This is a genomic window from Pseudomaricurvus albidus, assembly GCF_018863235.1.
GTDB classification, from domain to species: Bacteria; Pseudomonadota; Gammaproteobacteria; order Pseudomonadales; family Cellvibrionaceae; genus Pseudomaricurvus; species Pseudomaricurvus albidus.
Genome location: NZ_JAHKRS010000001.1, coordinates 115,343 through 173,013 on the forward strand (window position 1 = coordinate 115,343; position 57,671 = coordinate 173,013).

Genomic DNA, 57,671 nt, shown 5'->3' on the forward strand with positions numbered 1-57,671 from the left:
TGCTATTGAAGGGAATCCGTGCCGTTCTGAACGGGGAGCTGTGGATTCCTAGGCACCTGTGCCACGATTTCATCAATCGTCGACGACACCAGCCCAGTCAGCCGCTGATTATCAGCTTACCCACCAAACTGACTCGCAGGGAGCGACAAGTGCTGGAAGGTATTTACGCGGGCAAAAGTAACCTCGCTCTGGCGTGTCAACTGAAACTCAGTGAACACACCGTCAAAAGCCACCTCTACAGCGCCTATAAAAAAATCGGAGTCACATCGCGGCTGAAAGCCAGTAACTGGCTGAGAGACCATTACAGTTTACTGGACAAGCTGTCTTCGCGATAAACACAAGACGAGAAGAAGACATCGTACCCCGCCGGCCTGGCAAAACCGGCCCGGCGGGATTGAAAAAGGAAGTAGTGTACAGAGTCTCAGCGGCTCTCACTGACATGGTGACGGGGCATCGCCTTCTCGGGCAGTAGGCGCTGCTGAACCAGCCAGGCCCGCACCAGACCAGTCAGCCCCTGACGCCAGCTGCGCACCTGATAACCGAAATTATCCCGGCAGCGACGCACAGTCAGAGCGGCACTGTCCGGCTCACCCTGAGCCTCAAGCGCCTCTTCAGACAAGGCTTCCACCTGCCATTCGCGCTTCAACTGGTGTTCTTTTTCCAGAATATCGGCAACAACTTCGGCAAACTCCGCCGATGAACATGGGTCACCGGAGGCAAGATGAAACACTCCCCAGTTTTCTGCACCACAGAAAACCTGATGTGTCATGGCCAACAACACCCGACCAACCTCCTGGGAGCTCAGAGGCGCGCCACGACGCTGATGAGTCACCTCCAGCACAGGCCCCTCGGTTGTGAGGGCCCGAAGCAAGCGTACAAATACTGACTCACCCAGAATATCCAGCACCCAGCTGACACGCAGGCAGATGTAACGCTGATTGTCCTCGAATGCTCTTTCGGCCTTCAGGAAAGCCCTGCCCGCCGGACTGATGGGATGAGGCTTGTCGGTTTCATCATAGGTCGACTTATTCTCGCCACCAAAAACACGATAACTCGACAGATGCAGCACAATGCAATCCAGCGACCGGGCGACCTGCGCCAGAGACTCCGCCGCACTGACCAGAGTTTGCTGCTGATCCCGATCCGGGGTTTCAAACCAACCGGCGGTATTGATGATGATATCGACATGATGGTCGAGCAGGTACTGCTCAATAGCGTCGGTGTTATCCCATTGCAGGCTGCCCGCAGGGGGAGCCAATACAGCATAGGCGCTGTTTTGGAAAACACTGTAAATTGCACGCCCCACAGGGGAAAACGCATCGGTGATGAGAACTTTATTGGCCACTAAAACCGGAAAATCCTGTTGGGGTTACCACATAACAGGCTGCCGTACCGTGGTATGCATATACCGACGCACAACAGCCTCCTCTTGCCTCTATATTCTACGTCCGCGCTTGCGCTACGGATTAGAACGGAATGTCGTCATCGAAGTTATCAAACCCGGCAGCCGGTTGCGGTGGCTGTTGCGGCGCCGGTGGTGCCTGGCGAGGTTGCGCCTGTGGCTGACGAGGCTGCTGCATTGGCTGCCCCTGAGGTTGTCCCTGCGGCATACCCTGAGGCGGCATACCCTGTTGGGGCGCCATACCACCCTGCTGCGGAGCGGGTTGCTGATAGGACTGCTGAGGCGCCGGCTGGGCGTAGTTGTCGTAACCACCGCCCTGACTCATGCCTGCCGAGTCGCCACGGCTGTCGAGCATCTGCATTTCACTGGCCACGATTTCCGTGGTGTAGCGATCCTGTCCGTCCTGTCCCTGCCACTTACGGGTACGCAGAGAACCTTCCACATACACCTTGGAACCTTTGCGCAGGTACTCGCCGGCAATCTCGGCCAGACGGTTGAAAAACACCACCCGGTGCCACTCGGTACGCTCTTGCGGCTGACCGGTTTGCTTGTCTTTCCACTGCTCTGACGTAGCAACACTGATATTGGTCACGGCATTGCCACTGGGCATGTATTTCATTTCCGGATCCTGGCCGATATTTCCAACCAGAATTACTTTGTTGATGCCACGGGCCATAACCATTTTCTCCTAAAATCTTTCACTTGAGCTCGACGATGTGAGTATTCTCTTCACTCGACCGCGAACCTTCTAAACACTCATCGTGAGTCTGCCTTGCATGCTGAGGCTGTCGTTCGCCTGTCCCTCACCGGTGTTTCAGCAACAATGACTTTTCTCACACTTACCCACTCTGTACCTTTCCTGACACTCTGCACCTTTCCTGAATAGCCACATCAGATCCCTGATGTTGAAGAGGAATTCTTGGCAGGATAACCAATTTGGGGGAGGTGGGGCAAAGGCTTGAGCTTACACCAGCTCAGGCGGAACAACCAGCCCCGAAAAAAGCATGAGCTGTGCGCCTAGCCCTGAATTTCAGCAATACTGTCCCGCTGAAAAACACTGGGGTCCACCTTCAGATAGGCAGTCTTCTCTTCTTCGATCAGCACCACTTCCACCACTCCCGGAAGCGCAGCCAGCTGTTGGCTGGCAGTGGCAAACTGAGCCTCGTCCAGAGTAACCTGAACACCGGACAAGTAGCGCGGCGAACGCATGGTGAGCGCCGCCAGCAACCAGAGCAGAACCATGAACCCACACACTTCAAACACTGCCACAGTGCCGTGCTGCTGCAGGACCCAACCGCCGACCAAACCACCAGCAAAGGCACCCAGAAACTGGCAAGTGGCGTAAATACCCGCCGCAGTCCCCTTGGCGCCCGCCGGAGCCAGTTTACTCATCAGCGAAGGCAAAGTGGCCTCCAGCAAATTGAAAGCCATGAAAAAGAAAAACAGCCCCACCATAAAACCAATACGCTGGTACTGCTCTACCGCCATCACCCCCATCATGAGTCCGAGCAATATTACCGCCCCGAGAAAAACAGGTTTCACTTTGCGGCGTTTCTCCGCCACGACAATAAACGGCACCATGGCCACAAACGCCAAGACCAGCAGCGGCAGATACACCATCCAGTGCTGTTCACGGGGGATCGACAACTGACTTTCCAGAATCGACGGCATCACCAGAAAAGCGGCCATCAGCACGAAATGAAGCGTGAAAATGCCCCAGTTCAGACGAATCAGCTCAGAATTTCTAAGGGTTGATTTCAACAGTGACGGGACCGTCCCCGCGTCCCGGTGTCGCACACCACTGATGACAGGTGTCGGCACCCAGCGCATAAGCACCCACAGCCCCATGACAGCCAGCCCCACCGTAAACCAGAACATCAGCGACAAACCACCCCAGCCGGCCAGCACTGGCCCCAAGACCAGAGCCACAGAAAAAGACAAGCCAATGGACGCGCCAATACTGGCCATGGCCTTGGTGCGGCTCTCATCACTGGTCAAATCCGCCACCATCGCCATGATGGCACTGGCAATGGCTCCCCCACCCTGCAGGCAGCGCCCCAAAATCAGTCCGTACACCGACTCGGCTGACGCGGCCACCGCAGATCCGATGGCAAAAATGATCAACCCCATTGCGATCACCGGCTTGCGGCCGATACGGTCAGACAGCATGCCGAACGGTATCTGCAACATCGCCTGGGTAAAACCGTAACCTCCCAGCGCCAATCCCAGCAACAGGGGCGTGCTGCCCGCGTACTCAGTGCCGTACAGAGACAGCACCGGCAACACCATAAACAGCCCCATCATTCGGAAGGCGTACAAACTGGCCAGCGAAGCCACTGTGCGTCGTTCAAAAGATGCTGATGTAGAGGTCACACTGTCTCCCGTAATTCAGTGAAGGTGCCAGGACGGCAAAAAAAGAAGGGATTTTACCGGATATCGTCCGGCAGGCACATGAATGATTTACATTGCCAGTGTGAGACCCGGGTCTGATTAGAATACTCCTGCCGACACACTTGCCCCGCCATAAAGCTGTTGAGCTATACAGCCTTGAAGCAAGCCCGTAAGATAAACCTCACTGACTACCAGTTACTCTTTGGTCATTTATGAACGATTCCCCCCACATTCCCTTCGCCACCCTGATGGCGGATATACACCGGATGTTCAGCACTTCGCTTTACCGCCAGCTTAAAGCCGACGGCATCAATCTGAGTCGTTCCCAGTGGCGAATTCTGACCCATCTGCGGACACAGGACGGACTCACACAATCGGAACTGGCCGAGCGGTTACTGATCGAGAAGGCTCCGGCGGGAACACTGATCGACAAACTGGAGGCCGCCGGTCTGGTGGAGCGCCGACCCGACCCCAATGACCGACGGGCAAACCGGGTATTTATTACCGTGAAAAGCGAACCACTGCTGCCCCTGATCGAACAGACCGTCACGGAATTAAAAATGCAGTGCATGGCAGGCATCAGCGAGGAAGAGCAACACCAGCTGAACCAAACCCTCACCCGCATTCACCTGAACCTTCAGGCCATTCGCAATCCGAGCGCGACCACCGAGGAAACCGGCTAGCACGCGCAACATTCAGTGGCCAGCCTTTGGTCCTGCTGAAAACACGCGCTCGGCGTGAATCAGAATATTCCTCGGCGTTAAGCTGCGATCACAAAACGTCTGCAAGCTGACCCTGGCGCCACTCTCCTCCAGAAACAACACTCGGTCCAGAACCAGCCAGACTTCCAGTGGACGCCGGAACAGATGCGCCACCAACTCCATTCGCTGAACCAGCTTCAGTCTCTGGCGTCCTTTTTCCAGCCAGACCGATTGGTCGCCCATATCCGGCCACACGAACTGGTGGTGCTCTGCCACCGTGCGACAAAAGTCGGCAAATGAACCACTCAGGTAACGACGGGGTAAAGTGGGCACCGGCAGGTATTGATCCACACCGCGCACCTGTCGCTGCCACTCGTCAAAGGACAAACGCCATAACACATCCTGTTCGCGGCGGCGGCGCTCTCCCCGACCTGCCGTAACCGTCTCCTGCAGCGGCAAGCTGAGATCCGCACGATCCAATTGCAGCGCCGAAGCTTTAGCCTGCCGGGACATGGGGTGGTAGCCGTCGTCCTTTATCAGGTGATAACAACAGGGAGACACCGTCAGATTCTCCGCAGCACTACCGGCCCAGTGACGCATCAGCGTGACATGCAGATCGCCGCAGGCGTGCAACGCCACCGCCTGACCATGTTCCGGCAACCAGTCACCGGCCGAGGTATCAAACGCATCCCCGCACACAAAGCGCTGCGCCAGTCCCAGCTTGCCAGACAATGCGTCCCCAGCCTCACACAGTGCCTGCTGCCACTCCAGACTGGTGACCTGGCAGTTGTCCACTGACGCCAACAATCGACCCAGATGCCCCTTGCCGGAACACCACTCCAGCAGAGGCTTTGATGACTCGGGTCGCGCCGCCACAAACCGGCAGGCCTGCTGCCATTTGCGACCGGGCACCGACACATCCAGCCGGGCAGGAATGTCCAGCGCCCTGAGTGGAGCGTCCGGCAATCGACTGAGCTCCAGCAACCTGTCACCGTCCGGCAACCAGGGCTTCAGCCAGGCCGCCAACGCCTGCGAACTGGCATCCAGTGCAGACAGCTCATCGTCACCCAGAGCCAGCAGTGCAGCCACCAGATCAGGGTGAGAATCACACCATGGCATGGCCCGCTGATGAAAGGGGCGGAACTGCCACCAGCTGCGGTTTTTCACCAGCAGATGATCCAGCTCGGCAAACCGGGATGGGTAGCTCATTGCATCAACCACACAAGGTATTCAGACCAATCTTAAACAAAAAAACCCGGCACTGGGCCGGGCTTTTTCTACTGCGCCTTGATTGAGAATCAGAGACTCAGCACTTTTTCACCGCGGGAAATACCGGATACACCAGAGCGTACCACCTCCAGAATTGCCGCGTCGCCAACCGACTGGACAAAGGCATCCAGCTTGTCGCTGGCACCGGTAATCTGAATGGTATACACCGTGCTGGTCACATCAATGATCTGACCGCGGAAGATATCCACACAGCGTTTGATCTCTGCCCGCTGGGCACCGGAGGCCTTGACCTTGATCAGCATCAGCTCGCGCTCAATGTGCTGACCTTCGGTCAGATCTACCAATTTAACCACATCAATCAGCTTGTTGAGGTTTTTGGTAATCTGTTCGATCTTGTGATCGTCGCCAACGGTGGTGACGGTCAGACGGGACAAGGTCTCGTCTTCGGTAGGAGCCACAGTCAGAGTTTCAATGTTGTAACCACGCTGGGAAAACAAACCAACCACTCTCGACAAGGCGCCTGGCTCATTTTCCATGAGTACAGAAATAATACGTCTCATCTTAAGTCCGCTCCGTCTTGCTTAACCACATATCGCGCATGGAACCGCCCGGGGCGACCAGCATCGGATACACGTGTTCTGAAGGATCCACGTAGATATCCATAAACACCACGCGATCTTTCAGAGCGAAACACTCTTCCATCTTTTCACGCAGCTCTTCTTTCTTGTTCACACGGATACCGACGTGACCATAGGCTTCCATCAATTTGACGAAGTCTGGCAGGGAATCCTCGTAGTGAATCTCGGAGTAACGGCTGTCGTACACCATATCCTGCCACTGCTTAACCATGCCCAGAGCCTGGTTGTTCAGGCAGATGATCTTAACGGGCAAACCGTACTGGGTCAGGGTCGACAACTCCTGAATACACATCTGGATGGAGCCTTCACCGGTGACACAGACAATGTCCTTGTCACGGAATGCGAAAGCCGCACCCATAGCCGCTGGCAAACCAAAGCCCATGGTGCCCAGACCACCGGAGTTGATCCACTGACGCGGACTCTTGAACGGGTAGTACTGAGCCGCAAACATCTGGTGCTGACCCACATCGGAAGCCACAATGGCGTCACCATTGGTGACTTCATACAGCGTCTTGATCACGTCCTGAGGCATGATCATGTCGCCACTGGTGTTGTAGCGCGGCTGGGTGTAGATACCGTGACGCTCACGCCACTCATTAATCTGCTCCCACCAGTCAGACAGCGCCGCTTCGTCCGGTTTTTCTTTGGACTCTTTCAGCAGATCCAGCATTTCGGTCAAAACGCTGTCAACAGATCCCACAATCGGCACATCGGCCGTGATGGTTTTCGAAATCGACGCCGGATCGATATCAATATGAATGATCTTGGCGTTCGGACAGAACTTGCTGGTGGTGTTGGTGACACGGTCATCGAAACGCGCACCGACGGCCAGAATCAGGTCGCAGTGGTGCATCGCGGTGTTGGCCTCAAAGGTGCCGTGCATCCCCAGCATGCCCACGAACTGCTTGTCGTTACCCGGATAAGCACCGAGCCCCATCAGGGTGTTGGTCACCGGGTAACCCAGCTTTTGAGCCAGCTCGGTGAGCAGCTTGCTGGCCTCGCCCTGAACCACACCGCCACCGGAGTAGATAATTGGACGCTTGGCTTTCAACAGCATGCTGACCGCTTTCTTGATTTGACCGCTGTGGCCCTTGGCCGCCGGAGTATAAGAGCGCATCTTCAGCTTCTTGGGATACTCAAACGGAAAGGTTTCCATGGGGTCTACGGTGTTTTTCGGCACGTCGACAACCACCGGTCCCGGACGACCGGTAGAAGCAATATGGTAGGCCTTCTTGATGATCTCGGGGATCTCGGAAGCGTGTTTGACCATAAAGCTGTGTTTTACGATAGGACGGGAGACACCCACCATATCCGTTTCCTGGAACGCATCCTCACCGATTTTATCCGTCGCCACCTGGCCGGAGATCACCACCATCGGAATGGAATCCATATAAGCGGTCGCAATACCGGTGATGGCATTGGTTGCACCTGGACCAGAAGTCACCAGTACGGTACCGACACGGCCGGTCGCACGGGTGTAGCCGTCAGCCGCATGGGTAGCGGACTGCTCGTGGCGCACCAGGATGTGCTTGACTTTGTCTTGTTTGAAAATTGCGTCGTAGATGTGCAAGGCCGCCCCACCTGGGTAGCCGAAGATGAGATCAACACCTTCTTCTTGCAGGGAGCGAATTAACATATCGCCGCCAGAGAGCATTTCCACCTGTTTTTCCTCTTTCAAAAAACCAATAATTATCCTTACAGAGTAGGCCGCGGAAACCTTGTGAGCTCCCATACCCTCTTGCTGGCTAGCTTCACACTAGACACAGCACTCCATAACGATCCATAAATAAAACAGTGATGACTGAAGCTTCCCCGACTCGACCGCCCCTGTTGGCGCTGCAGTGAGTCGGATAGGCGACGTCGGATGGACGTACCTACGCAACTGGGATGGTTCGGCAAGCGGTTGGCTCACCGGAAAGGTAGATGCTGGAATTCAAGAAAAACTCCGAGCAAGACCGAGGTTACGGTTAAGATCTACACGCCATCTAGCGAACCCGCAATTTTGGCGACTTGACCCGTAAAGTCAAGGGCTTGAGCCGGTTTTGCCCATGTTTCCAGAAGAAAAGCCTGATAATTGTCGGGAATACTCGTCAATCCTGAAGATCCATCCCGCCGGACACTGGTGAATGGCGTAAATAACAGCAATAATGGCCACTGAATACGAACGTTGAAGGATCACACAACCATGGCACTACGACACCGCTTTTTGACGCTTATCGGCCTCGGTTTCACGCTGGCCTGCCTGAGTGGACAGACACTCGCCAAAGAATTTTATAAATGGCAAGACGAAGAGGGCGTGACCCACTACTCGTCACAGCCGTCAAAAACGCACAAATCCGTCAAGGTGCACGCCTCCAACATCAAGGGCGATCCTGAATCCACGTCCAGTGCCAGCAGCCGTCAGAATGAAAACCAGGCACAAGGCAGCAGCGCTGATGCTGAGGTTTACAAGAAAGACCCTGAACGCTGTGCCGCAGCACAGAGAAACAAACAGACACTCGAAGAAAACGCCCGCATCCGCATCAAGGAAGGTGACGAGTACCGTTACCTGAGCCAGGAAGAAATCAAAAAACAAATGGACATGGCCATGCAGGCCATTGCCGACGACTGCTGATCCGGGACTACCTCAGATCAGCGCCTTGAGCCTTACGTTTTTCCCCTTGTAGCTGACTTGCGCCAGCAATAGCTCCGCCGTCGCCAGAGCATCGGTCAGGGCATTATGCGCTCTGGCCGGAGGCAGATTGTAGCGTGCACAGCAGCTGGCCAGCCGCAACATGTTGTTCACCACCGGCTGATGACGCCGCGCCAGACTGCGACGCTCCACTTGCAGAGTATCCACCACCGGCATTAACAGGGGCGCACCGCAGAGGCGACGACTGATGCGGTTCAGAAACGCCAAATCCAGCGGTGCGTGATGAAACACCAGCACCCGACCACTGGCGGCCGTCAGGAAGTGGCTCATCAATTCTTGCTCTTCGATACCTTCCGACAACTCACAATCACGCAAAGAATGGATGGTGGCACTGTGTCCGACACCATTGCGCGGTTTCACCAGCCAGTGCTCAGCGGTAGACAAGATAATCCTGCCACCGCGCACCACCACCCAGCCGGCGCTCAGCAATTCACCGTCGCCGGCATCCAGAGAGGAGGTTTCCGTATCCACCACCAGAAACTCCACATCCCGCCAGCAGTCGCCGGTCCGAAACTGCATTTGTTGCCAACAGCGCTGCAACTCCGTAAACGCCGCCTGCCTGTCAGCGGACTGGCCGCGCAGCCGTAACGCGTAGAGCTGACGTTGAAGTCGAAGACACGGGAAACTCCAGCTCATCTTACAACCCCGGACGGTATCGGAGTTTGACTGCCTGCTGGGCATCAACGACGATACCGAAAGCGTCTCGCAACTGCTTTCTCACCAGCTTGGGCAATTCATCGGGGTTGAGATAATTACTGGGCTTGCGTCCGGTCAGCAAATGCTGAACCTGACCTTCAACCCGGGTCTGCATGATGACCTCCAGCGCGTCCTGCAGATTGCGGCTGTCATTAATACTCAAGGCCTTGAGCTTCGCCAACGCGGCGAGCCGGTCGTGGGTGTTCACTGCGGTGACGCCATTGGCCAGTGCATGAATACGGACAATATCAACAATGGGAATCACTGCCCGCTTTTTCAGATTGAGTTCATCGCGGTGCTCACCATTATGCTCCACCACAAAGCGTCGGAAGATGCCTAAAGGGGGTGGCGTATCGAGGACATTCTCTGCCAGCGCCGCCAGGAAAATGGTATTGCTGCCGGCCTGTTTCAACATATGCTGTTGCAGCTTCTGACACAGAGAGGCGTCACCATACACAGCCCGTAAATCAAAAAAGATACTCACACGCATCACCGCATCGGCGGTGGGTGTACGGGTCCAGCGGTCAACAGTGGCTTTCCAGCCACCCAGACTCTGGCGCCACTCATCGGTGGTCGCCATCACCTTGCCGGGACAGTAAACATAACCGCAGGTATTCAATCCGTCACTGACACGGTGAGCCAGAGTTTCAAACCATTTAGCATCCTGCTCCGATACGGCGTCATCGATTAACAGTCCATTATCCTGATCGGCACCGAGCAACTGCTCACCGCGCCCCTGAGAACCAAAACCCAACCAGCAATAGGGAACCGGCGGCTCACCCAATTCATCTTCGGCCAGTTCAATCAAACGCACGGTCACCGCATCACTGATCGCGGTCAACACATGGCCGACCTGTGAGGATTTGATGCCCGACTTGACCCATTGCACCAGGAGGTTGGGCATTTGGGACACGATGTCTTTCAACTCTGCCACGGAGTTTTGACGGCCAATGTGCTGCACCAGATACACAGGGTCATCCTGTCGTGCCAGCATCAGATCGGAAGCGGTGATAATGCCCTTGACCATGCCCTGATCCAGCACAGGAATGTGGTGGTAACCTTTTTGCGTCATGAACAGGGTGGCATCGAACAGGGTGGCATCAGCCTCAATCACTTCCGGCTCTCGGGTCATGATCTGCTCGACAGGAAGCGTCAAATCCAACCCTTCGGCGACCGCGCGGGAGCGAAGATCCCGGTCGGTCACAATACCCTGCAACTGATCACCGGCCATCACCATCACCGATGACACCCGACCTTCGGTCATGATCCGGGCGGTGGCCTGAATGGAATCCTCGGGAGAAACCGTGAGCAGGGTTTTCGTCATCAGATCCCTGACACGGCGCATCATTTCGTTCGGACTGGGTTCGTGACGGGCGGCACGACGCACCCGGCGACTGCGCTGACTGCGAAAGAAACGATCGAAGTCACGGTGCTGCTGGCGGATTTTTTGATATTCCTCTTCCGGCAACAGATACAACAGAGAGTCTTCAATCAGCGTGGCACTGATATCCGGCTCCTCCTGACTGAGTCCCAGCAAGTTAAAGCTGACGCCCTCACCAAAACGATCCATCAGCCGACCGTTGTCGGCTCGCAACTCAGCCGCACCACTGCGCATGATCCGCAAACCACCGCCATCGTCGTGAGGCTGGAACACATGGCCCTGACGGTGGTAACCAATTTCCATCAGCGCCGCCACGCGATCGAGCTCCGCCGGGCTCAGCTGATCGAAGGGAATGCACTCCCCCAGAAATTCACGAATGCTTCGCAGTTCAGGATTCAATTCCGGTGCAGGAATCGGAGATTCAGTCATAAACCTTTTCCTCGCAACGCCAGACAGACTGTTATTCACAATGGCGATCTACTCCTGACGAAAGTCCTCGCCGAAGGTCGTTTTGTACAACGTGAACTTCATGGCGGCATCGCCGTAATAAAGTGTTTGATTGGACGAAACCACGACCCGCAGACGATCAGATTCCGGATCCGGCCTGGGCAGTTCCAGTGACCAGCGCAGCCCGTCGCTGCCTTCCGGCGCCATTTCCAGCGGTTGCTCTGCATCACTATTCACGTCACCGGGTTCTACCAGAGCCACCAGCGCACCTTCCAGCGGAGCAACGGACTTGAGCATTAATAACATGCGATCAGCGTCACGCCACTCGGTGGTCAGGGTCACCTCGAAGTCTCCATTTTTTAAACCACACTGTCCGCTGCTGTAACGACAGTTGGGTTTTTCTACCAGGGCGTAACGGTCACCCGGCTTGGCCGCATGGGGTTTTTCACTGACGATAGCGTCGACGGCAAAGTAACTGATCAATGCCAGAATCGGCGCCACCAACATGGCAATAACGACGTGTTTGTTTTTGAGTATTCCCATGAAAAAATTCCAAGTGTTTTGTCTTTTTATACTAATGTTTTGTTTTTATAAATTCTTGCCATTGCCTCAGCGTCTGATGACAACCACGACACCAGGGACATAAGGTTCATCTTCCTTCATTTGACAACCAACCGCTAGCAGGAAGCCAAAAAAAGGCCCCGTAACGGGGCCGAATGGGTCTTATGAAGATTGTGTTTTTCTGTTGTTAAGCATGCTTTGAGCGCTTACTCAATGATCATGCGCATCCACAACACCGGTAGGTACACGAATATGTTCCACCAGTTCCTGCACTTCCTGTGGTGGTGCCTGAGTGACACGGGATACCGCGTAGGCAACCGCAAAGTTCACCAGAGCACCCACCGCACCAAACGCGTTAGGTTCAATACCCAGGAACCAGTTTTCACTCATGCCGCCAAGGAAAGCCGTATCCGCCACAAACATGATGCCTTTGTGCTGGAACACGTACAGCAGTGTTACGGTAATACCGGCGATCATGCCCGCAATCGCACCTTCCTTATTGATGGTCTTGCTAAAGATACCCATCATCAGCGCCGGGAAGATCGATGAAGCCGCCAAACCAAAGGCCAGTGCCACCGTTCCCGCCGCAAAGTCAGGCGGGTTGTAACCGAGATAACCTGCACCGGCGATCGCCAGCGCCATGGCTATCCGACTGGCCATCAACTCCTGCTTCTCGTTGATCTGCGGCATAAACACGCCTTTTAACAAGTCGTGGGAAATGGCCGAGGATATCGCCAGCAACAAACCCGCTGCGGTCGACAAGGCTGCCGCCAGACCACCCGCTGCGACCAGGGCAATCACCCAGTTAGGCAGACGTGCAATTTCTGGATTTGCCAACACCATGATGTCGTTATCCACTTTCACCATTTCATTGACTTCCGGATTGGCGCTGTACTGAACCCGACCATCGTCGTTCTTGTCTTCAAACTGCAGCAGACCGGTTTTTTCCCAGTTTTTAAACCACTGAGGACGCTTCTCGTACTCCATGTACTCACCGGACGCAGGTTCGATGGTGTTCATCAGGTTCAGACGAGCCATACCCGCTACAGCAGGAGCCGTGGTGTAGAGAATGGCGATAAACACCAGAGCCCAACCAGCGGAAGAACGCGCATCCTTTACCTTAGGCACAGTAAAGAAACGAATGATCACGTGTGGCAGACCGGCAGTACCAATCATCAGCGACAGGGTATAGGCAAACATGTTGACCGTGCTGAGCCGCACCTGTGTCGTGTATTCGGCGAAGCCCAATTCCGTCACCACCTGATCCAGCCGATCGAGCAGATACACATCCGTCCCCGACAAGGTACTCCCCAGCCCCAATTGTGGCAGCGGGTTACCGGTGAGATTCAGCGAGATGAAAATGGCCGGAATGGTGTAAGCCAGAATCAGCACACAGTACTGAGCAATCTGCGTGTAGGTAATGCCTTTCATACCGCCGAGTACGGCGTAGAAAAACACGATACACATACCGATCAACAGACCCAGCTCATAACTCACTTCCAGGAAGCGGGAAAAAGCCACACCAATACCTTTCATCTGGCCAATAACGTAAGTCACCGAACAGATAATCAGACAGATCACCGCCACGATTCTCGCCGTGCGGGAATAGAAACGATCGCCGATGAATTCGGGCACGGTGAACTTGCCGTACTTGCGCAGATAAGGGGCCAGCAACATCGCCAGAACCACAAAGCCACCGGTCCAGCCCATCAGAAAGACCGAGCCGCCGTAGCCCATAAAGGCGATCATGCCTGCCATGGAGATAAAGGAAGCCGCTGACATCCAGTCCGCCGCCGTCGCCATGCCGTTCGCTACGGGGTGAATACCGCCGCCAGCCACATAGAACTCTTTGGTTGATCCCGCTCGCGCCCAGACGGCGATGCCCATATAGAGGGCAAACGTCAGACCGACTACGATATAGGTTAATGTTCTTAAATCCATGATGCCTGCTCCTATTCGTCGTGGACGCCGTATTTACGATCCAACTGTCCCATCTTGCGGGCGTAGTAAAAGATCAGAATCACAAAGGTGTAAATCGCCCCCTGCTGCGCAAACCAGAAGCCCAGCTTGTAGCCACCAATTTGAATTTGATTGAGCACATCGAATAGGAGGATGCCGCAGCCAAAGGACACCACAAACCACACGATCATCAGCTTCCACATCAAGCCGACATTTTCTTTCCAATACGCTTTTGCATCTTCTTCAGATTTGAAAGCCATGATTGTCTCTCCAGTTATTCGTTATTTTCGTCTTGTCGTTTGAAACAGTGATACTGTTTTACTCTGACCGGCCCAATGGAACCATTGGACCTTGGTCTAGCCCGACAAAGAACACCCGTCTTACAACGCATACTTCCAGGACATTTGCACGTAATCGGAGTCCGCATCACTGCCCTCTGTTACGCCATCGGCCTTGTATTTGTCATCCACCGAGAAGTTACCCACTTCCAAACCGACTGACAGATCCGGCGTCAACTGATGGATCAAGTTAACCCCCCAGTGACTGCGATCGATGTCAATCACATCGCTTTCCGATGCGCCATAGAAAAAGCTGCTGCGCCAGGTATCGCTCCAGATTTGACGGTAGGACATCATGTAGGCGACGGTTTCTTCGACCTCGATATCACCCGTATCCGGATCAATCACCAGATCGGGAATCATGCCGCCGCCAATGTAGCGGCCGGATTCACCCGCATTGACCTGGAAGCGCAAATCGTTGCGACCGAAATTGAATTTACCGCCGATATTGGCGGCCAGGGCGGTCTCATCGACGCCGCCGGAATCCAGACGACGCGCCAGGGCACCAACCTGAACTTCACCCCAGTCACCGGCAAAGCGATAGGTGGCCACCAGATCCGGGTATTTTTCGTCGGGGTCGATACCGGTACCGCCACCACCGGCCGCATTGGTGCCAATGGTACCATTGCCCCATGTTTCAGGGTTTTCCAGTGCGATATTGAAACCACCGGCACTGAAGCGGATTTGCGGTTGACGCACAAACACTTCACCCATCATGGGGCCCGCAAAATCCAGGCTGTCGGGGAAAGCCGCCAATGGCGTGAAAGTCGTCCAGTACTGACCAACCAGCCAGTTTTTGTATTTAACGAAGGCATGTCGCAGACGGGGATTGGTGGAGTTGGTGGCAATTTCGTTGCCGTCACCACCGTAGAAATCCATTTCGATAAACGCGCTCACGTCGCCGCGGGCGTACTTCATGTTAAAGCGGGTTTCCTTGACGTTGAAACCGGTGTGCTCGGTATCCACTTCACCAGGATCATTACCACGCCAGTAATCCTGATAAGCCAGATCGCCATTCACATGACGGTAATCTGCTTTGAGATACCCACCGAACGTCAGACTGCCGCCTTTGTTCACTTTCACCAGCGGTTCAACCACCTGATCCACAGGCTCACGCTTTACGGCAATGGTGGTGATGGTGTCCTGTTGACGTGCCATTTGCGCTTTCAGAGTCCGGAGCTCCTGCTCCAGCATTTCCATCCGCCGCATCATGTCATCATCGGAAGCCGAAAAGGCCGAGGTCGCGGACATCAGCAAACAAGCGCTGACGGCGCAGGTGATGGGGTGTTTCTTAAACTTATTATTCATGAATGCCCTCTCCTGATTTATTGGTGTCTGTTTTTGGAGTAACAGGTTTCAGCAGAGAGTATTTGTCCTTATATAAAGGAGCGGTATTAACCTTTGGTCTAACTATCGACTAAAGTCTAACCAAATTACCCACAGAAGTGGCTGAGAGAGGGATCGGATGCCCTTAGACCAAGGTCTAATTGCTGCACATATCCGAAATTGATAAAAATGCATCATGACAGAGTATTTTGATCTGTGGCTGTTCTGCAGATTTCACCCTCGTTTCTCAGTCATTTCCCGGCACAGTCTCATCCCAAGGGACTGTGCTTTTTTTTGCCTTTACCCCGCTCTCCATTGGAGCAGGACAGACTGCGCGCTCAGCGCTATACTGCATAGGCAATTGCGACAGCCGCAGGCTTGTCGCTGGATAACGGTCACTGAATATCGATCACTGAATAACAACAGTTAACAATAATTAAAACATTATAAGCATAATCATAGATTGGGAAGGTAAAGCTCCATGGTAGCGAACCCCTGTATTATCATCGCTGATGATCACCCTCTTTTCCGCACGGCTCTCAGCAACACCTTGCAAAGTGAACTCAGCCAGCCACAACTGATCGAAGCCGAAGATTTCAGCAGTTTGCAACAGAGCGTCGAAGCCAACCCCAATGCCCATTTGATTTTGCTGGATTTGCACATGCCAGGTGCAGAAGGATTCAGTGCGCTGGTGTTTCTGACCGCTCACTACCCGCAAATCCCCGTCATGATTGTCTCGGCCCACGAAGAAGCCGATATCATCCACCGCGCAATGGACCACGGCGCCAGTGGGTTTCTGCCCAAAAGTGCGTCAGTAGACACCATGAGCAACGCCTTGCTGACGGTATTAAACGGCAACATCTGGCTGCCGGAAGGTCTGACGGATCAGTCTGTGGCCGGCGAGGAAGAACTGAACATTGCGGAAGCGCTGTCAAACCTGACGCCCCAACAGTTTCGCGTGGCCTCAATGGTCAGCCAGGGATTGCTCAACAAACAGATCGCCTACGAGCTGAGTGTCACCGAAGCCACCATTAAAGCTCACATGACTGAAATCTTTAAGAAGCTGGGGGTTCACTCGCGCACCCAGGCAGCCGTGGCCATGGGGCAACTCGCCGTACATCCGACCCAAACTCTCGACGAGTTCCGCAAAAAGACGCCTCAACTGTCCAGCTAGAAAAGTGCGTTCCTGGCAAGGAATCTAATTTCCCTGCGCGCTGACTTTTTGCCGCCGCAGCGCCCGTCGCATCAAAGTACGCAGAGCTGCGGGCTGCACCGGTTTGGCCAGGAAGAGACAACCCGCCTGATGCACCTGATCGCGTATTTCATCACTGTTGTCAGCACTGATCACCACCGCAGGTAAGGTCTGCTGCCAGTGATAACGCAGGGCTTCCAGCACATCCAGCCCGGTCTCTTCGTTCAGATGGAAATCAGCCAGCACCAGATCGGGAGCTGTGGCTTTCGGCCAGAGACTCAGCGCCTCACGCAGGTCTGAAGCGACCACCACTTCACAGCCCCACTGCTCCAGCAGCGATTGCATACCCGCCAGAATGACCGGTTCGTTATCAATACACATCACCGACAAACCAGACAGGCGAGAGTCGGTCACCGGTTTCACCCGCGCCTGCTCCTGCTCCTGCCCCAGGCTGACGGAAATACGAAAGACGGATCCCTTGCCCGGTACCGAATCCATATCAATGCCATGCCCGAGCAATTGGGAAATTCGCTGGGCAATGGACAACCCCAACCCCAATCCCTGATTGCCCGCACTGGAAGTATTCAGGCGCTCAAACTCATCGAAGATTCGCTGCCGATCCGCCTCCGCAATACCGGGGCCGGTATCCCAGACCTCCACCACCAGTCGATCCTTATGCCGCCGACAGCCCAACAACACCTTGCCGCTGCGGGTGTAACGCAGGGCGTTGGAAATAAAATTCTGCAACACCCGTCGCAACAGATGCGGATCGCTGAACACCCACACCGACGAAGGCACCCAGCGAAATTCCAATCCCTGCTTGCTCGCCAGCGCACCGGCCTCACCAGCCAGTGGGCGCAACAGACTGTCGATGGAAAAACTCTCCCGCTTGGGACGCTCTTTACCGGAACCCAGGCGGGAAATCTCCCGCAATGAGCTGATCAACTGCTCGGCCTGCGCCAGGGCATCGTCCAGATGATCCACATCACTGCGCAGAGAATGATGGCGACTCGAACCATCGACGGAGCCATCGACAAAGACCGGCGGGTGCTGATGAATGTCGTTGAGCTTCGCATGGAGAGAAGCCACAAAAAGACGCGCGGCGTTGATCGGTTGCAACAGATCGTGACTCGCCGCCGCCAGAAAGCGACTCTTACTAGCATGCACTTCTTTTAACTCCTGCTCGACCCGGGCGCGCAAGTCGTTCTCGCGCTGCAGCGAGGCGTTGGCCTCGCTCAGTTCCGCCGTGCGTGACTCAACCCGGTCTTCCAGAGTTTCTTTCGCCAGCTCCAGCTGGTCCAGCATTTGGTGATAATCACTGACGTCAGTGTAGGTCGTGACATAGCCGCCATTGGCCAGTGGTGTGCCACGAATTTCAATAACCCGATCACCGGGCAGATCCCGCTCAAGGCGGTGGGGATTGCCGGAACGCAGCTGATTCAAACGCCGCTCTACCGCCGCTTCTGCTCCCCCGTCACTGGTGTCCAGATAGCCGCGCATGGCGTTGTAGTGATAAATTTTTTCGATATTACAGCCCACATACAACAGCCGCTTGGGATAATCGAACATCCGCTGATACTGTTCGTTCCAGGCCACCAAGCGCAGGTCTTTATCCACCACGCTGATCCCCTGGGGAATGGTTTCCAGCGTGGTCTGCAATAACGTCTGACTGAATTGCAACTGCCGTGAACTGCCGCCCACCAGCGAGACAAAATCCTGCAGCTGCAGGGGCTGCTGACTGACCAGCAACTGCATCGCCCGGTGAGCAGAAACCGCCCCGATAATGGCCGCAAGATCGCTCTCAATCATGGATACGGCAAACCGCGGCGTCTGATCGTGAGGCAAGAGCCGGTGCCCGACCCGCTGCTGGAATTCCTGCCACATCTCCAGCGTGCGCTCCGGCCCAAAGAGCGGCTCCATCAATGCCTGTAATTGCCGCACCTCAATACCGGAGGGCTCCATGTCCAATTGTGGCTTGTGCAACTTCCAGCGCAGACGGGTAAACGCATCCGATTGGCGCACGTCCAACAGACGAAACTTCGAGCGCCTGGAGACAAACACAAACACCAGGGCGTTCACCAGCAAACTCCAGAACACCCCGTGACTCAGCGGGTCCAGCCACCCCATCCCCAACAGATTATTGGGCGTCAACCAGGGCACATGAAACAGGCCATCCATCACCAGGGGGTGGGCGGCCGGCAAAACAGCGGGCAGTAACAGGCAGTATAGCCACAACAGCATTCCCGCCAGAACACCGGCAATCACACCGTAGGCATGCCCCCGGGACCAGTAGAGCGCCCCCAGCACCGCAGGCATCAGTTGCGCCGTCGCAGCAAAAGAGATCAACCCCATGGAGGCGAGCCCTTCGGTGTTACTCATGTAACGTTCCAGCGCCCAGCCCATCATCAGCACCGCAATGATGGAACCGCGCCGGATAATCCTGAGCGAGCGCCCCAGATCGCTGGCGGTTTGCCCACGACGGGAATTGGAGCGCAACCAGGCGGGCACAATCAATTCATTGGAAATCATGATCGACAGGGCAATGGTGGCCACCACGACCATGCCTGTCGCCGCCGACAGGGCACCGATAAAGGTGATGACCAGCGTCGTTTCCTCACCCGCCCAGCGCGGCAGGGTGAGTACATAGCTATCCGGATGAACACTCAAATCGGCAAATAACTGAGCCCCCACCTGTGCCAGCGGCCAGACCAGCATCGCAAAGATCGCCAGATAGAGTGGTAACAGCCAGCGGGTGTAACGCAAATCCGAGCGGTGATGATACTCCACCACCATCACGTGAAATTGACGAGGCAAGCAGACAATCGCAATCCCGGCCAACAGCAACTCGGTGAAAAACAGGGGCGAGGTCAACTGACTGACATGAAAGTTGGGCGCGGCAAGACTGTTTCGATCCAGTGCCAGTTCAAACGCATCGCCGCTCAACACCCGCATCGCCAGGATGCCCACCACCACAAAGGCCACTACTTTTACCACGGACTCCACCGCCACCGCCGTAATCAGTCCCCGGTGACGATCCGGGCCATCAATCACACGGGTGCCGAACAGAATGGCAAACCAGGCCATCACCATGGCCGCGATCAAACTCGACCAGGAATCAAATGACGGATCGAAGTCCGTACCCCAGTGCATCGACGACCAGGCAATACCCACCGCCCGCAGTTGCAATGCGATATAAGGCAGTGTGCCCACCACCAGCACCAGCGTTACTATGGCAGCGAGGCGTTGATTTTTGCCGTAGCGGGAGCCGATAAAATCGGCAATCGATGTGACCTTGTTGCGTGAACTGATGATCAACAGCCGACGCAGAAAACGCCAGCCAAACAACACCAGCAAAATCGGTCCGAGATAAATCGGGAGAAAGTCCCAGCCACTCTCCACCGCCTGGCCGACAGCACCGAGAAATGTCCAGGAGCTGCAGTAAACACCAATGGAAAGCGTGTAGACCAGTGGCCGCCACCAGGGTTGCTGCAGGCGATGGCCATAGCGCTCGGCCAGCCAGGCGACGGCGAACAGGAGTCCGCTGTAGAGACACACCAGTACCAGAATAAGCTGGCTATTCATCCATTACCCTTCTGTATCCATGCATCACCCTTTCGATTCAACACGGCACGCTTCTGACCTGCGGCCCGGGGCAAGATCACAAAGCAAAAAAAATGGTTACACCCATGCCGAGTGTAACCATTTTTGTCGAACAGGCCTATTCGACCTAGGTCGCAGCGTTACGTTGGGGCCGCCCAATCATCAGGCGGCCTGGTTTTTCATGCTCAACTGATCGCCATCCACCCGCACATAAATGGTGTCGCCGGGGGCAAACTTGCCTGACAACACATCCTGCGCCAGCGGGTTTTCCAGATATTGCTGGATGGCCCGTTTCAGCGGCCGTGCACCATAGACCGGATCAAACCCGGCTTCGGCCAGCAGATCCAGCGCGGCATCATCAATATCCAGCGACAGATCGCGATCGGCCAAACGTTTGCGCAACATATCCAGCTGTATGCTGGCAATGCCACGAATCTGCGACTGACCAAGAGGATGAAAGACCACCACCTCATCGATACGGTTGATGAACTCGGGACGAAAATGATTGCCGACCACTTCCATCACCGCCGACTTCATGGCTTCGTAGCGATTTTCGTTGTCATTGAAGTCACTGCTGTCGCTATTTGCCTGATCGAAGTTGATGGTATCGAACGAGCGATTGCGGGAAATATCCTGAATCACATCCGAACCCAGGTTCGACGTCATCACCACGACGGTATTGCGGAAATCCACAGTGCGCCCCTGACCGTCGGTCAGGCGACCATCCTCCAGAACCTGCAACAGAATATTGAACACATCCGGGTGCGCTTTTTCCACCTCGTCGAGCAACAGCACCGAATAAGGCTTGCGGCGCACGGCTTCGGTCAGATAACCACCTTCTTCGTAACCCACATAGCCGGGAGGGGCACCGATCAAACGAGCGACCGAGTGTTTCTCCATAAACTCCGACATATCGATTCGCACCATAGCGTCCTGACTGTCGAACAAAAATTCCGCCAGGGTTTTGCACAGTTCGGTTTTACCGACACCGGTTGGCCCAAGGAACAAAAACGAACCATTGGGGCGATTGGGATCTGACAGACCTGCTCGCGAGCGACGCACCGCATTGGAGACCGCGACCACCGCTTCGCTCTGGCCGATGACTTTGTTGTGCAACACGTCTTCCATGCGCAACAGTTTTTCGCGCTCACCTTCGAGCATTTTGCTGATCGGAATGCCCGTCCACTTGGACACCACTTCGGCAATCTCTTCCTCGGTGACGCTGTTACGCAGCAGCTGCATATCGATCATCTCGACCTGACTGGCGAGATCCAGCTGCTTTTCCAGCTCAGGGATGATGCCGTACTGCAACTCGGACATACGGCCGAGATCACCGGCGCGATGAGCTGCATCCAGATCCAGTCGCGCCTGTTCGAGGTTCGCCTTGATCTCGACGGAGCCATGCAGAGCCGCTTTTTCCGCGCGCCAGACTTCTTCCAGATCAGAGTATTCCCGCTCGTTCTTTTCGATCTCGTCATCGAGCAGTGCCAGCTGTTTCTTGGCCGCTTCGGTATCGTCTTTCTTCACCGCTTCGCGCTCGATCTTCAATTGAATCAAACGGCGCTCGAGCCGATCCAGCTCTTCCGGCTTGGAATCAATTTCCATACGGATTCGACTGCCCGCTTCATCGATCAGGTCGATGGCCTTGTCTGGCAACTGGCGATCAGTGATATAGCGCTGGGACAGCTTCGCTGCGGCGATGATCGCCGAGTCGGTAATGTCGACACCGTGGTGTACTTCGTAACGTTCTTTCAGGCCGCGCAGAATCGCAATGGTGTCTTCCTCAGTGGGTTCATCCACCAGCACCTTCTGGAAACGACGTTCCAGAGCGGCATCTTTTTCAATGTACTGACGATACTCATCCAGGGTGGTGGCACCGACACAGTGCAGCTCACCGCGAGCCAGTGCCGGCTTCAACATATTGCCCGCATCCATGGAGCCTTCAGCCTTACCGGCGCCCACCATGGTGTGAATTTCGTCGATAAACAGAATGATCTGACCTTCCTGTTTGGACAATTCGTTGAGTACCGACTTGAGTCGCTCTTCGAAATCGCCGCGGAATTTTGCCCCGGCCAGCAGCGCACCCAGGTCCAGAGACAGCAGGCGTTTGTTTTTCAGACCCTCCGGCACTTCGCCATTGACGATACGCTGGGCCAGACCTTCAACAATGGCCGTCTTACCCACGCCCGGCTCACCGATCAGCACGGGGTTGTTTTTGGTGCGGCGCTGCAGTACCTGAATGGTGCGACGGATTTCGTCATCGCGACCGATCACCGGATCGAGCTTGCCGGCTTCAGCGCGCTCGGTCAGATCAATGGTGTATTTGTCCAGCGCCTGACGATTGCCTTCGGCATCCGGATTATTCACCGCTTCACCACCGCGCACCTTGGCAATGGCTTCGTCCAGCTTTTTCGGATCGCCGTATTGTTTCAGCAATTTACCCAGCGAACTGTTGCTGTCGGACATGGCCGCCTGCAACACGCATTCGCTGGAAATATAGGCATCGCCATTGTCCTGGGCTTTTTTATCCGCCAGGTTCAGCAGGCGCCCCAATTCCGCCGACATTTGCACATCCCCGGTGGGGGTTTGTACCTTCGCCAGATTATCCAGTGCAATGGCCAGACCGTTGCGCAGACCCGCCATATCGAAACCGGCCTGTTTTAACAGCGGCAACACGGCACCACCCTGATGATCCAGCATGGCCAGCAACAGGTGAGCGGGTTCCAGCTGGGTATGATCACGCCCGACAGCCAGTGACTGTGCATCCGACATGGCCATTTGCAGTTGATTGGTTAAACGATCAATACGCATGATTTTCCTCAATTACGATCATGGTGCACGGCACCGATTTCGTGATTCCATCAAAAGATTTCGCGCTTCAGGGAATAGGCCCAGTCAGCGCATGGATTTCTGTCGCACCAATTCCCACACTACAAACAGGGTTATTGGCTAACAGAACTATAGTCATTCACCGGAAGGCTGTCCGGCTTCTGTCTATGAAATTGGGGCTGCGATGGGGAAATCAAGAGATATCAGAAAAAAACATAGGACAAAATCGCCACATGGACGGTTTTGCTTTACCAGAAAGGCCCTAGATCAGCCAGATGGCGGAGGCCATACGACCGGTCTCACCGTTGCGACGGTAGGAATAAAATCGCTCTTCGTCCTCAAATGTGCAGAAGTTACCACCGAACACCTGAGAGACACCCACTTCGTTCAGCTCGGCTCTGGCCAGCTGATACAAGTCAGCGTAATACTTCATGGGCTTGCTCAGGCTCGGACGAAAGGCCGCCGAGATGGCGTCGCAATGCTCCGGGCTGAGTGCGGTTTCGAAGAAACCCTCGAGCACATCGATCCCGACTTCAAACTGTGACTGACTGATGGCCGGCCCCAGATAGACCAGCACCTCATCCATGGAACAACTGAATTGTGACAAGGCCTCCCGCACGATCCCCCCTGCCAGACTGCGCCAGCCCGCGTGCACAGCCGCCACCTGAGTTCCGGCGCGATCGCACAACAGAATCGGCAGGCAATCGGCGGTCATCACGACACAGGCCAACCCCACCTGCTGCGTGATACAGCCATCGGCGGTTCTCACCAGCCCGTCCGACTGAGCTTCGACCACTTTGATACCGTGAACCTGCTCCAGCCATTGCGGCTCGGCACTCAGTCCCAACAGCCTGGACAAGTCTGCGCGATTGGCGGCTACGGCCTGGGGGTCGTCGCCCACGTGCAGTGCCAGATTGTTACTGGCGAAGGATCCGGCACTGACACCGCCCTGTCGGGTGGTGATGACGGCCCGCACCTGGTCGGGTGCCGGCCAGTCCGGGTAGATCAGGGACGCGGAGGAACCAGACACAGGTTAACCTTCCGCCAGCAACCGCAGCAGCTCGGCCATATCGTCCGGGCGCGGCGCCTGCCACTCCATATATTCGTCCGTTGCCGGGTGAATCAACCCCAGCTGGGCAGCGTGCAGTGCCTGACGACCAAAGCCCTTTAGCATCTCCAGCAATTCCGGCGACGCCTGTTTCGGGATTTTCATGCGACCGGCGTAGGTTGAATCTCCCACCAGTGGATAGCCGATATGGGCCATATGCACACGAATTTGGTGAGTGCGGCCGGTTTCCAGTTTCAAACGTATGTGCGTGTGCGCCGTAAAGCGCTTGATCACCCGGTAGTGAGTGATCGCTTCCTTACCACCAAACTGAACCACGGCCATCTTCTGGCGCTGACGCGGGTGGCGAGCCATGGGCTCATCCACCTTGCCGCCGCCCGTCATTACACCAGGCACAATGGCCTCGTATTCGCGACTGACGGTTCGCTCTTGCAGCTGGGCCACCAGATCGGCGTGAGCTTCCAGAGTTTTGGCGACCACCATCAGGCCGGTGGTGTCCTTGTCGAGGCGATGCACAATGCCGGCGCGGGGCACATTGATCAGGTCCGGGCAGTGAAACAGCAGGCCATTGAGCAGAGTGCCGGAGCGGTTCCCCGCCGCCGGGTGCACCACCAGCCCCGCCGGTTTATTGATCACCAGGATATAGTCATCCTCATAGACGATATCCAGCGGGATATCTTCCGCTTCCCAGTCGCCCTGTTCTTCCTGCTCAGCCAATAACCTCAGCTCCTCTCCGCCCAACACCTTGTCCTTGGGCTTGGCAGACTTACCGTCTATCGTCAGGGCAGAGGATTTGATCCAGGTCTGGATACGGGAGCGGGAGTAACCGGGGAACAGCTCGGCTGCCGCAAAGTCCAGCCGCGACCCCATCATTTCTGCGGGTACCGTAGCGGTTAATTCGAGTGTTTCTGCCATAAGATACTGCCTAACATCAGGTCAACGCCTGAATTCTGAAGAATGAATGCTGATAACCACCTGCCTGCGAGGGCTTCCAGCGCACAACTGCACAGCCCACTGAACTCGCCCGAAAAAGCGTGGTCGAACCTTGACCCGGGTACATTCGGGCCAGCGGCACCTGCTGCGGAGCTTGCTGCGCAGCGCCACTATTCGGTAAAAGCGTAATAAAATCAGCCGCTTTCGGCCGTGGCCACTTTGGTCTGAGTGTTCTCTGTGGTTAAATACGTGCGCTAAATCTGTATTTCCCAGCTGAACTGGGTAGTTTAAACAAGCTCCGGTGAATAATCATTCAATAATCACCCGACATGCCAACTGAGTTGACTGACCTATGCGAGCCCGTCTCATTTTGATTGTAGCCAGTGTTATTTTTCTGGCCGCCTGCTCTTCCCAGGAAGACACAGGCCCCAAGTACACCACTGAAAAAGATTTCTACGAAGCCGCCCAACGGCAACTCGACAGCAGCCAGTGGGAAATCGCGATTGATAACCTGCAGGCGCTGGAAGCCAACTTCCCGTTTGGCACCTACGCCGAACAAGCCCAGCTGGAACTGATTTACGCCTACTACCGCAACTTTGAGCACGAGGCCTCTTCCGCTGCTGCAGACCGGTTTATCCGCCTCCACCCCCAGCACCGCAACGTGGATTACGCTTACTACATGAAAGGCCTGTCGTCCTTTACAGAGGGCAGCGGGATGTTTGAACGCTTTCTGCCCACCGACCTGACCAAGCGCGACCCCGGTGCCGCCCGTCAGTCGTTTGCGCACTTTTCACAACTGCTGGCCCGCTTTCCCAACAGCCAGTACGCCCCCGATGCCCGCAAGCGCATGATTTACCTGCGCAACCTGCTGGCTCGCTACGAAATTCACGTGGCCAACTACTACATGAAGCGCGGAGCCTTTGTTGCCGCTGCCAATCGTGGCCGCTATGTGGTGGAAAACTTCCAACAGGCGCCGGCAGTCCCTGACGCCCTGGCAGTGATGGTGCAAAGCTACCACTCTTTGCATATGGAAGAACTGTCCGCCAACGCGCTGAAAACCCTGAAAGCCAACTACCCAAACCACCCTGCGTTTGATAAAGACGGCAATTTCAACTATCAGCACAGCTCCCGTCTCGGCGATCGCTCCTGGGTCAGCTATGCCACCTTTGGCCTGTTCGACAAAAAGGATCCTCCGGGTTTCGACAGCCGTGAACTGTACAACCCTGAGTACCTCAAAAACGATCAGGCGGTTCGCAGCACCTCCGAACCTGTTAACAGCAATACCTCAGAGCCTGAGGAAGAGCGCTCCTGGCTCAGCTGGCTGACCTTTGGCTTGCTCGGTTAAGTCTCGCAATAAGAGATTTGCACCTTCTAAAAAGCGCCCACGGGCGCTTTTTTATTGCCCCCTCATAACGCAAGCTTCCCCTCACACAAGCATCCTTACCTGCGATTACCCCGACTCCAAACGTAAAGTTTTAATAACCTCGTTGTAAAGGCGCCACACCGTCCTTATATCTGTAACAAGGGCCATGACATGGCCTACAACATCCCAAGGGAAGCACCTGTAACTTTCGATGACTGACTCAGCACACAATACAAATCTCCGTTTTTCCCGTCTGGGGAGCATCCGGTGGATTCTGCTGACCCTGCTTTGCCTTGTCGGGGCTGAGGTGACTCATGCCCGTGTTGACGTCACCGAACAGCCTCTTAACGCCATTGTTGTCACTTCGGATCTCAATACCGAACAAGCTCAGGATGAGCAGTGGGATTGGGACGCCCTGACGCCGGCTCCCTGCCCGGTGCTCCAAACCCTGAGCACTCCTGTGAGATCTGGCACCGCTACCATCCCCAGACATCAGTTACTGACGGCTTTTATTGCCCGGGCTCCGCCACACACCTCTCCAAAGACTCGCATTTTAGTGTTTTAGCACTTAACTATTGATATGTGTATTTAAACTCCCCTGCAGGGAGTATTTGGAGAACAATATGAAGATAGGAACCCTATCCCCCGTAAGCAGTCTGTCTGGCCGTTTGAATCTGCAAGAGCAGGCATTACCCGACGTCACCCTGTCCAGCCCTGCCATTTCCGTATTCATGGATTACACCGTATTTCAGCCACTGTCGCTGGATCCCGGAGTCAGTATCGATGACGCCGGCACGGCCATGAAATACAGTCACACCAACCTCAAACTGATTGCCGATCGCGACAACTATCTGCTGGGTATCATCAGCCTGAGAGACATCAACAGCGTCAAGGTGCTCTCCACAGCTTCGGCAATGGGCGTATCCCGCGAGGATCTGTCTGTCAAAGATCTGATGACACCGGTGTCGCAGCTGAAGTACATCAAGCGTGACCTGCTGGATAAAACCACGGTCTCCGATCTGGTGGATGCACTGGAGTCCAACAAACAGCGCTTTCTGGTGGTGATCGACAGCAACGAGGCACTCTGCGGCCTGATCTGCGCAGACGAAATTGCGCGACTGCTGGGCAAACAGCTGAATACTCTGCCTGTGGCCCACGACTTTAATGAAGTCTTCACGGCACTGAGAAAGTAATCCTCTCCTCTAACCCCGGGGTTATCTCGGGTGGCTTCATACCAGAAGCCGCCTGAGTTAACCCGCTCTCCATCCAATCCTGCACCCAGGCCATACACCCTGCCTGAGTCAAAGTACTTGACTTGACGCAACAACCCTTTAGAATTTTCAGAAATTTCTGAAGCTTTAGAAAGGTGTATCGTGAAGTTATCTGACAGCAGCCAGGCACTGGTACTGCATTTTGGAGAAATGGGCAGCCGCTGGGGCTTTAACCGCACGGTTGGTCAAATACTGGCATTGCTGACCATCCATCCCGAACCTCTCAATGCCGACCATTTGGCAGAAGCCCTTCACGTCAGTCGTGGCAATGTGAGCATGGGACTCAAGGAGCTGCAGGCCTGGCGTCTGATCGAGCGACAACATCAACCCGGTGACCGCAAGGAATACTTCACGCCCTCCGGTTCCATCTGGGACATGGCCCGCATTGTTTTCGAAGAGCGTCGCAAGCGCGAACTCGATCCCACACTCTCTCTGTTGCGCCAACAGCTGCTGAGCGCGTCTGAGGATAGCGGGGCGGATTATACTCAGGCCAAAATGCAGGAAATCTACGACCTGCTGGAGCAACTCAATACCTTTGCCAACTCCCTCCACGATATGGAGCCCGAACGCCTGAAAAAGCTCATGAGCATGGGAGCCGGTGTCAGCAAAGTCCTCAACTTTGGCAGCAAGAAAAAATCGTCTCCTTCATCTGCCAGTTAGCACCTGACGGTACACCCTGATCCCTCAAGGGTGTGCCTTACATATTGTCGTACAGCTCACACCGTACAGCACAAAAGAGGTACCACCATGCTGGACACGCTCATACTTTCGCGCGTGCAATTCGCGGCCAATATCAGCTTTCATATTCTGTTTCCCACCATCACCATTGCGCTGTGCTGGATCGTCTTTTTCTTTAAGTTGCGCTATGACCAGACCCAAAACCCGGTCTGGATGAGAGCCTACCGCTTCTGGATCAAGATACTGGCTCTGACCTTTGCGCTCGGCGTGGTCAGCGGGATCACCATGTCGTTCCAGTTCGGCACCAACTGGCCCGGGTTTATGGAAACCGTCGGCAATATCGCCGGCCCACTACTGGGCTACGAAGTACTGACAGCATTTTTCCTCGAGGCCACCTTCCTGGGCATCATGTTGTTCGGCATCAATCGGGTGCCCAGCAAGGTGCATACGTTTTCTGCCCTGATGGTGGCGATTGGCACCACCTTGTCAGCCTTCTGGATTTTGGCGCTCAACTCGTGGATGCACACACCCGCAGGCTACGAGATGATTGACGGCGTGGCTCACGTCACCAGCTGGTGGGAGGTGATTTTCAACCCGTCTTTCCCCTATCGTCTGGCACATATGCTGATTGCCTCCGGCCTGACTGCAGCCTTCTTTGTGGCAGGCATCTCCGCCTACCGCATCCGCTTGGGGGATCCTAAAAAAGCACCGAGACTGGCTCTCAAAACCGGTCTGATCGTTGCCGCAATACTGGCCCCACTACAGGCTTTCGTCGGCGACCTTCACGGGTTGAATACACTGGAACATCAACCGGAGAAAATTGCTGCGGTTGAAGGAATCTGGCACACCGAAAAAGGCGCACCGCTGCTGCTGTTTGCTGTGCCCGACGGAGAGGCAAAAACCAACCACTTTGCCGTCGGCATTCCCAAAGGGGCCAGTTTGATCCTCACTCACGAACTGGATGGTGAACTGCAGGGTTTGAATGAATTCGAGGGGCAACACCCTCCTGTCGCACCAGCGTTCTTCGGTTTCCGCATCATGGTGGGTATCGGTTTTCTCATGTGGCTGGTTGCCTGGGTGGCCAGCTATCAACTGCGCAACGGCCGGGAAGCCTCTCCCTTATTATTGCGCGTGGTCAGCTTTATGACCTTTTCCGGCTGGATCAGCACCCTGGCAGGATGGTATGTCACCGAGATTGGACGCCAACCCTGGCTGGTAACCGGTGTTCTGAAAACCGCCGATGCCGTGACTCCCGTTCCTCCCAGTCACGTGGGGTTGTCTCTGACCCTGTATCTGTTGGTGTACGCATTTCTCCTGTGGGCCTATATACACACCCTGCGCCTGATGGCCCGCAAGTCGGTTACCGTGGAAGAATTTGAAACCGCGACCCGTTCACTCGATGGCAGTCTGAGCCACGAGCTGGAGCTGACTTCAGAGACCTCCACAACCGATATCAATCACACCCCCAAAGGAGCCAACTCATGATGGATGCTCACACGCTGCCGATTATTTTTGTGGCTTTAACCGGCCTGGCTGTCGTCGTCTATGCCATCCTCGATGGCTACGACCTTGGCGTTGGCATTCTGTTGCCCATGGACGACCGTGAAGAGGCGGATCGCGATACCATGATTGCCTCCATTGGCCCTTTCTGGGATGCCAATGAAACTTGGCTGGTACTCGCCATTGGTCTGCTGTTGATTGCCTTTCCCGCGGCTCACAGTGTGGTTCTCACGCACTTGTATTTGCCTGTGGCCATCATGCTGATCGGCCTGATCATGCGCGGCGTGGCCTTTGACTTCCGGGCCAAGGCCGCCATCGATCACAAGCTGGCCTGGGATCGCTGTTTTAAAATGGGCTCCCTGCTGACGACCTTTTCTCAGGGCTTTATGCTCGGCATGTATGTAATGGGCTTTCAGTACGACTGGCCCAGTGTGTTATTTGCCACCCTGTCTGCGTTTGGCGTGACCGCCGCCTACAGTTACATCGGTGGTGCCTGGCTGATCATGAAGACCGAAGGTGAACTCCAAAAGCAAGCCGTTCGCTGGACTCGCAACAGTGGCCGCGCCACCTTTATCGGGGTTGTCGCCGTGTCTTTGGTCAACCCCATGGTCAACCCCGGTGTGTTTAATCGCTGGTTTGAATTTCCGCTGGTGATGTTTGTCCTGCTGATTCCCGCACTGTGCTTTTTCGCATTTATCTTTAACGATGTGTTGCTCGCACGTTTACCAAAACAGAATGATCGTCACTGCTGGCTGCCGTTCCTGATGGTTATCGCCATTTTCATTCTGTGTTTCAGCGCCTTGGGCTTCAGCTTTTTTCCGGAGATTGTTCCCGGTCAAATGACCATCTGGCAAGCCGCCAGCGCACCAGAATCCTTGCGGTTTATTTTGTGGGGTGCGATTGTCGTCATTCCGGTGATACTTATGTACACCGCGTTCTCTTATAAGATTTTTCATGGCAAGGCGACAGAGCTGCATTATCACTGACACACAAAGCGTTAAAAGGAGCCTGAGAACTTCGAAGAAAGTAAAAGGATAATCTGAAAATAGAAAAGGACGAGGGCCGCAAACCCGTCGTCCTTTTTTTTGTAACTGACTGCTTTTCTGACTACCGGCCGCTTTCCGCACCTTCAGTCAGTTGTTTCATGACTTGATCCAGATTGAAACTGGCTGGTCTCTGCCGCGGAGGAAACTCCACAAAGGTTTGAATCATTTTCCCGGCGATATCCTGACCCGCGGCACCGGCAAACTGAATGATGCCCTCCATCCACTCGTAGTAACTGTTGGAGTTATGCTGCGCTTTCTCAAAAGGATCCATTCTCAAATCGAACACCAGAGGGATACGCAGCGGAACAAAAGGATACATCCAGACACCGAACTTGTTGGCCTGCTGCTCCATAAACACCAGCTTCCAGCGATTGAAACGCATCGCCACTAGCTGACCATCATCGTTCCAATAGAAAAACTCTTCACGGGGCCAGCTTTTCTCATCAGATTTACCGGTTAACCAGGGCAACAGATTGTAGCCATCGAGATGCACTTTATAGGTCTTGCCGCCGGCGCTGTAGCCTTTCAGCAATTTGTTTTTAATGTCCGGCTCACCCACAGCGGCCATCAGCGTCGGGAACCAGTCATTGGAGGCAATGATTTGATTACTGACAGAGTCCGGTGCAATTTTACCCGGCCAGCGAACCAGAGCAGGCACACGATAACCGCCTTCCCAGTTGGTATTCTTCTCGCCGCGGAACGGAGTCACTGCACCGTCTGGCCACATATTGAAATGCGGGCCGTTATCGGTGGTGTAAATGACGATGGTATTGTCGGCAATTTTCAGTTTATCCAGCGTGTTGAGCAACTTGCCCACATGGTCATCGTGCTGCAACATGCCATCGGCGTAGGTGCTTAAACCAGACTTGCCGGCATACTCGGGAGAAACATGGGTGACATAATGCATCCGTGTTGAGTTAAACCAGACAAAGAAGGGTTTATTGGCGGCGTGTTGACGCTCGATAAAATCAACGGCTGCACCCAGAAATTCTTCATCCACGGTTTCCATACGCTTCTTGGTCAGTGGACCGGTGTCCACCACCTTGCCATCGGCGGTAGATCGAATCACACCGCGAGGACCAAATTTCTTGCGAAATGCAGGATCTTTGGGATAGTAGGGATTTTCCGGAGTTTCCTCGGCATTGAGGTGGTAGAGGTTGCCAAAGAACTCATCAAAACCGTGTTCGGTGGGTAAAAACTCATCCAGATCGCCCAGGTGATTTTTACCGAACTGCCCCGTCGCATACCCCAGCGGTTTCAGCAGCTCTGCCAGCGTCGGATCTTCCGGCTGAATACCCAGCGTGGACCCCGGGATACCCACTTTCGTCAGACCGGTGCGGACAGGCATTTGACCGGTAATCAGTGCAGCGCGACCGGCGGTACAGGATTGCTCGGCATAGTAATCGGTAAAGCGCATACCTTCATTGGCAATGCGATCGATGTTGGGCGTTTTGTAGCCCATCATGCCGTCGTTGTAATAACTCAAATTCTGCAGGCCGATATCATCCCCCATAATAATGAGGATATTGGGCTTTTTGCTTTGAGCCATTGCACCCAAGGGGAGGAGTACCGACACGATCATGAGCGTCAGCGCAGCTCGTATTTGAACACTCCCCATCTTCCGTAATTGTTTTGAAGCCATTGTTAAGTCTCTTAATCGCTAATTTGATAGGCTTTCAGGGATAGGTTTACCTCATCTGCTGAACCGCGAGCCAAGCATCTGAGGGCTAAACAGTAAGACATACGCCAAATGCCACAAATCCCCGATAGCCCTAGAAATATAGTAGAGCCCTCAGAACATACAACCCGTTCGCCAAAAACGCCCCCAGAAGCTCACTACCAGCCTCTCACCGCAATGAACGTATGGATTGGCGCATTTGCTGGCGCTGCATTCCCATCTGTCGCGCACGGCTGGCGCCATTGAGCTGCTGCAGGCGCTGTTGATGTGGCACATTTTGCAGACGCCGGTTCAGGTCGGGGGATCGATGTTGCAACGCAGTCGCGGCTTTTTGCCGATCAAATGAATTCCGGTCAATCGACTGCACTCTTTGCTGCAGCTTTTGTTGATCAACCGACTGTGCCTTTTGCTGCAGCTTCTGTTTATCTATCGACTGAGTCTTTTGACGAAGATCCTGCTGCTTATCACTGGGCAGGCTCTGCCAGGCATTGCCTGCCCGCTCCTGCCACTGGCCATTATTGTGTTTCAGAACGTTGCCGTTGTGGTCGGCAAAGATGTTATTGGACTTGCCCTGACTGACACGAGCGTTGCGAAAGTCATGCTTGATCTGTTCTTTGGACGCCAAACGTTTTTTGTTGTCCGGTTTTTTGTAAAGATTGGTGACCTTGTTGTTGTGCAGCACATTTTTGTTCAGGGTATTTTTATTAAATTTGTTACCTGCCACCAGCTTGTTGCCCACATTCACCCTGTTGCCAATATTGATGTCACCGGTATTGATCACCACCGGACGACGATAGCCTCCGCCGTACCAGCCGCCACAGCAGGCTCCCGGACGATAAGGGCCATGCCAGCCGGCGCCCCAGTTCATGCCGACACTGAAAAAACCGTTGCTCCAGCTCAAGCCGAATGTCCAGCCGGTCCAGGAGTTGTAGCCCACGTTAAACCCCCAGGTTGGTGGTCTGGGATAATAGTAACTACCGCCCCAATACGATGGATAGCGCCAGCCGGTTCCGTAGACAGGTACTCCGTAATAGGGATACGACCACAGGTAACCAGGGGTATAACCCACATAGACCACTTCGGGGGTGGATTCGTAAATATCGACATAGGTGGTGTTGTACACCGGTGAGCTGGGCGGGATCTTGGCGATTTCCTCATCGGGTATGCTGTCCGCCACTGTCCAGGGGCCCGTTGGCGAGCCCGCGGTAAACCACACCCCGTTATCCACCGCGTAATACCGACCTTCCACTTTAAGCACCTGCGCACTGGTATTGATGGCGTAGGCAACCTGTGTGCCGCTGATCTTCTGAAACTTGGGTGAGCCGTCGTACTCCACTGTGAAGCTGGCATCTTTGCGACTGATTGCGGCGGTCTGTGGAATCGCCGCATCCAGCACCGCTTCTTCGGCTTCATCCGTGCCCGCAACCGACACCCGCAGTCCACCCAGATCGGACGCCGGTGGAATATTGGCAAAGCTCTGCGGCAACTCATCGGCACGCACAAAGGTCCATGGGCCCGATTCCTGTTTCGAGCGGAACCAGCGACCAGACAGCAGAACATACATATTGCCGGTTGCCAGTTCCCGCAACCACGGCGTCTCGGTGTTGCTGACATACATCAGCTGACCGTCGGCAAGCACTTTCCATTCCGTCTTGCCATCGGTAGAAATCAACTCTGCCGGTTCAGTCACAACCACCACCCGTGGTGCGGTTTGGCGATCCGGCTTGTCACCCTCGGGCTTGGGCACCATCTGCACCAGATCCTGTGGGGGATTCTGTATTTGCTGATAAGGCCCCAAAGCCTTGCTTGCCTCATACCAGTAATAACCACTGGTGAGGTAAAGTTTGCGCGACCGGGTATCACGCACCACCGTCATGGGCGTATTCAAGGCGCGCTCGTAGTGACTGTTATCAATGGCTGAAAACTTCGGCTCGCCATCAAAGCTCAGCAGCACTGCCAGCTCCTGCTGAAACAGGATCTCGGGCGGATCGTTTTTGATATCAGCCAGACTGGCTTTCTCTCTTTCCGCCGACTCCAGACTTGCCGTTAATAACGACAGCGAGGTTTTAAACTGAACACTTTCGAGGGATTGGTTCACGACCGCGATAAAGCGCTGCTGTCCGGCATCCCGGGATTCGGGCCATTTCACATCGGTGACATTTAAGTTGCGCACCAGAACCTGATCCTCACTGCGATCCGTATCCAGTTTGGCGGTAAACCAAAAGACCCCAAAGACGGAGTCCTGACCGTTCAGGGAAAATGACATGGCCGCTCTGGCGGTAAGGGTATTGCCACTGAGTGCTTCAGGTTGCGGCTGATAGACGGTCAGCGGCCCTTCGCTGGTATCGACCACCTGTGGCCATTCCACAGCCTCTACCCATGCGGAAAGCACCATCAGGAAAATGAACAACACACGCTGAAACTGGGGGAATGCGGGACTGCGATTCTGCATTACGGGATCCTTGCCGGGGAGTAAACCTGTTCAGCAAGCATAGACGATCGCGAAAAGATATCCTGATCAGGCCGACATCACTGTCCGGCGATGGGCGATAGCTGTCCTTTAACCAGCGATTGCAGATCCGCCGGGCTCAACTCAATTTCCAACCCGCGCCGCCCGGCACTGACAAAGATGGTGGAAAATTCCGCCGCCGAGGCGTCCAACACGGTTTTCAGCAATTTCTTTTGCCCCAGAGGGCTGACGCCGCCCAGTACATAGCCGCTGGAGCGCTCTACCTCTTGCTTATCGGCCATCGCCGCTTTTTTGGCGCCACAGGCCTTGGCCATGGCTTTCAGGTTGAGTTTGGCAGATACCGGCACCACCCCCACGGCCAACTGTTTACTGTCGAGCTGTACAACCAGTGTTTTGAAGACCTGCCTTGGATCGACACCCATTTTTTCGGCCGCTTCCAGACCGTAGGATTCGGTGCCGGCATCGTGAGTGTACTCATGTACCCGATGCGCAATGCGGTGTTTTTTGGCAAGGTTAATAGCCGGTGTCATCTACTTATATCCTTTTTCTGTCGCTGCCACATCTCAAGCAGCATCGTCCTGCATAGACAACCCCACGCCTCAACCCAGCCCGAGGCGATCAAACCGCTGCAATGCCATAAAAGCGTCATAAGCCACCGGTAAATTCGACATCATTTGCAAGAGGTTTTCGCTGCCTTCGTATCCCGGTCCGGCCAACGCAGGTCGATATTATGAGCTACATTGGAAGGGGCACTGTAAAAATCATATTGGTATGTTAACTGCTTATACAATTTTGGGCTAAAGCCCGAATCAGGAAAATAACCCGCATGAGGACACTCAGCTGTTAAAAAATAATATTCAGTCACCTGAACAGGTTATGGAGACCTTTATTTTTTCCCTCAAGCTGCAACCGACAGATTTCTGCAACAGTGCCCGTTGCGCTCCCCTCTTCTCACATCGCAAGGTACCACCATGTCACCAGATCTCAACAAACCGATTGCGTGGAATGACTACGCTCTCGGAGACTTTTACGACGAGCTTATCAGCAGCCCCGGACACGCAAGAAAACCGGCAAAGAAACTGTTTTCCTATCTTAAGTCGTTGAATTCTGAGGATATTTCATCACGCATCAATGCCGCAGAACTGGCTATCCGGGAAATGGGGATCAGTTTCACGGTCTACACCGACGAAGGCAACATCGACCGCGCCTGGCCTTTCGACATCATTCCCCGTGTGATTGACAAGAAACAGTGGGACAAAACCGACGCCGGACTCAAACAGCGCCTGCAGGCGCTCAATATGTTTATTGACGACCTCTATAACGATCAGAAGATCATTAAAGACGGCATCATTCCGGAGTACGTCCTCAAGCAATCCAGCAACTATCGCAAGGAGTGCGAAGGCATGTCTCCCCCGTTTGGGGTGTGGGCCAATATTTGTGGCACCGATTTGGTGCGTGACAGTGACGGCGACTTTTACGTGCTGGAAGATAATCTGCGTGTACCTTCCGGGGTGTCTTACATGCTGGAAAACCGCTCGATCATGAAGCGGGTGCTGCCGGAGGTCTTCGAAAAAGTCGATATCGCGCCGGTCGGCGACTACCCCTCGCGCCTGTTTGAAATGCTGACCAGCCTGTCGCCGCGTAAAATCAAGAAGCCGGTGATCGTGGTCTTAACACCGGGCATTTTTAACTCCGCCTATTTTGAACACGCGTTCCTCGCCCAGAAAATGGGCGCCGAGCTGGTGGAAGGCAGCGACCTGGTGGTGCAGGACGATGACTGCCTGTATATGAAAACCATCACCGGACTGGAGCGGGTCGATGTGATGTATCGCCGCATCGATGATTTGTTCCTCGATCCCGAAGTCTTCAACAAGGACTCGGTACTGGGCGTTCCCGGGCTGATGCGCGCCTGGAAGGCCGGCAATCTGGCACTGGCCAATGCCCCCGGTGCCGGTGTCGCAGACGACAAGGTGGTCTACGCCTACGTACCGGCGATTATCAAATACTATCTGGACGAAGATCCTTTGATCTCCAACGTGGAAACCTTCCTCTGTTACGAGGAAAAACAGCGTCAGCATGTACTTGCCAACCTCGACAAGCTGGTGATCAAACCCGCCAATGAATCCGGCGGTTACGGCATGCTGATCGGGCCCCATTCCACGCAGAAAGAACGGGACAAATTTGCCCAGTTGATCAAAGCCAACCCGCGCAATTACATTGCCCAGCCCACCCTGTCCCTGTCGACGGCCCCCACGTTTATTGGCCGGCACAACAATCCCGAGCCCCGACATCTGGATCTGCGTCCCTTTGTCCTGCAGGGCAAGAGCAGCTATGTCACGACCGGAGGCCTCACCCGGGTGGCTATGGTCAAGGGATCCCTGGTGGTGAACTCATCCCAGGGCGGGGGCAGTAAAGACACCTGGATTGTGGACACCAGCACGGAGGGCAAATCATGATGCTATCCCGAGTAGCCGAGCGCATCTACTGGACCGGTCGCTATCTGGAGCGGGTTGCCAACACGGCTCGCCTGATCAGTATTTACGAAACCCTGCTGTTCGACCTGCCAAAAACCGTCGAGCTGAGCTGGTACAACCTGATCATTATCAACGACCTGCAGGAAACCTTCGGCGAACGCTACAGCGTGCGCTCCGAACGCAATGTTGTGAAATTTCTGCTGGGTGATGACGATAACTCTTCGTCCCTGATCAACTCCCTGAAAGCCGCCCGTGAAAATGTGCGCACCACCCGCGATGTGGTTCCCGAAGAAGCCTGGGAGATGATCTGTGAATTGACGATCTACGTGCAGGACAATCTGGAACAGGGCATCAATCGCCGCAGCCGCCATGAATTTCTCGAAGATGTCATCAAGGGCTGTCTGCAGATTAACGGCTTGCTGTTTAGCACCATGCCCCATGTTGCCTCGTGGGAATTTTTCCAGATTGGCTACAACCTGGAGCGGGCCGATATGACCGTGCGTTATCTGGAAGCCGGACTGACCGGTATTCTGGAATTGGCGGACGATGATTACGCTGTGAACAGCCAGCAGGTGATCTGGGGCAGCGTACTGCGCTCTCTCAACGCCACTCAATACTATCTGCGAACAACCCGCAGTCCGGTAAAGGGACACGAGGTGATGCCCTATCTGCTCAATGATCCCGCCTTTCCGAAATCCATCGCTTACTGTATCAAATCCATTGTGAAATCCTGCCACTGCCTGCCGCGATCAGAGCCGCTGATCGAGCACATGGGAAAAATTGAGAAGAAGCTCAACGTCAAAATGGACTTCGTGAATCCCGGCGACGAGTTGCTGAACTTTTTAAATCAATTGCAGATTTTAATAACCAGCAGTCATTTTGTTGTCTCAGACATTTGGTTTCCTTCGGACTAATGACACGGGGCCGGCAGGCTGATTCGTTTGTCCAAATTTTGTTACAGCTGAAGCATTACAAAGGAAACATCGACCATGACCATTCGCGTTGCTCTGAATCACAACACGTATTACCAGTTTGATCGACCGGTAAACTTGTCGCCGCACACCATTCGTTTGCGTCCGGCCCCTCACAGTCGCACTCCGATTCACAGCTACAGTTTGAAAGTCGAACCCAAAAATCATTTCATCAATTGGCAGCAGGACGCCTTTGGTAATTTTTTGGCGCGTCTTGTGTTCCCCGAGAAAACCACCAGGTTTTCTGTGGAAGTGGAAGTTCAGGCGGACATGACGGTCATCAATCCTTTTGACTTCTTCCTCGACGAATACGCTGAAGAGTTTCCTTTCACCTACCCCAAGCAACTGAAAAAAGAGCTCCAGCCCTATCTTGAAAAGGGCAAGCACGGTCCGCTGTTTAAAAAACTGCTGAAATCCATCTCGCTGGAAAAACGGCGCACTAACGACTTTCTGGTGGAATTGAATCAGAAAATCGAAAAGCTGATCGAGTACGCCATCCGCATGGAGCCCGGTGTTCAAACACCGGAAGAAACTCTCGAACGGGGCATTGGCTCCTGTCGGGATTCCGCCTGGTTACTGGTTCAATTGTTCCGCCACGTAGGACTGGCGGCACGTTTTGCCTCCGGCTATCTGGTGCAGCTAAAGCCCGATGAGAAATCGCTGGATGGTCCCAGCGGCGCCGCCGAGGACTTCACCGATCTGCACGCCTGGTGTGAGGTGTACCTGCCCGGTGCCGGCTGGATTGGCCTCGACCCGACTTCCGGCCTGTTCGCCAGCGAGGGGCATATTCCTTTGGCCTGTACCCCCGATCCGGTTTCCGCAGCGCCCATTGAGGGTTTTACCGACAAGTGTGAAGTGGAATTCAAGCACAGCAACGAAGTCTCCCGCATTCTGGAAGACCCGCGCGTCACCAAACCCTACACCGACAATCAATGGGCCGAGGTGCTCAGCCTCGGCGACGCCGTCGATAAAGAACTGGAAGAACTCGATGTGCGATTGACCATGGGCGGCGAACCGACGTTTGTCTCCATTGACGATATGGAGTCAGAACAATGGAATACCGCCGCACTGGGCGCTCACAAACTGAGTCTGGCCAACACGCTGCAACTGAAACTGCGGGACCATTTTGCTCCTCACGGCCTGCTGCATTACGGTCAGGGGAAGTGGTATCCCGGTGAGGAAGTCCCGCGCTGGGCACTGGGTATCTTCTGGCGCAAGGACGGTGACCCTCTGTGGAAAAATCCGGAGCTGCTGGCCCGCAAGGACAAGGATTACGGCTACGACATCAAAGACGCCAAGAAGCTGATGTGCGGAATTTCCCAACTGCTGGGCATCAAGAAAGATTATGTGCAGCCCGTTTATGAGGATGCGCTGCATTATTTACTGCAGGAGCGAAAGCTGCCCACCAACATCGACAACGCGGTTGCCAAAGCCAAAGACTCCACCGAGCGAGCCCGACTGGCCAGCATTCTGGAACGCACTCTGAAAAAACCCAGCGGCTATATCGTGCCACTGGAATGGGATTCGGTAACGCAAAGCTGGCAGACCTGTCTGTGGGAAACCCGCCGCGACCGCCTGACCCTGATTCCCGGGGACTCGCCCATCGGTTTACGACTGCCTTTAAACGACCTGCCCTACAGCGCCAAAACCGAAGTGCCTGCAGAGCGGGATCCGTTTGAACCGCGCCAGCCATTGCAAAAACGGGCAGAAATGACCTTTCCTGCATCTCCGGTTGTGGTAACACAGGTCATGACTGATATCGGCAATGTCTTTGACGAAGACTCAGAAGACGAAGCAGACACCGGCAAAAAACGTAAAAAGCACGAAACTGAAAAAACCGACCCGCTGCTGCGCTCGGTGATTCGCACCACTTTATGCGTGGAAGCGCGCGAAGGCCGTCTGTACGTGTTTATGCCTCCGGTGTACAGCCTGGAAAATTACATCGAACTGGTTACCGCCATCGAAGAGACCTGTCAGAAACTGAACATCGCGGTCGTCATTGAAGGCTACGAACCACCGCGGGATCCACGCATGCAAAAACTGCTGGTCACTCCGGATCCGGGCGTTATCGAAGTCAACATCCATCCCGCGGACAACTGGCGGCAGATGGTCAGCAATATGGAAGAGCTCTATGCGGCGGCACGGGAATCCCGGCTGGCCACCGAAAAGTTTATGCTCGATGGCCGTCACACCGGCACCGGCGGCGGCAATCACATCACTCTGGGCGGCAAAACCCCGGCCGACAGCCCGATGCTGCGGCGTCCGGATCTGCTGCGCAGCTTTGTCACCTTCTGGCAGCACCATCCGAGCCTGTCCTATGTATTTTCCGGCGCCTTTATCGGCCCCACCAGTCAGGCTCCACGAGCCGACGAGGGTCGGGACGAAATGCTCTATGAGATGGAAACCGCTTTTCAGCAAATGCCTGACGGCCTGTCCGAGCAGCCCTGGCTGATTGACCGCCTGATGCGCAACCTGCTGATCGACATCACCGGCAACACTCACCGGGCGGAGTTCTGTATCGACAAGCTTTACTCCCCTGACGGCGCCGCCGGACGCCTGGGGATTCTCGAGTTCCGCGGGTTTGAGATGCCGCCCCACAGTCGCATGGCACTGGTTCAGGCGCTGCTGATTCGCACCATGGTACTGCGATTCTGGAAAGAGCCCTACAACAAACCCCTGGTGCGCTGGGGAACCCAGCTGCACGACCGCTTTATGATGCCTCACCACCTGTGGCAGGACATGAAAGAAGTGGTGGATGACCTCAACGAACACGGCTATCCCTTTAAACTGGAATGGTTACTGCCATTCGAGGAGTTCCGCTTCCCCCATTATGGTCGCACCAAGCTCGATGACATGGAGCTGGAACTGCGCTGGGCGGTGGAGCCCTGGCACGTTCTCGGCGAGGAGAGCGGCAGCTTCGGCACCGCCCGCTATGTGGATTCCTCCGTGGAACGCCTGCAAGTGAAAATGACCGGCATGACCGAAGGCCGCTACGTGGTAGCCTGCAACGGCCGCCGGGTGCCTCTGGCCAATACCGGACGACAGGGCGAAAGTGTCGCTGCCGTGCGCTATAAAGCCTGGGCACCGCCCTCTGGCCTGCATCCGACCATTGGTGTCCACACGCCACTGGTGTTCGATGTGATTGATACCTGGAACGGCCGCTCCATCGGTGGCTGTACTTATCATGTATCGCACCCCGGCGGGCGCAGTTACGACACTTTCCCGGTCAATGCCTTTGAGGCGGAATCCCGACGCGGCAACCGCTTTGATCAGCTCAGCCACACCCCGGGCCCCTACACGCCCAAACCGGAAGTGGATGCCCTGCGGGAATTCTTTCCGGTCAATCATCCGCCGCGTCCCATGTCGCCGCCGCCGGAAGAATCACCGGATGAGTACCCCTACACACTGGATTTGCGCCGTCGTCCTCGCTGGTTAGAGTAGGCGCGTCATATCTGGACAATATCATGGCCGAGTGGGATTGGCATGCCGCCACAGGGGCCGCTGTCAGGCCCTAATAACCAACAGGAATGGATAGCTCGGGTATGACACAGAACCGGCAATTGAAGAGTCCGCGTAAGCTGACATAATGGCAGCCCCTCGCCGCTACGAAGCCGGGACGGCTGCTATCATTGAATGACGACCACACCTTAATAGCGGCACATTATGAAAAATTCATGATATATAGTGCTAAACCGAATTCTTTGCTATCCATTGCGTAAACAGGAAACCCCGTGATTCAGTCCTCCAGCCAAGTCAGTACCTTACAGCCTGAAGAACTGGTGTACCGCCCCAGCGGTTCCTTGCGGGATGAAGTTTTTGATGCCGAAGGCAAAACCAAGGCCCACTGGGAGCAATTACTCAACAGCTTCCACGCCATTGGCCGCACGACGTTCGAAGATCGCATCAACAAGGCTCGCCGCATCCTGCGCGATGACGGTGCCACCTACAATATTTACAGCGACCCCTCCGCCCCCAGCAACACCTGGGAGCTGGACCTGGTGCCCTCACTGATCAGCAGCTCCGAGTGGGCCACCATCGAGTCCGGCCTGCAGGAACGGGCCGAGCTGTTTAACTTGCTGCTTAAAGATATTTACGGCCCCCGCAACCTGATCCGTCACGGCGTCATTCCCCCGGAGGCCCTGTTCAGCCACAAGGGATTTCTGCGTGCCTGTCACGGCATTCAGCTGCCCGGTGAACATCAGCTCATCCTGCACGCGGTGGACTTGATCCGCGGCGCCGACGGCAATATGTGTGTGCTGACGGATCGCACCCAGTCACCCAGCGGCGCAGGCTACGCACTGGAAAACCGCACCGTAATGTCGCGGGTATTGCCCAGCCTGTTCCGCAACAGCCAGGTGCACCGGCTGGCGAGTTTTTTCCAGCAAATGCGCGCCAAACTGGTGTCACTGTCACCCAATCAGGAACAGCCCCGAGTGGTTATCCTGACCCCTGGGGCACACAACGAAACCTATTTTGAGCACGCCTATTTCGCCAACTACATGGGGCTGCATCTGGTTCAAAGTGGCGACCTGATTGTCCGCAATGGCTATGTCTGGATGAAAACCCTGGACGGCCTCAGTCGGGTGGATGTCATTCTGCGCCGCGTTGACGATCTGTTTTGCGATCCGGTCGAGTTGCGCAGCGACTCGCAACTGGGCGTCCCCAATCTGCTGGATGTGGCCCGTTCCGGCCGCGTCGCCATCGCCAACCCGCTGGGATCAGGCATTCTGGAAAACCCGGTACTGCTGAAATTTTTGCCCGGCATTTCCAAGGCCCTGCTGGGGCGGGAGTTGCGCCTGCAAACCGTCGACAACTACTGGTGTGGCGATCCGCAGGATTTGGATTACGTGCTCAATCACCTCGACACCCTGGTGATTAAACCCACGTTTCGCGGAGCCGACATGGGCAGTGTGTCCGGTCGCCACCTGACCCGACAGCAACAGCAGGATCTGCGCGATCAGATCCAACAGCAACCCATGCAGTTTGTCGCTCAACCGCTGCTGGAAGCCGGGCAACTGCCCACCTACAACAAGGGCCAGCTGCTGCCCCGTCCTGCGTTACTGCGCAGCTTTGCCGTGGCGCACTCCGGTTCCTACAGCATCATGCCGGGAGGCCTCACCCGCGTGGGCGTGAAAGAGACTTCGGTGGAGATTTCCAACCAATCCGGCGCCCAGAGTAAAGACACCTGGATCATCAGCTCGGAGCCTCATGACACCGGCGCCATGCCCGCCGATGAAGCACCGGTCAGTCTGGTGCGGGAAGCCGATCTCATCAGTTTCCCCAGCCGTGTGGTGGAAAACCTGTTCTGGATGGGACGCTACGCCGAGCGCGCAGAGGCCTCCCTGCGATTGCTGCGCACCGTGTTCATGATGCTCAACGGCGAAGAGCCTGTGTCCGACAATTGCCGGCGCCTGCTGCTGCAGAGTGTCACGTCTGTCACGGCCACCCAACCCGGTTTCACCTCGGGCAATGACGCCCTGATTCAGGAGCCGGAAAAAGAGCTGTTGAGAGTCGTTGCCGACAGCAACTCCAGCGGCAGTGTGCGCTCCAATCTCAATGCCATGCTCTACTGCGCGGACGAATCCAAAGAGCTGCTGTCCTCGGATACGCTGCGGGTTATTAACGACATTCGCGACGGTTTGACCGAACTGGATACCGACCTGCTGAGTGGCGTGGGCATGGCCTCGGCCCCGGAAGAAGCTCTCGACCCGCTGGTAACCGCCCTGATGGCACTGTCCGGTCTGGCTCACGAGAGCATGACCCGCGACTTTGGCTGGCGCTTTATGGATATCGGTCGTCGCCTGGAGCGGGCGCTGCAGACCACCACCATCATTCGCTGTCTGGTGGTTCCCGAAACGCCGGAGACCGACCAGAACGTGTTGCTGCAAACCCTGCTGTTATCGCTGGAGGGGCTGATCAGCTATCGTCGCCGCTACCGGGCAAGGATGGGGGTTCAATCCACACTGGATCTGGTGATGATGGATACCAGTAACCCACGGTCACTGCTGCATCAGCTGGAGCAGCTCAGCCACCACATCCGCGAGCTGCCCCGGGCACCGGACAATCGCCACGAACTGCCTCCGGAAGAGCGTGCCACCCTGCAGGCTGAAACACTGGTCAAGCTGTCTCTGCTGACCGAGCTCAGCGCCCGCGAAGACGGCGAGAGGACACAACTGAAACAAATGCTGATTACCCTGAAAAAATCGCTTAACACCATCAGCGATCTCATCAGCGACAAGTATTTCGATCACCGTGAGACCTCACAACAACTGGTCAGCAGTATTTGGGAGAACAACTGACGTGCGCTACCGGGTTAAACACATCACCGAGTATCTTTACAGTGGCCGTGTGTCGCACTGCTACAATCTGGCACACATGATCCCGCGCACCACCCTGCGCCAGACGCGACTGAACAACAGCATGAAAATCAGCCCGGTGGCGGCTCACAGCACCACCCGGGAAGATTATTTTGGCAACATTGCCCACCATTTTGAAATTCAGCGTCCCCACAACAAACTGGTAATCACCGCCACCAGCGAAGTGGAAACCGGCCCCCAGCACACCGCCATCAATCTGGACTTTGGCACCACCTGCGAACAGGCCAGGGACTTACTGAACAACGCAACCCAACCGGACTCATTGCTCGCTCGGGAATTTCTTATTGATTCGTCGATGATCAAACCCAGCGACGAACTGCGAGACTTCGCGGCACCGTCATTCGAAAAAGACCGACCTCTGCTGTCGGCAGTTATGGATCTCACCAGTCGGATTTTTCGCGAGTTTACCTACTCACCGCAATCGACCACCATTGCCACGCCGCTGGAAGAAGTGCTGAAAACCCGCAAGGGCGTGTGTCAGGACTTTGCCCACTTACAGATTGCCTGCCTGCGGGCACTGGGTTTTCCGGCGAAGTACGTTTCCGGATATCTGGAAACACTGCCGCCTCCGGGCAAGGAAAAACTGGTGGGAGCCGACGCCAGTCACGCCTGGATTTCGGTGTATTCACCGTCCGAAGGCTGGTTCGAGTTCGACCCAACCAACGATTGCCTGGTATCGGAACAACACATCATTACCGCCTGGGGAAGAGACTTTTACGACGTCACACCATTAAAAGGCGTTATCTTTGGCGGCGGCAAAAGCCCGGCATTGAATGTCTCGGTAGACGTTGCCCGGCTCTAAACCGGCCGCTTACCTTTCCTGCACACAGGCCAGATACACCGGCCGGCCATTGCGACGCAACATGGCTTCAATCCCCTTGCTCCAGAATTCCAGTCCGCGTCCCTGATAGAGTTCACCCGACGCGCTGCGCACCCGGTTCAACAGATGCGCACTGCCGTCATGAACATCACGCAGAATAATTTGCCCCGGCTGCAGCTCGACCGACTTGCCATTGTGATCATAGCGACCGTAGGACACCACCAGCTGATTGTCAGACTCGCACCGGTAAGTCACGATCTTCGGTTGCGTACCGGCAGAGCCGGAAATCAATCCATCCAGACACTCTGGCTTCGAATAGGCGACGCATGCCCGGCGAGTACAGGCCGCCACACCGGATTCCAGATTGCGCACGCAATTGTTACAACCGTCGGTGAAACGCTGGCAATCTTTCGCGATAACCGTTTTCCAACTGTTTGAGTCGTAGGCTTGTTCGCCAGCGGAAGCCTCGCCTGCCTCGGTGGTGGATTCGGTTTCACTGGAGGCACATCCCCACAACATCAACACACAACAGAACCCCATGATCATCAGCAGCGATTTTGACCAGGCGCGAGAGGCGGGGAAACAATTTCCGGAAGAGGTGGTGAGCTTTGGCATAACAATAAAAATCCTGTGATTCTGAAATCGATGGGTCTCAACTGGGCAGCAGTAACGCCGACCAGGGGCCGGTCTGTTTCTCTCAGATGAGTTCAAAGTCTGCAGAGTGTCTGTGAGTATAGGACAGATCCTCTGAAGGTTGCCGACAGCGCCATTCATTAACCTGGCGACTTTGACTATAATTGCAGCCCGCTCATCGTTAAGGAATCCCTCGTGACTCAATTTCGCCCCTGTATCGACCTGCATCAGGGTCAGGTCAAACAAATCGTCGGCGGCAGCTTGAATGATGATGGCGCTCAAACCAATTACATCAGTCCCTACGATGCGGGCTATTACGCCGAACTCTATCATCAGTACGAACTGCATGGCGGCCATGTTATTGCCCTCGGACCCGGCAACAAGGAGCAGGCGCTCAAAGCACTCGCAGCCTGGCCCAACGGCCTTCAGTTCGGCGGGGGCGTCAATGCCGAAAACGCAACTGAATTCCTGCAGGCTGGCGCCTCCCATGTGATTGTGACGTCCTACCTGTTTGAAAACGACGAGTTTTCCTGGGATCGGCTGGAAAAAATCAAGGCTGAAACCGGCGTTGAAAAACTGGTGCTAGACCTCAGTTGCCGGCGCACCCCCACCGGCTGGAACATCGCCACCAATCGCTGGCAAACCATTACCAGCACCGGCATTAATGCAGCGACACTCAAAGAACTCAGCAAGCACTGCGCCGAGTTTCTGATCCATGCCGCAGATGTGGAAGGCCTGCAAGCCGGCATTGATGAAGAGCTGGTCTCACTGCTGGGAGACATCTGCCCGATTCCCGTGACCTACGCCGGCGGTGCCCGCACCCTGGAGGATCTGGAGTTAGTCGAACGCCTGTCGCAGGGCAAGGTGGATCTCACCATCGGCAGCGCACTGGATATTTTTGGTGGTCAGGGGGTTACGCTGGAAGCCTGCGTCAACTGGAATCAGGAACGACGGGACTGATCCTCTGTCAATTCGTCGCGTTCTGATGATCAGAACGCATTGAGCGATAATAGTCCACGGTTTCCATCAGTTGCTGTCGCAGAAACTGATGCGGAGCCGAATGTTTCACCCGAGCGTGCTCAGCCAATACATACCGCACCTGAAGGTTTTCCTCGGTCGGCAATGGCAAGCTGATAATGCCAGCACTCAAACTTGTCTCGGCCATAAATACCGGTGGCCCAGGCAACAGGTAGTCCGTGCGCTTGAGCACCTGCAAGGCGGTATACAGGTGACCGGTTTCAAATTGCGGCGTCACCACCGCCTCGTTTCGAATGAAAGCATTGTCCCCCTGCTGCACCACCAGAGACTCTTTCAAGTCCGGCATAAACAACTGCATGTGGGGGTATTCTGTCACCATTTCCCAAGTCAGCTTCTTGCCTTCCAGTGGGTGTCCTTTGCGCGCAAACATCACCGGTGCTGCAGAGCCCAGGGATGTCGTGGTCACCTCAGGCGGGTAAAAACTCTGCTCGACCTGAATCGCAAAATCCAGCTCACCGCTGGCCAGCAAATCCAGCTGGCGCTCTGCCCTGCTGACCGTTTTCAAACGTACACCCGGTGCCAACCGAGACAGCCTGGCCATCAATTCCGGCAGCGCCCAAAAGCCGATAAACTCAGGCACCACCACGATAAACTCCCCTTTGAAATGAAGAGGGTCAAACAGGCCAGGTTCAATCAAGTGCTGCAGCTGATCCAGTATTTCGGGCAACAGGGCAGCGAGCTCCAGCGCTCGGGGGGTGGGTACCATACCCGCCGCACTGCGCGTAAACAGAGGGTCATCAAACATTTCGCGCAGGCGTCCCAATGATTTACTCATGGCCGACTGGGTTAAAAACAGGCGCTCGGCAGCCTTCGAAACACTGCGCTCTTCCAGCAACACCTGAAGGGTAACCAGCAGATTCAGGTCGACACGCGCCAATTGCTTCAGATCCATAGCATCACCGCGAACAATCCCCCGCCCATATAATGAATAGAATTCATGGTAACGTAGAAGCTAAGTCATTTGAAGAATAGCATACCGATTCTTATACTTCTTTCCAAGCAATCAGGAAGCCCGAAGTTAAGACTTCCACAGAGCACCACCTGAGAAACACAAGTGATGCAAACACTCCACCATAGTGAGGGATTAATCATGGGATACTTTATTTTCAGCATCTATCTGGCCTTACTGGGCGCTGTTGCTTATGACGACCTGCGTGACGCCAATCAGCCAGCAACCAATCACAAAGCCTGATATTCAACAGTCTGTTTTACAACAACTCTCTCAGCCCACGGTTTAGTGGGCTTTTTTTACCCGTCGCCCAGTCAAATCTGCGGGCAAAAAAAAACCGCCCAAAGGCGGCTTTTTTGTGTCTGTATCCAAACACCAATCAATCAAACGGGTGGCGCAGAACAATCGTTTCGACACGATCCGGGCCTGTGGAAATAATATCCGCCGGCGCTCCAACCAACTCTTCCAGACGCTTGATATACGCCTGAGCATTGGCTGGCAGCTCATCCCAGGTTTTTGCTCCAACAGTGCTCTCGGTCCAGCCGGGCATGGTCTCGTAGACCGGTTGTACGTCTTCCCAACCCTCTGCGTCAAACGGCACACTGATGTCATTACCGTCGGCATCCTTATAGCCTACGCAGATATTGACGCTTTCCAGACCATCGAGCACATCCAGCTTGGTCAGACACAGACCGGAAATACTGTTGATACGGATGGCGTAGCGGACGGCAACGGCGTCAAACCAGCCGGTACGACGCTGACGACCGGTCGTGGCACCAAATTCATGGCCTTTTTCGCCCAGGTGCTGACCCACTGCACAGGACAGTTCGGTCGGGAAAGGTCCGCCACCCACACGAGTGGTGTAAGCCTTGGTAATACCCAACACATAATCCAGATACAGCGGACCAAAGCCGGAACCTGTAGCCGTACCACCAGCGGTGGTGTTGGAAGAGGTCACAAAAGGATAGGTACCGTGATCGATATCCAGCAGCGAACCCTGGGCGCCTTCAAACATGATGCTTTCACCGGCTTCACGGGCGGTGTGCAGCATATCGGTGATATCCGCCACCATAGGACGCAGTTGCTTGGCCCATTCCAGCGCGTCTTTCAATACGCTGTCGTAGTCCAGCGGATCGACTTTGTAGTAGTGCTGCAGTGAGAAGTTGTGATATTCGAGTACTTCTTTCAGCTTTTCAGCGAAGCGCTCTTCATTCATCAAATCACCCAGACGCAGACCGCGACGGGCGACCTTGTCTTCGTAGGCGGGGCCAATGCCACGACCTGTGGTGCCGATTTTGGCATTGCCGCGAGCCAGCTCACGGGCCTGATCCAGAGCCACATGATAGGGCAGGATCAGTGGACAAGCTGGCGACAGACGCAGACGCTCACGTACGGGAACACCCTGCTCTTCCAGACCTGCCATTTCTTTCAGCAAGGCGTCAGGCGCCAGTACCACACCATTGCCGATCATGCAGGTGACACCTTCACGCAGAATCCCCGAAGGAATCAGGTGCAGGACGGTTTTCTTGCCGTCAATAACCAGGGTGTGCCCCGCATTGTGGCCGCCCTGGAAGCGTGCAACTAAAGAAACCTGATCGGTCAGCAGGTCAACGATTTTACCTTTGCCTTCGTCACCCCACTGGGTGCCTAACACAACGACGTTCTTGCCCATTGCTACAATAACTCTTTAAAGGATTAACAAATTATAGGGACCTGACGCGGTACTCGCCCGCCTCAAACACCAATTGACGATCGCAGTCCGCGTTGACATCCGCCACGCTCTGCCCTTCAAAACCACACACAACGACTTCTCCCTCGGCGCGCAAACGGTTGACGGTATCCCACTGGGCTCCGTCGTCCGTTGCCGGCGCAAAGATAGCGCCGCTGCTTGCAGCAGGCGCCTTCACCAAACCGTCAATGGCGGTGATGTCCACATTAAAACCGGTGGCCGGGCGCGCGTTACCAAATACTTCGCCCACGTGATCGTAGCGTCCGCCGTTGGCAATCGACGCACCATAACCCGGGGCAAAGGCCGCGAAGACCACTCCGGTATGGTAGTTGTAACCACGCAACTCGCTGAGATCAAAGTACAGATTGGACTGCGGGAAGCGCTCGGAAACCACCGCCGCAATCGCGTCCAGTGTATCCAGCGCCTCCTGTACTGCCGCAGGAGCCTTGGCCAGAATCTGACGGGCCTCAGACAGGATCTGACGGCTGCCCGCCAGCGTCGGCAGTGCTTTAAGCATAGCGGCAATCTCCGCTGAGCCCACATTCTTGTCGACCCAGGTGTTGATATCGGACGTCGCCTTGGTCTGCAGAAGATCAAAAAAGGCGCGTTCCTGCCCCTTGTCCAGCTGCGCTTCGGCAGCCAGGGTGCGGTAAATCTCGACGTGCCCCAGATCGATGTTCAACTGTTCCAGGCCACACGCCTGAAGAGACGCCAACAGCAGGGAGATCACTTCGATGTCGCCATTGACACTGGCTTCACCGTATAGCTCGACACCCGCCTGTATCGGAGAGCGGGTGCCCAGTGGTGATTTGGGACGGGTATGCAGCACATGACCGGCATAACACAGACGGGCCGGACCACTGCGCTTGAGGCTATGAGCGTCGATACGGGCGGTCTGCGGAGTAATGTCTGCGCGAATACCCAGAGTGCGACCGGACAATTGATCGGTCACCTTGAAGGTCATCAGGTCGATGTCGCGTCCAAGACCGATCAGCAGTGAGTCGGTGTATTCGATTAACGGGGGGATAACCAGCTCATAGCCCCAGCGGCTATAGAGATCCAGTAGACGGCGACGCAGGGATTCAATGCGTACAGCCTTCTCGGGAAGAATATCTTCGACGCCATCAGGCAATAACCAACGGTCAGCGTAGGTCATGATCGGTTGTCAGCCTCTTAGCTTGTCTTTAAACACGTAGTGAATCTAAAACTCAATGGATCAGGTATAGCAGGCCTGCGCCCAGTAACATACTGAGCAATCCCATCATTCGCAGCTGGCTGTCGTTCACCAAAGCCAGTGATGAGACCAGTTTGCGCCAGCGCTGAGGGTACAGAAACGGGATGATGCCTTCAAAGACCAGCATCAAACAAAATGCTTTTCCTATCTCTTCCCACATAGGGTGCGATTCATACCTTAAAGTGCCTCGACCTGACAAAACGCCTGCATCAAAACACTCAATCAATCAAAAACTGTGCTCAACCGACCCGAAGGCGATGTTAACAACGTCCGGTGCCAGGCTCATATCCTCAGACATTTACCTGTGCAGGTGGCACAAAAAAACCGGGCCCACAGGAGCCCGGTTGATGCATTCTACCACCGATGGTGGTCGGGTAACAATCAAACTGGCCTAGTTGCCAGCTGGCTTACCCGAGCTGTCTTTCAAATAGCGGAAAAAGTCGCTGTCAGGGTCCACCAGCATCATGTCGCTTTTGTTCTTGAAGCTCTCACGATAGGCCGTCAGGCTTCTGACAAAGCTGTAGAACTCCGGATCCTGGCTGTAGGCTGACGAGTAGATGGCGGCGGCTTTGGCATCACCTTCACCACGCAGCTGCTCGGCATCACGGTAGGCTTCCGCCTCCAGGATGGTGCGCTGACGATCGGCATCGGCGCGAATCACTTCTGCCTGCTCCTTACCTTTCGAGCGGTGCTCCCGGGCTTCACGCTCACGCTCGGTATTCATCCGGTTGAACACGGACTCACTGACCTGCTCTGGCAAGTCGATGCGCTTGATCCGCACATCAATCAGTTCGATACCGTAACGCTCCAGGGTCAGCTTGTTGAGACTTTCCGTCAGATCGACCATCAGCTGATCACGCTCGCCACTGATCACTTCTTGCAGGGAGTGCTCACCAAAGGAGTTACGCAGACCTTCGTTGATGCGCTGGTCCATGTTGCGCACGGCCGTCGCCTCTTCACCGTTAGTCGCGGTGTAGTAGGTGCTGACGTCTTTAATCCGCCATTTGGCATAGGAATCAACGATCATGCCTTTTTTCTCAACCGTCAGGAAACGCTGTGGACGTACATCCAGTGTCAGCACCCGACCGTCGAATTTGCGCACTTCGTTCACCATCGGAATCTTGAAATGCAGACCCGGCGGAATGTCCGCGTTGACGACCTTACCAAACTTCAGCATCACGCCACGCTCTGTCTCTTTGATAATAAAGAGCGTATTGGAAGCCACAAAGAAAAGGATCAACGCACCAATAACGATGCTAAATACTTTGTTGTTCATAATTAACGAGTCTCCCTGCGACGAGTCGTGTTGCTGATCGATTCACGACGCAATTGTTCTACCACCTTGTCACTGATCTCACGGATCACAGCCGGTGACACGGTCGAGGAACTGGTCACGGAAGGCTGGGCACTCATCATTTTATCGAGCGGCAAATACAGCATGTTGTTACCGCCTTTCACATCGACCAGCACCTTGGAACTGCTGGCCATAACATCCTGCACAGCTTCGAGATAGAGACGCTCACGCGTCACTTCCGGAGCTTTCTTGTACTCTGACAACAGCTGCTCAAAGCGTTTCGCCTCACCTTCCGCTTCGGCGACCTTTTGCTCGCGGTAGGCCATCGCTTCTTCGATAACACGCTGAGCGGCACCGCGAGCCTCAGGGATGATGCCGTTAGCGTAAGCCTGGGCTTCGTTTTTCAGACGCTCTTCGTCTTCCCGCGCCTTGTTCACATCGTCAAACGCGGCCTGAACTTCACGGGGCGGGGTGGTTTCTTCGACGTTCACCTTGTCGACCTCAATACCGGTCTCATAGACGTTCAGGTAGTCCTGCAGGCGAGTCTGTACATCGATGGCCATCTGCTCACGACCTTCGGTCAGCACTTCGTGCATCTCGGTTGAACCCACTACGTGACGCAGGGCACTGTCCATGGCCTGAGCCAGACTGGCTTCCGGGTCACGAACACGCAGCACGAAACTCTTGGCATCGCCGATGCGATACTGGACAGACAGGTTGACCTCAACAATGTTGAGATCCTGGGTCAGCATCTCGCCGCGAGTACTGTGTGAGCGAACCTTGGTGACGTTTACCTTGGTCACATTATCCACCAGCGGCGGATTCCAGTGCAGGCCCGCGTCTGCGGTACCGGAATACACACCAAAGCGCAGAATCACGGCTTTTTCCTGTTCGTTGACCTGATAAAAGCCAAACAGGCCATAGACCACAGCCACAACGACCAATATAAACCCTATGGCAGAGCCGCTTAAACCGCCGCCCTGAGAGCTGCCGCCGTTGTTGCCTCCACCAAAAATACCACCCAGTTTCTCCTGAAACTTTTTCAGTGCCTCATCGAGATCGGGAGGGCCGTCATTGCCACGCTTGCCCCCCCAAGGGTCTTGATTATTTCCACCCGGTTCATTCCAGGCCATAGTCACTCTCCGTTAATGTCAATCCGTTTCAGCAACCCGACGGTTATCCTTCAGGGACTCACGTCCGGTCGCTTATGATTATCTGTTACCGTACCGGTCAGGGTACCTTTGCACCGATTCTAACAAAGCTATCCACAGAAAGGTGAACTGCTTTACCTCTAGCCGTTCAGCCCAACGCTTCTTTACTGACCGGCACTGACTGAAGCGGTCTTACATCAGCCCGCAGAGCGAGACTGCCAGTTCAGCGACTCAAAAGATAGATGTTCCTGACTGAGAATACGCAGCAAATCCGCTTTTTGGATGTTAACCGCCAGCTCGATGCCGCCATCACTGGTGTAATGCTCTTCTGTCACCGCATTGCACTCGTACAATTTGGCCCGCAAACGGGACTGGGACGGTTCCAGACACAGCGTTTCCAGCACCCGCTCTTCACCCAGCAACTCGGCCACCGCCTCAAATAGCAAATCAATGCCTTCACCCGAGTGAGCCGACAGCCAGACAGCCACGGGCTTGTCCTCGTCATCGCGATCGAGACGCGGACCAAAATCCTCCAGCAAATCAATTTTGTTGTACACCCGCAGCTGTGGCAGTTCAGCCGCGCCAATCTCCTGCAACACCTCTTCCACCTGTTCGATGTTGCGGGCACGCTCTTCATCTGCAGCATCAATGACGTGCAACAGCAAATCCGAACTGGCCGCTTCCTCCAATGTAGCACGGAACGCCTCAACCAGACGGTGAGGCAGGTGACTGATAAACCCTACGGTGTCAGCCAGCACTGCCGGGCCCAGTGTCGGCAGCGAGATGCGGCGCATGGTTGGATCCAGGGTCGCAAACAGCTGATCCTGGGCATAGACGCCGGCATCGGTAATGCTGTTGAACAACGTGGATTTGCCAGCGTTGGTGTAGCCCACCAGCGAGACGGTGGGCACCTCTGCCCGACGGCGGGAACGACGCCCCTGATCACGCTGACGGCGCACCTTTTCCAGGCGCTTCTCGATGGCTTTGATACGGCCACGCAACAGACGCCTGTCGGTCTCAAGCTGGGTTTCACCCGGCCCGCGCAGACCAATCCCGCCTTTTTGCCGCTCAAGGTGAGTCCAGCCACGAATCAGCCGGGTCGACATATGACGCAGCTGCGCCAGCTCAACCTGCAATTTACCTTCGTGGGTTCGGGCACGCTGGGCAAAGATATCGAGAATCAGGCCGGTGCGATCCAAAACACGGCATTTGAGTTCGTGTTCCAGGTTGCGCTCCTGACTGGGAGAGAGATTGTGATTGAAGATCACCAGTTCTGCCTGGTGCAATTGCACACACTGCTTCAGCTCTTCCAGTTTGCCGGTTCCGACAAAATAGCGGGCATGGGGAGTGGACCGCTGACCGGTAATAAAATCGACGGGGTCGCCACCTGCTGACAACACCAGTTCTTCAAATTCACGGGGATCATCGGGATCGGTATGCTGGGGAAACTCCAAATGAACCAGCACAGCCAGTTCACCGGAGTCGGGACGATCAAAGAACAACGACGTACCTCAAAAGTTTAGCCTTCGCCCTCTTCGCCTTCACCCTGAGGGTTCAGCATAGGCACACGCACTGCGCGAGAAGGAACGACGGTAGAAATTGCATGTTTGTAGACCATCTGGCTGACGGTGTTTTTCAACAGAACAACAAACTGGTCAAATGACTCAACCTGCCCCTGAAGTTTGATGCCGTTAACAAGGTAAATGGACACGGGAATACGTTCTTTTCGCAGAACGTTCAAGTAAGGGTCTTGTAGACTATGCCCCTTTGACATAATGGTTCTCCTTTGCTGAATAGCAATTACAAGCTGCCGTTAAATCCGGTTGTGTCTAAATTCAGCCGGGCGGCAAGTAAGCGTTAATAAAAATGACTATAAAAACTGACTGTACACCTAACAATTATAGGTGCAGCCCCTATTATAGGGGCGTTTCGGGTAAAAAGTTCAGAAATTCCTTGATAAGAACTGTTTTTTTGAGAAATTGGCCCTCCTCGGTGTCCGTATAGAGCCAATTGAGCTGATCCCACCCCCTCAACCAGGTTAATTGACGCTTGGCCAGTTGACGGGTAGCCACAACCCCTCGCGTCACCATTTCGTCATAAGTGCACTCTCCGGCCAGATAATCCCAAACCTGACGGTATCCCACCGCGCGAATCGCCGGCAGGTCCGGGTGCAGATCACCGCGATTGTATAACCGCCGGACCTCTTCCAGAAAGCCGTTCTGCAGCATGAGCTCAAAGCGCCTGGCAATGCGATCATGCAACACCGCCCGATCACGCGGAGCAATCGCCACCTGTACGACATGAAATCTCTGATGAAGATCCTGCGCCTGACGATCCTGCTGCTGACGCAGTTCAGTCATGGTTTTGCCGGATACCCGATACACTTCCAGCGCTCTGCTGAGTCGCTGCGAGTGGTTAGGGTGGATCGCAGCGGCAGATTCCGGATCGACAGCTGCCAGCTGCTCGTGAATGGCCGGCCAACCCAACTTCTCAGCCTCGGCTTCGATAGCGGCTCTGACCTCCTGATCAGCAGCGGGCATATCGGCAAAGCCTTCCAGCAGTGCTTTGAAATACATCATGGTGCCGCCCACCAGCAGCGGTATTCGCCCCTGAGCGACAATGTCTTCAATTTCCCGCAGAGCATCTTCGCGAAACTCTGCCGCAGAATAAGGCTCACTCGGGTCACGAATATCCATCAGTCGATGGGGTGCCAGCGCCTGCTCTTGTGCACTGGGCTTGGCACTGCCAATATCCATCTGACGGTACACCAGAGCAGAATCCACACTGATGATGTCCACCGGTAACTCTTCTCGCAAGGCGATCGCGAGATCCGTCTTACCTGAGGCGGTGGGTCCCATCAGAAAAATCAGCAGCGGTTTGTTAAAACGGGACATAATATATAACCTTCAAAGCAAGCTGTATTACACTTGCAGACGCGCCATTCTAACAAGCCACATGAGTCACTCCCACCCCAATCTATAAAGGAGTAAACTCGGTAGAGTATTTAGACTACACTGACGCAAGAACAGCAATAATATCTGGCACTCAAAGTCTGTCAGCACAAGGAAGAACTTTTGACGGCACTTTTCTTACATTGGCTCCGCCCTCTACCTTGCATACTGATACTCCTGAGCTGGCCATGCCTTGTCCAGGCATCCGAGATTCCAGCACAGAAGGTGCTGGTCGCGTTACATCCCCCACCATACCTGGAACACCTGAAACTCAATGAGGCCCGGGCCATTTTTACCATGAGAGTTAAACACTGGCAGGACGGCAGTGACATCACGGTATTTGTGCTTCCCGACCAGAACGACCTGCACCGAAACTTTGTCGTGCAGACTCTCAAACTATTGCCTCATCAACTGCGACGACACTGGAACCGGCAAGTCTATACCGGCATCGGACGCGCGCCTGTTGAAGTCAGATCGGTAACTGACATGCGTCAAAAACTCATGGCCACTCCCGGCAGCATTGGCTATTTACCTCTTTCAAGCAACACAGGAGAAGTCAGCGATGAGCTTATTTACTTCTCACTGCAATAAACTTCTGCCAGCGGCACTCGCCATGTCTTTCCTGCTGCAACCGGACATCGCCCGAGCCGACGACTGGAACT

The 57,671-nt window shown here is 55.0% G+C and carries 47 protein-coding genes (2 of these 47 running past the window's edge); 18 read left to right on the forward strand and 29 right to left on the reverse strand.

Annotated features, from left to right (window positions below):
• Positions 1–335: the 3' portion of a LuxR C-terminal-related transcriptional regulator gene (locus KOI40_RS00600; RefSeq protein ID WP_216095474.1), read on the forward strand. Its footprint begins 412 nt before the window's first position; the window shows 335 of its 747 coding nt (coding positions 413–747); its start codon lies off the left edge, out of view; its stop codon occupies positions 333–335.
• A gap of 86 nt (positions 336–421) precedes the next feature.
• On the opposite strand, the gene KOI40_RS00605 is transcribed toward KOI40_RS00600, so the two are convergent.
• From KOI40_RS00605 to KOI40_RS00615, 3 genes are all read right to left on the reverse strand, one after another.
• Positions 422–1,345 (reverse strand): SDR family oxidoreductase, encoded by a 924-nt coding sequence (locus tag KOI40_RS00605; RefSeq protein WP_216095475.1) that lies wholly within the window; start codon positions 1,343–1,345, stop codon positions 422–424.
• 121 nt (positions 1,346–1,466) lie between these two features.
• Positions 1,467–2,078: a single-stranded DNA-binding protein gene (ssb, locus tag KOI40_RS00610; protein ID WP_216095476.1), complete on the reverse strand. Its 612-nt coding sequence runs from the start codon at positions 2,076–2,078 to the stop codon at positions 1,467–1,469.
• A 341-nt stretch (positions 2,079–2,419) separates the two neighbouring features.
• On the reverse strand, positions 2,420–3,775 hold the full coding sequence (locus tag KOI40_RS00615) for an MFS transporter (RefSeq protein ID WP_369413126.1): 1,356 nt from the start codon (positions 3,773–3,775) through the stop codon (positions 2,420–2,422).
• Between the two features lie 230 nt (positions 3,776–4,005).
• On the opposite strand from KOI40_RS00615, the gene KOI40_RS00620 reads away from it, so the two are divergent.
• The gene (locus KOI40_RS00620) at positions 4,006–4,476 is read left to right on the forward strand and encodes a MarR family winged helix-turn-helix transcriptional regulator (protein ID WP_216095477.1); all 471 of its coding nucleotides are present in this window, start codon (positions 4,006–4,008) and stop codon (positions 4,474–4,476) included.
• 12 nt (positions 4,477–4,488) lie between these two features.
• On the opposite strand, the gene KOI40_RS00625 is transcribed toward KOI40_RS00620, so the two are convergent.
• From KOI40_RS00625 to KOI40_RS00635, 3 genes are all read right to left on the reverse strand, one after another.
• Positions 4,489–5,703: a methyltransferase gene (locus tag KOI40_RS00625; protein ID WP_216095478.1), complete on the reverse strand. Its 1,215-nt coding sequence runs from the start codon at positions 5,701–5,703 to the stop codon at positions 4,489–4,491.
• Between the two features lie 89 nt (positions 5,704–5,792).
• Positions 5,793–6,284: an acetolactate synthase small subunit gene (gene ilvN / locus KOI40_RS00630; RefSeq protein ID WP_216095479.1), complete on the reverse strand. Its 492-nt coding sequence runs from the start codon at positions 6,282–6,284 to the stop codon at positions 5,793–5,795.
• A 1-nt stretch (position 6,285) separates the two neighbouring features.
• On the reverse strand, positions 6,286–8,022 hold the full coding sequence (locus KOI40_RS00635; protein ID WP_216096008.1) for an acetolactate synthase 3 large subunit: 1,737 nt from the start codon (positions 8,020–8,022) through the stop codon (positions 6,286–6,288).
• A gap of 525 nt (positions 8,023–8,547) precedes the next feature.
• Here KOI40_RS00635 and KOI40_RS00640 point away from each other — a divergent pair.
• Complete coding sequence (locus KOI40_RS00640; protein WP_216095480.1) at positions 8,548–8,976, forward strand: DUF4124 domain-containing protein; 429 nt, start codon at positions 8,548–8,550, stop codon at positions 8,974–8,976.
• A 12-nt stretch (positions 8,977–8,988) separates the two neighbouring features.
• Here KOI40_RS00640 and KOI40_RS00645 read toward each other — a convergent pair whose 3' ends face one another.
• The 6 genes from KOI40_RS00645 to KOI40_RS00670 all read right to left on the reverse strand — a co-directional run bounded on the left by KOI40_RS00645 (position 8,989) and on the right by KOI40_RS00670 (position 15,744).
• Complete coding sequence (locus KOI40_RS00645) at positions 8,989–9,690, reverse strand: 3'-5' exonuclease (protein ID WP_216095481.1); 702 nt, start codon at positions 9,688–9,690, stop codon at positions 8,989–8,991.
• Position 9,691: 1 nt separating this feature from the next.
• Positions 9,692–11,560, reverse strand: a complete 1,869-nt coding sequence (locus tag KOI40_RS00650) for a DUF294 nucleotidyltransferase-like domain-containing protein (RefSeq protein ID WP_216095482.1) — start codon at positions 11,558–11,560, stop codon at positions 9,692–9,694.
• 48 nt (positions 11,561–11,608) lie between these two features.
• A complete protein-coding gene (locus KOI40_RS00655) occupies positions 11,609–12,121 on the reverse strand; it encodes a hypothetical protein (protein ID WP_216095483.1) in 513 nt (170 codons plus the stop codon).
• Between the two features lie 228 nt (positions 12,122–12,349).
• Complete coding sequence (locus tag KOI40_RS00660) at positions 12,350–14,080, reverse strand: sodium:solute symporter family protein (protein WP_233709856.1); 1,731 nt, start codon at positions 14,078–14,080, stop codon at positions 12,350–12,352.
• 11 nt (positions 14,081–14,091) lie between these two features.
• Positions 14,092–14,358, reverse strand: coding sequence for a DUF4212 domain-containing protein (locus tag KOI40_RS00665; protein ID WP_216095484.1), 267 nt, complete (start codon positions 14,356–14,358; stop codon positions 14,092–14,094).
• Positions 14,359–14,478: 120 nt separating this feature from the next.
• Complete coding sequence (locus tag KOI40_RS00670) at positions 14,479–15,744, reverse strand: DcaP family trimeric outer membrane transporter (RefSeq protein WP_216095485.1); 1,266 nt, start codon at positions 15,742–15,744, stop codon at positions 14,479–14,481.
• A 499-nt stretch (positions 15,745–16,243) separates the two neighbouring features.
• On the opposite strand from KOI40_RS00670, the gene KOI40_RS00675 reads away from it, so the two are divergent.
• Complete coding sequence (locus KOI40_RS00675; protein WP_216095486.1) at positions 16,244–16,936, forward strand: response regulator transcription factor; 693 nt, start codon at positions 16,244–16,246, stop codon at positions 16,934–16,936.
• Positions 16,937–16,960: 24 nt separating this feature from the next.
• Here the strand turns inward: KOI40_RS00675 and KOI40_RS00680 are convergent, their stop codons facing one another.
• From KOI40_RS00680 to rluD, 4 genes are all read right to left on the reverse strand, one after another.
• A complete protein-coding gene (locus KOI40_RS00680) occupies positions 16,961–20,536 on the reverse strand; it encodes a hybrid sensor histidine kinase/response regulator (RefSeq protein ID WP_216095487.1) in 3,576 nt (1,191 codons plus the stop codon).
• A 180-nt stretch (positions 20,537–20,716) separates the two neighbouring features.
• On the reverse strand, positions 20,717–23,365 hold the full coding sequence (clpB, locus tag KOI40_RS00685) for an ATP-dependent chaperone ClpB (protein WP_216095488.1): 2,649 nt from the start codon (positions 23,363–23,365) through the stop codon (positions 20,717–20,719).
• A gap of 280 nt (positions 23,366–23,645) precedes the next feature.
• On the reverse strand, positions 23,646–24,413 hold the full coding sequence (gene pgeF, locus KOI40_RS00690) for a peptidoglycan editing factor PgeF (protein ID WP_216095489.1): 768 nt from the start codon (positions 24,411–24,413) through the stop codon (positions 23,646–23,648).
• 3 nt (positions 24,414–24,416) lie between these two features.
• Positions 24,417–25,364, reverse strand: coding sequence for a 23S rRNA pseudouridine(1911/1915/1917) synthase RluD (rluD, locus tag KOI40_RS00695; RefSeq protein ID WP_216095490.1), 948 nt, complete (start codon positions 25,362–25,364; stop codon positions 24,417–24,419).
• A 370-nt stretch (positions 25,365–25,734) separates the two neighbouring features.
• On the opposite strand from rluD, the gene KOI40_RS00700 reads away from it, so the two are divergent.
• From KOI40_RS00700 to cydB, 6 genes are all read left to right on the forward strand, one after another.
• Positions 25,735–26,727 (forward strand): outer membrane protein assembly factor BamD, encoded by a 993-nt coding sequence (locus KOI40_RS00700; RefSeq protein WP_216095491.1) that lies wholly within the window; start codon positions 25,735–25,737, stop codon positions 26,725–26,727.
• A gap of 229 nt (positions 26,728–26,956) precedes the next feature.
• The gene (locus tag KOI40_RS00705; RefSeq protein ID WP_216095492.1) at positions 26,957–27,310 is read left to right on the forward strand and encodes a hypothetical protein; all 354 of its coding nucleotides are present in this window, start codon (positions 26,957–26,959) and stop codon (positions 27,308–27,310) included.
• Positions 27,311–27,368: 58 nt separating this feature from the next.
• Positions 27,369–27,938: a CBS domain-containing protein gene (locus KOI40_RS00710; protein ID WP_216095493.1), complete on the forward strand. Its 570-nt coding sequence runs from the start codon at positions 27,369–27,371 to the stop codon at positions 27,936–27,938.
• 180 nt (positions 27,939–28,118) lie between these two features.
• Complete coding sequence (locus KOI40_RS00715; protein ID WP_216095494.1) at positions 28,119–28,676, forward strand: GbsR/MarR family transcriptional regulator; 558 nt, start codon at positions 28,119–28,121, stop codon at positions 28,674–28,676.
• Between the two features lie 87 nt (positions 28,677–28,763).
• Positions 28,764–30,179 (forward strand): cytochrome ubiquinol oxidase subunit I, encoded by a 1,416-nt coding sequence (locus KOI40_RS00720; protein ID WP_216095495.1) that lies wholly within the window; start codon positions 28,764–28,766, stop codon positions 30,177–30,179.
• Positions 30,176–31,180: a cytochrome d ubiquinol oxidase subunit II gene (cydB, locus tag KOI40_RS00725; RefSeq protein WP_216095496.1), complete on the forward strand. Its 1,005-nt coding sequence runs from the start codon at positions 30,176–30,178 to the stop codon at positions 31,178–31,180. The genes KOI40_RS00720 and cydB overlap by 4 nt, the downstream gene beginning before the upstream one ends.
• Before the next feature lie 121 nt (positions 31,181–31,301).
• Here cydB and KOI40_RS00730 read toward each other — a convergent pair whose 3' ends face one another.
• The 3 genes from KOI40_RS00730 to ybaK all read right to left on the reverse strand — a co-directional run bounded on the left by KOI40_RS00730 (position 31,302) and on the right by ybaK (position 35,918).
• A complete protein-coding gene (locus KOI40_RS00730) occupies positions 31,302–32,882 on the reverse strand; it encodes an arylsulfatase (protein ID WP_304504152.1) in 1,581 nt (526 codons plus the stop codon).
• Between the two features lie 205 nt (positions 32,883–33,087).
• On the reverse strand, positions 33,088–35,370 hold the full coding sequence (locus KOI40_RS00735; protein WP_216095497.1) for a carbohydrate-binding family V/XII: 2,283 nt from the start codon (positions 35,368–35,370) through the stop codon (positions 33,088–33,090).
• A gap of 77 nt (positions 35,371–35,447) precedes the next feature.
• A complete protein-coding gene (gene ybaK, locus KOI40_RS00740) occupies positions 35,448–35,918 on the reverse strand; it encodes a Cys-tRNA(Pro) deacylase (RefSeq protein ID WP_216095498.1) in 471 nt (156 codons plus the stop codon).
• Between the two features lie 441 nt (positions 35,919–36,359).
• Here ybaK and KOI40_RS00745 point away from each other — a divergent pair, with 441 nt between their 5' ends.
• The 5 genes from KOI40_RS00745 to KOI40_RS18785 all read left to right on the forward strand — a co-directional run bounded on the left by KOI40_RS00745 (position 36,360) and on the right by KOI40_RS18785 (position 46,012).
• Positions 36,360–37,844, forward strand: coding sequence for a circularly permuted type 2 ATP-grasp protein (locus tag KOI40_RS00745; protein WP_216095499.1), 1,485 nt, complete (start codon positions 36,360–36,362; stop codon positions 37,842–37,844).
• Positions 37,841–38,776 carry an alpha-E domain-containing protein gene (locus KOI40_RS00750; RefSeq protein ID WP_216095500.1) on the forward strand — a complete coding sequence of 312 codons (936 nt, stop codon included), beginning with the start codon at positions 37,841–37,843 and terminating at the stop codon, positions 38,774–38,776. The genes KOI40_RS00745 and KOI40_RS00750 overlap by 4 nt, the downstream gene beginning before the upstream one ends.
• A 75-nt stretch (positions 38,777–38,851) precedes the next feature.
• On the forward strand, positions 38,852–42,274 hold the full coding sequence (locus KOI40_RS00755; RefSeq protein ID WP_216095501.1) for a transglutaminase family protein: 3,423 nt from the start codon (positions 38,852–38,854) through the stop codon (positions 42,272–42,274).
• A 290-nt stretch (positions 42,275–42,564) separates the two neighbouring features.
• Positions 42,565–45,132: a circularly permuted type 2 ATP-grasp protein gene (locus KOI40_RS00760; protein WP_216095502.1), complete on the forward strand. Its 2,568-nt coding sequence runs from the start codon at positions 42,565–42,567 to the stop codon at positions 45,130–45,132.
• Position 45,133: 1 nt separating this feature from the next.
• Positions 45,134–46,012: a transglutaminase family protein gene (locus tag KOI40_RS18785; RefSeq protein WP_216095503.1), complete on the forward strand. Its 879-nt coding sequence runs from the start codon at positions 45,134–45,136 to the stop codon at positions 46,010–46,012.
• Positions 46,013–46,021: 9 nt separating this feature from the next.
• Here the strand turns inward: KOI40_RS18785 and KOI40_RS00770 are convergent, their stop codons facing one another.
• Entirely contained in the window at positions 46,022–46,645 is a 624-nt protein-coding gene (locus tag KOI40_RS00770) for an MliC family protein (protein WP_216095504.1), read from the reverse strand.
• 213 nt (positions 46,646–46,858) lie between these two features.
• On the opposite strand from KOI40_RS00770, the gene hisA reads away from it, so the two are divergent.
• Positions 46,859–47,623, forward strand: a complete 765-nt coding sequence (gene hisA, locus KOI40_RS00775) for a phosphoribosylformimino-5-aminoimidazole carboxamide ribotide isomerase (protein ID WP_216095505.1) — start codon at positions 46,859–46,861, stop codon at positions 47,621–47,623.
• A 7-nt stretch (positions 47,624–47,630) separates the two neighbouring features.
• Here the strand turns inward: hisA and KOI40_RS00780 are convergent, their stop codons facing one another.
• The 9 genes from KOI40_RS00780 to miaA form a co-directional block, all read right to left on the reverse strand.
• Positions 47,631–48,593 carry a LysR family transcriptional regulator gene (locus KOI40_RS00780; protein ID WP_216095506.1) on the reverse strand — a complete coding sequence of 321 codons (963 nt, stop codon included), beginning with the start codon at positions 48,591–48,593 and terminating at the stop codon, positions 47,631–47,633.
• Positions 48,594–49,029: 436 nt separating this feature from the next.
• Entirely contained in the window at positions 49,030–50,322 is a 1,293-nt protein-coding gene (locus KOI40_RS00785; RefSeq protein ID WP_216095507.1) for an adenylosuccinate synthase, read from the reverse strand.
• Positions 50,323–50,353: 31 nt separating this feature from the next.
• The gene (locus tag KOI40_RS00790) at positions 50,354–51,535 is read right to left on the reverse strand and encodes an ATP phosphoribosyltransferase regulatory subunit (RefSeq protein ID WP_216095508.1); all 1,182 of its coding nucleotides are present in this window, start codon (positions 51,533–51,535) and stop codon (positions 50,354–50,356) included.
• A gap of 52 nt (positions 51,536–51,587) precedes the next feature.
• Entirely contained in the window at positions 51,588–51,773 is a 186-nt protein-coding gene (locus KOI40_RS00795; RefSeq protein WP_216095509.1) for a DUF2065 domain-containing protein, read from the reverse strand.
• Between the two features lie 231 nt (positions 51,774–52,004).
• Entirely contained in the window at positions 52,005–52,889 is an 885-nt protein-coding gene (hflC, locus tag KOI40_RS00800) for a protease modulator HflC (RefSeq protein WP_216095510.1), read from the reverse strand.
• 2 nt (positions 52,890–52,891) lie between these two features.
• Entirely contained in the window at positions 52,892–54,040 is a 1,149-nt protein-coding gene (gene hflK, locus KOI40_RS00805; RefSeq protein ID WP_216095511.1) for an FtsH protease activity modulator HflK, read from the reverse strand.
• Positions 54,041–54,255: 215 nt separating this feature from the next.
• Positions 54,256–55,560 (reverse strand): ribosome rescue GTPase HflX, encoded by a 1,305-nt coding sequence (gene hflX / locus KOI40_RS00810; RefSeq protein ID WP_216095512.1) that lies wholly within the window; start codon positions 55,558–55,560, stop codon positions 54,256–54,258.
• A 17-nt stretch (positions 55,561–55,577) separates the two neighbouring features.
• A complete protein-coding gene (gene hfq / locus KOI40_RS00815; RefSeq protein WP_216095513.1) occupies positions 55,578–55,832 on the reverse strand; it encodes an RNA chaperone Hfq in 255 nt (84 codons plus the stop codon).
• A 142-nt stretch (positions 55,833–55,974) separates the two neighbouring features.
• Positions 55,975–56,952, reverse strand: coding sequence for a tRNA (adenosine(37)-N6)-dimethylallyltransferase MiaA (gene miaA, locus KOI40_RS00820; protein ID WP_216095514.1), 978 nt, complete (start codon positions 56,950–56,952; stop codon positions 55,975–55,977).
• A gap of 282 nt (positions 56,953–57,234) precedes the next feature.
• On the opposite strand from miaA, the gene KOI40_RS00825 reads away from it, so the two are divergent.
• Complete coding sequence (locus KOI40_RS00825) at positions 57,235–57,600, forward strand: hypothetical protein (protein ID WP_216095515.1); 366 nt, start codon at positions 57,235–57,237, stop codon at positions 57,598–57,600.
• A protein-coding gene (locus KOI40_RS00830; RefSeq protein WP_216095516.1) for a hypothetical protein crosses the window boundary here: on the forward strand, positions 57,572–57,671 show its 5' end (the start). It continues 1,133 nt past the right edge of the window; 100 of the gene's 1,233 nt are visible here — the first part of the coding sequence; its start codon is at positions 57,572–57,574; the stop codon falls past the right edge of the window. The genes KOI40_RS00825 and KOI40_RS00830 overlap by 29 nt, the downstream gene beginning before the upstream one ends.

Coding starts and splice junctions, on each gene's coding strand:
- ssb (WP_216095476.1), bottom strand. CDS start 2,078: ATGGCCCGTGGCATCAACAAAGTAATTCTGGTTGGAAATATCGGCCAG.
- cydB (WP_216095496.1), top strand. CDS start 30,176: ATGATGGATGCTCACACGCTGCCGATTATTTTTGTGGCTTTAACCGGC.
- KOI40_RS00790 (WP_216095508.1), bottom strand. CDS start 51,535: ATGACCTACGCTGACCGTTGGTTATTGCCTGATGGCGTCGAAGATATT.
- KOI40_RS00640 (WP_216095480.1), top strand. CDS start 8,548: ATGGCACTACGACACCGCTTTTTGACGCTTATCGGCCTCGGTTTCACG.
- KOI40_RS00650 (WP_216095482.1), bottom strand. CDS start 11,560: ATGACTGAATCTCCGATTCCTGCACCGGAATTGAATCCTGAACTGCGA.
- KOI40_RS00720 (WP_216095495.1), top strand. CDS start 28,764: ATGCTGGACACGCTCATACTTTCGCGCGTGCAATTCGCGGCCAATATC.
- KOI40_RS00750 (WP_216095500.1), top strand. CDS start 37,841: ATGATGCTATCCCGAGTAGCCGAGCGCATCTACTGGACCGGTCGCTAT.
- KOI40_RS00785 (WP_216095507.1), bottom strand. CDS start 50,322: ATGGGCAAGAACGTCGTTGTGTTAGGCACCCAGTGGGGTGACGAAGGC.
- ilvN (WP_216095479.1), bottom strand. CDS start 6,284: ATGAGACGTATTATTTCTGTACTCATGGAAAATGAGCCAGGCGCCTTG.
- KOI40_RS00660 (WP_233709856.1), bottom strand. CDS start 14,080: ATGGATTTAAGAACATTAACCTATATCGTAGTCGGTCTGACGTTTGCC.
- KOI40_RS00700 (WP_216095491.1), top strand. CDS start 25,735: ATGCGAGCCCGTCTCATTTTGATTGTAGCCAGTGTTATTTTTCTGGCC.
- KOI40_RS00620 (WP_216095477.1), top strand. CDS start 4,006: ATGAACGATTCCCCCCACATTCCCTTCGCCACCCTGATGGCGGATATA.
- ybaK (WP_216095498.1), bottom strand. CDS start 35,918: ATGACACCGGCTATTAACCTTGCCAAAAAACACCGCATTGCGCATCGG.
- hflK (WP_216095511.1), bottom strand. CDS start 54,040: ATGGCCTGGAATGAACCGGGTGGAAATAATCAAGACCCTTGGGGGGGC.
- KOI40_RS00680 (WP_216095487.1), bottom strand. CDS start 20,536: ATGAATAGCCAGCTTATTCTGGTACTGGTGTGTCTCTACAGCGGACTC.
- clpB (WP_216095488.1), bottom strand. CDS start 23,365: ATGCGTATTGATCGTTTAACCAATCAACTGCAAATGGCCATGTCGGAT.
- KOI40_RS00655 (WP_216095483.1), bottom strand. CDS start 12,121: ATGGGAATACTCAAAAACAAACACGTCGTTATTGCCATGTTGGTGGCG.
- KOI40_RS00710 (WP_216095493.1), top strand. CDS start 27,369: ATGAAGATAGGAACCCTATCCCCCGTAAGCAGTCTGTCTGGCCGTTTG.
- KOI40_RS00730 (WP_304504152.1), bottom strand. CDS start 32,882: ATGGCTTCAAAACAATTACGGAAGATGGGGAGTGTTCAAATACGAGCT.
- KOI40_RS00665 (WP_216095484.1), bottom strand. CDS start 14,358: ATGGCTTTCAAATCTGAAGAAGATGCAAAAGCGTATTGGAAAGAAAAT.
- KOI40_RS00645 (WP_216095481.1), bottom strand. CDS start 9,690: ATGAGCTGGAGTTTCCCGTGTCTTCGACTTCAACGTCAGCTCTACGCG.
- miaA (WP_216095514.1), bottom strand. CDS start 56,952: ATGTCCCGTTTTAACAAACCGCTGCTGATTTTTCTGATGGGACCCACC.
- KOI40_RS00755 (WP_216095501.1), top strand. CDS start 38,852: ATGACCATTCGCGTTGCTCTGAATCACAACACGTATTACCAGTTTGAT.
- hfq (WP_216095513.1), bottom strand. CDS start 55,832: ATGTCAAAGGGGCATAGTCTACAAGACCCTTACTTGAACGTTCTGCGA.
- hflC (WP_216095510.1), bottom strand. CDS start 52,889: ATGAACAACAAAGTATTTAGCATCGTTATTGGTGCGTTGATCCTTTTC.
- KOI40_RS00780 (WP_216095506.1), bottom strand. CDS start 48,593: ATGGATCTGAAGCAATTGGCGCGTGTCGACCTGAATCTGCTGGTTACC.
- KOI40_RS00735 (WP_216095497.1), bottom strand. CDS start 35,370: ATGCAGAATCGCAGTCCCGCATTCCCCCAGTTTCAGCGTGTGTTGTTC.
- KOI40_RS00705 (WP_216095492.1), top strand. CDS start 26,957: ATGACTGACTCAGCACACAATACAAATCTCCGTTTTTCCCGTCTGGGG.
- KOI40_RS00770 (WP_216095504.1), bottom strand. CDS start 46,645: ATGCCAAAGCTCACCACCTCTTCCGGAAATTGTTTCCCCGCCTCTCGC.
- KOI40_RS00625 (WP_216095478.1), bottom strand. CDS start 5,703: ATGAGCTACCCATCCCGGTTTGCCGAGCTGGATCATCTGCTGGTGAAA.
- KOI40_RS00745 (WP_216095499.1), top strand. CDS start 36,360: ATGTCACCAGATCTCAACAAACCGATTGCGTGGAATGACTACGCTCTC.
- KOI40_RS00675 (WP_216095486.1), top strand. CDS start 16,244: ATGGTAGCGAACCCCTGTATTATCATCGCTGATGATCACCCTCTTTTC.
- KOI40_RS00670 (WP_216095485.1), bottom strand. CDS start 15,744: ATGAATAATAAGTTTAAGAAACACCCCATCACCTGCGCCGTCAGCGCT.
- KOI40_RS00795 (WP_216095509.1), bottom strand. CDS start 51,773: ATGTGGGAAGAGATAGGAAAAGCATTTTGTTTGATGCTGGTCTTTGAA.
- rluD (WP_216095490.1), bottom strand. CDS start 25,364: ATGGCAGAAACACTCGAATTAACCGCTACGGTACCCGCAGAAATGATG.